Genomic DNA, 55,732 nt, shown 5'->3' with positions numbered 1-55,732 from the left:
GCCTGCGGCGCCTCCACGCGCACCGTGGCGATCTCCTCCACGCGCAGCCCCGAGGCGCGGGCGAGATCGGCCGTCGCATCCAGCAGGCTGTGCATCTGCCCGCAGACGGGCCAGCCCTTGATGGTGGTGGTGAGGATCATCGGCGCCCCGCCCGGCACCAGCCCCGCCGAGGCCTCCGCCTCGATCTTCCAGGCCGCGAGCATCCCGCGCTGCCCCTCCAGCACCCGCGCGGCGCCGGGGATGCCGGCCTCGGCCAGCAGGGCGGCACTCACGCCGTTCCGCACGGCGGTGGCGGGGTGGAAGGCCTTGGCATCCGTCGCGCCGTCGTCGAGGAACTGCCAGAGCCCGGCGGCCTGGGTGCCGGCATGGCCGAGGGTGGAGAGTGTTTGCGCCGCGTCCAGCCGAAGCAGCCGCGCGGCGGCCGCGGCGGCGCCGAAGGTTCCGGCGGTAGCGGTGGTGTGGTTCGTCGCCGAATGCGCCTTGCCGAGATGGGCGCCCATCCGCAGCCCGGCCTCGTAGCCCGCGATAACGGCCGCGCGCATGTCCCCCGCCGTCACCCCCGGCCGCGCCTGGGCCAGCGCCAGCACGGCGGGGAGCACGGTGATGCCGGGATGCATCATCGCGGCGCGGTGGCTGTCGTCGAACTCCCAGAAATGGCTGATCGCGGCGTTGGCCGCGCCGGCCTCCACCGGCCCCCAGCCGCGCGCATCCCCCGCCACCGCGCAGGGGCCCGCCCCGGGCGCGGCGCCCGCAGCGAAGGCCGCGAGATAGACGGGGTGCAGCGGGTGGGCCGTGCCGGCGAGGAGGGCGCCGCCGAAATCGAGCGCGCTGGAGGCGAGGGCACGATCCACCGCCTCACCCCAGGGCGCGGGCGGGAGGGCGGCGTCGAGGGCCGCGATCCACTCGGCCAGGGGGCGCAGGGCGGGCTCGGTCATCCTGTCCTCCTACTGGACGTCGATGCGGACCTTCGTGCTCAGCTCGGTCCAGCCCTTGATCTCCTTGTCCAGGATCTCGGCCAGGGCCTGCCGAGGGCCGGGAACGAAGGTGACGCCGTCCGCGCGGAAGCGCTCGCGCAGGACTTCGTTGGTCAGGGCCTTGTTCAGCGCGGCGTTCAATTGGTCGAGCACGGGCACGGGCGTCGCGGCCGGGGCGAAGACCCCGTTCCAGCTATAGACGTCGAAGCCCGGCAGGGTCTCCGAGATGGCGGGCACATCCGGCAGGACGGCGGCGCGCTCCAGCGAGCTGACGGCGAGGAGCTTCGCGCCCTGGCCGCGCAGGAGGAGGGCGTCCGAGAGCTGGGCGAAGATGCCGTGGACGCGGCCTGCGAGCAGGTCGGTCCCCACCACGCCGCTGCCGCGATAGGGCACGGGGGTGATCTCCGTGCCGAGCCGCAGCCCGAGCAGCTCGCCGGCCAGCCGCGTGGCCGTCATCTGCCCGGTATTGGCCAGGAGGAACTCGCCGCGGCGCGCCTTCGTCCAGGCGGCGAAGCCGGCGAAGTCGTCGGCGGGGAAGGATTTCGTGACAGTCAGCACATAGGGCTGCGTCGCCATCCGCCCGATCGGGGCGAGGAACTGCCGGGGATCGCCGGGCAGGAGCTGCGGCTGGAAGGCGGCGGTGATGGAGGTGCCGGGCGTCGCGATGAAGAGCGTGTGCCCGTCCGGCTCCGCCCTCGCCACCGAGGCGGCAGCGATGGCGCCGGAAGCGCCGGGGCGGTTGTCCACCAGCACGGGCGAGCCGAGCGCGGCCGAGAAGGGCTCGGCCAGGGCGCGGGCGATGATGTCCACCGCGCCGCCGGGGGCGAAGGGCACGGCGAGGATCACGGGGCGGGCGCCGAGCGGCGGCTGCGCCCCGGCACCGCGGGAGGCGAGGAGGGCGGCCCCGCCGGCAGCGGCGGCCAGCAGGCGGCGGCGCGCGAGGGGCGGGCCGGAAGGGGTGGAAGGGGTCATGCCAGCGCTCTCCGTGGAACCGTTCCGCCCCCGCTTAGCGCGGTTTATGCCGGTCCGGGATGGTGATTTACGCTATTCACGCATGTGTCCGGTGTATAAGCGGGCCCGCCCGCCGATTTCCCGCCCGGTCCGCCCTACTCCCCCAGCCAGGCGGCGCTGCGGGCGAGCACGCGGTCGACGCTCGCCCCGGCCTCGCCGAGATAGCCGCTGGGGTCCGTCATCCGGGTGATGTCGGCATCGTTCGAGACGCGGGAGATCTCGGGGTGGCGGCGCATGGCCTCGGCGAAGTCGAGGCGGTTCTCGATCCCGTGCATCGAGGCCTCGTAGATCCACTCGTGCGCGTTCTGCTTCCCGACCTTCTCGCCGAGTTCCAGCATCACGCGCTCGGAGAGGAGGTAGCCGCGCATCCGGTCGAGATTGGCCATCATCGCCGCCTTGTCCACGCGCAGCCCGCGCAGCAGCCCGGCGCACTGGAACAGCAGGGCGCCGGCGATGAGGCAGCACTCCGGCATCGCCTTCCACTCGGTCTTCCAGCTGATGCCGTCCCGCTCGTGCTCGGCGATCATCGCCTCCGACATCATGTTGGCCGAGGCGCGCAGGCCGCGGGCGATGCAGGGCAGGTTCTCGGCGAAGACGGGGTTGCGCTTGTGCGGCATGGTGGAGGAGCCGAGCTTGCCCTCGGTGAAGCCCTCCTCCACCTCGGCGAACTCGTTGCGCTGCATGTTGAACAGCTCGTTGCCGATCTTGCCGATCGTGCCGCCGATGAGGTTCAGGATGCCCGCATACTCGGCGAAGCGGTCCCGCGCCGGGGCCCAGGAGATATCGGGCACGCCGAGGCCGAGGATCCTCATCACCCCTTCCTCGACCTGCCGCGCCTTGGGGCCGAGCGAGGCCTGGGTGCCGACCGCCCCTACCAGCTCGCCGACGAAGAGGCGCGGCTCGCATTCCTTGAGCCGGGCGTGGTGGCGGGAGAGCTCGTCCAGCCAGATGGCGCATTTGTGGCCGAAGGTGATGGGCAGGGCGAGCACGCCATGGGTGCGCCCGGCCATGATCGTGTCCCGGTGCTCCCGGGCCAGCCGCGCCAGCTCGCGCCCGACCGCCTTGATGTCGCGCAGGAACAGGGCGTGGGCGTCGCGGATCTGGAGCACCATGCCGGTGTCGATCACGTCCTGCGTGGTGGCGCCGTAATGCACCCACTGCCCGTTCTCGGCCGAGCAGGCCGCCTGGAGCTGCTTCAGCGCCGGCACTAGCGCGTGCTTCACGCGGCGGGTCTCGGCGGCCATCTTCGGGATGTCGATCGTCTCGGCCTTGCAGTGGGCCACGATGTCGTCCGCGGCTTCCTGCGGGATGATGCCGAGCTCGGCCTGCGCCCGGGCAAGGGCGGCCTCCACCTCCATCCACTTCGCGACGCGGCTGGTCTCCTCGAAGATGGCGCGCGTTTCGTCCGTGCTCCAGTTGTGCTGGAGCGCCTGCATGTCGAAGACCGAGATCGCCATCGCTTCCTCTCCCCCGGCAGCCCCGGCCGTGTCGGGGCGATGAGAGCCGGGATTTCAGCTAGTGAAGTTTCTTTTGGTGGATGAAACAAAGGTGGGGCAAGCCCCGGGGCCGAGTCAATCGGCCCCGGACCGTTCGCTGCCGAACAGGCAGGAAAGGACGTGGGAACTAGGGAGTGCGCCGGGCAGATCCGCGCAGCGCCGGCTTGCCTGTCCTGCAAAAAGAACCAGCTTAATCACCCTTTAGTGTGTTATCGGCAACATGCCCTGGTCGTCCGGTCCCACGGCAAGTTCGGAGGACAGGACGTAACGGAGCCAACATGATACGCGCCTGAGCCTGGGTTCCGCCCCCCGCTCCCGCGAACCGGAAACGTTCATGCTGCACGGCCAACGCCGCCCGAGCCCGCCGCTCCGCTTTCCGGTCCTGCAAGGCCTCGGGGCCCGCTACAGCCTTGCGCTCGCCCTCTTCGCCCTCGCCCTGGTTGCCCGCTTCGCCCTGGACCGCTGGCTGCCGCCGGCGGGCTTTCCCTTCCTTACCTTCTTCCCGGCGGTAATGCTGGCCGCGCTCCTCACCGGCCTCGGCCCGGGGCTGCTCGTGGCGGCGCTGAGCGTCCTGGCGGCGAAGGAGTTCTTCTTCGACCCGCCCGGTCTCATGGCCGGGTACTCCGTCCCCACCATTGTGGCGCTCGTCTTCTTCGGCAGCGTGCTCGTGCTGGACTGCGTCGTGATCCACGTGATGACCCTGTCGCTCCGCCGCATCCGGGAGGAGCGCGGGCAGGTGGCCGAGCTCTCGGCATCGCAGGGGGTGCTGACCCGGGAGCTGGAGGCGCGGGTGGAGGAGCTGCGCCAGCGCGAGGAAGAGCTCCGGGCCGCCCTGGCCGGGGGCGAGCGTACCCGCGCCGAGCTCGCCGCGAGCGAGGCCCGCTTCCGCAGCCTCGCCGAGGCGCTTCCCACCCTGCTCTTCGTCACCAGCGCGGATGGCGCGAACACCTACACGAACCGGCGTTTCCAGGACTATGTCGGCATGTCCGGCGAGGCCCTGCTCGGTAATGGCTGGATCGCGGCCCTCCACCCCGAGGACCGCGGGCGGGCAGCCGGCAACTGGGAGCGTGCCGTCGCCTCCGGCCAGTCCTACGAGGCCGAGTACCGCTTCCGCCGGCACGACAGCGCCTGGCGCTGGTTCCTCGTGCGGGGAGAGCCCGAGCGCGACGGCGACGGCCGCATCCTGCGCTGGACCGGCACATGCACCGATATCGAGGACATGCGCCGCGCCGAGGTCGCGCTGATCGAGGGCGAGGCCCGGCTGCGCTCGGTGGTCGAGACGGCGGCGGACGGCATTCTCGTCGCGGACGAGCAGGGGAAGGTCGTCTCGGCGAATCCCGCCGCGCTGCACATGTTCGGCTACGACGATCCCGGCGACCTTCTCGGCCGCGATCTCGGCGTGCTCATGCCGGACGAGGAGGCCGGGCGCCATGGTGGCTATCTCCGCGGACACGAGAGCGAAGCCGGCAGGGCCGCCCCGGCGCGCGCCATCGCCGTGCCCGGGCGGGAGCTGCTGGCCCGCCGCCGCGACGGGACGGAGTTCCCGATCGAGCTCTCCGTCGCCTCCTTCACCTCGGGCGAGCGCCGCTTCTTCACCGGGGTCGTGCGCGACGTCACGGAGCGGCGCCGCGCGGACGAGCTGCGCGTCACCCTCGCGCGGGAGGTTGACCACCGGGCGAAGAACGCGCTCGCCGTCGCCCTCTCCCTGCTGCGCCTGACCCCGCGCGACGATGCCGGGCGCTTCGCCGCCTCGGTCGAGGGGCGGGTCGCGGCCATGGCGCGCGCCCACTCCCTCCTTGCCACCCATAAGTGGTCGGGCGCCGATCTCCAGACCCTCGCCGAGGGGGAGCTGGCGGCGCATGACGGCCGGGTGGACCTCCAGGGCCCCGCGGTCCGCATCACCTCCGAAGCCGTGCAGCCCGTGGCCATGCTGCTGCACGAGCTGGCCACCAACGCCGCGAAATACGGCGCGCTCAGCCATGAGGGCGGCCGGGTCTCCCTCTCCTGGGGGTTCGACGGGGGGGATGCCAGCCTCCGGCTGCGCTGGAAGGAGAGCGGCGGGCCGGAGATCCCGGGGGCCCCGGCCCGGCGCGGCTTCGGCTCCCGCCTGATCGCCTCGCTGGTGGGCCAGCAGCTCGGCGGCGCGGTGAAGTATGACTGGTTGCCCGACGGCATCCTCTGCGTCATCGACCTCGCGCCCCGCTTCGCCGCCCCCGCCGATGCGGTGAGGGAGGCCGGCGGCGTTCGGGGCAGGGCGCCGGAGCGCCAGGCCTCCCGCCCGGACGAGGAAGCGGCCGCCGAGAGCGAGCCGGCCGCGCCGTCCGTGCCGCGCGTCCTCATCGTGGAGGATGAGGCCCTGCTCTCGATGGAGCTGGAAACGGCCGTGCAGGACCTCGGCTGCGAGGTGGTGGGCCCTGCCCGGACCCTTGCCGAGGCCCTGCGCCTGGCCTCGACCGAGCCGGACCTCGCCGCCGCGGTGCTCGACGTGAATCTCGGGGGCGGGGAGTTCTCCTTCCCCGTGGTGGATGTCCTGCGGACGCGCGGCGTGCCCTATCTCTTCTCCACGGGTTATGGGAGCACGAGCTCGCTCGGCGGGCATGACGGCACCGCCGTGGCCGTGCTCATCAAGCCCTACGCGAAAGAGGCGCTGGCGGACGCCATCGCCGCGGCGCGCTGGCGGGCGGAGGGGAAGAGGGCGGCGGAGGGTTGAGCGGGAGGGGAGGGCGGCGCCCGGCCGCTCAGCCCCGGCGCACGACGTAGTCGCCGGCTTCCAGCGCGGCCACGATCGCCGCGCCCTGGGCGGCGTCCCGCACCTCCACCATCAGCTCCAACTCCGCGGTCTGGACGGAGGGAGCGGCGAAGAGGCGCTGGTGGCTCACCTCGATCACGTTGCCGCCGGCCGCGGCGACGCGGGTGGAGATATCGGCCAGCACGCCCGGGCGGTCCGGGATGTCGAGGTGCAGGCGCAGGATCCGCCCGTCCCGCAACAGGTTCCGCAGCAGGACATTGGCCAGGATACGGGGGTCGATGTTGCCGCCGCAGACCGCGGTGGCCACGCGCCGCCCGGCGAAGAGGTCGGGGCGGGCGAGCACGGCGGCCAGGCCGGCCGCGCCCGCGCCCTCGGCCGTCACCTTCGCGTTCTCGGCGAGCACGGCGATGGCCTGCTCCACCGCGGCCTCGGGCACGACGAGCACCTCGATGCCCATCTCCCGCAACAGGGCGAAGGGCAGCTCACCCACGTCTCGCACGGCGATGCCCTCGGCCACCGTCGGGCCGCCGACGGAGACGGGCTTGCCCGCCAGGCGCTGCGCCATGGCGGGATAGCCCTCGACCTCGACGCCGTAGACCTTCAGCCCCGGCCGCGCCTCGGCGAGGGCGGCGGCGCAGCCGGTGAGCAGCCCGCCCCCGCCGACCGGCAGGATCACGGCGTCCAGCTCCCCCGCATCCTCCAGGATCTCGAGCGCCATGGTGCCCTGGCCGGCGATCACGGCGGGGTCGTCATAGGGATGGACGAAGACCAGCCCGTCCCGCAGGGCCAGTTCGTGGGCATGGGCCGCGGCCTCGGCCAGCGTCTCGCCGTGCAGCACGACATTCGCGCCCCAGCCCTCAGTGCGGACCACCTTGGTCGCCGGGGTGAAGCGGGGCATGACGATGGTGGCGGAGACGCCGAGGAGCGAAGCGTGGCAGGCCACTGCCTGGGCGTGGTTGCCCGCCGACATGGCGATCACCCCCGCTGCCCGCTCCCGCGCGGTGAGGAGGGCGAGGCGGTTGGCCGCCCCGCGCTCCTTGAAGGCGCCGGTGGCCTGGAGGTTGTCGAGCTTCAGCAGCACCTGCGCGCCCGCGATGCGGGCGATGGCCTGCGGCTCCACGAGCGGGGTCCGCAGCACGGCCCCCCGGATGCGCTCGGCCGCCGCCCGCACATCCGCGAGCGTCACCGAGGCCAGGGAGACGCCGAGGGGGGCGGGCGCGAGCGCCGCCGGGGAAGGGGGCAGGATCGCGCGCGCCACGGACACCGTTCCCGCCTCGTTCAGGCGTAGGAGACGGCGGTGATCTCGACGGAGCGGGAGCCGCCTGGGGCCGGCACCTCGACGCTGTCGCCCACCTTGCGCCCGAGCAGCGCCTTGGCGAGCGGGGAGGAGATGGAGATCGAGCCGTTCTTCATATCGGCCTCGTAGGCGCCGATGATGCGGTAGGTCTTCTCGTCCTCGCTCTCCTCGTCGACGATCGTGACGCGCGCCCCGAAGCGGACCTGGTCGCCCGAGAGCTTGGAGACGTCGATCACCTCGACCGAGGGGATGACGGATTCGAGGTCAGCGATGCGGCCCTCGATGAAGGACTGCTTCTCGCGCGCCGCGTGATACTCGGCGTTCTCGGAGAGGTCGCCATGGGCGCGGGCCTCGGCGATGGCGCGGATCACGGCCGGCCGCTCCTCCGCGCGGAGGACGCGGAGTTCCTCCTCGAGGCGGGCGAGCCCTTCGGCGGTCATCGGGAACTTCTGCACGGGCGGTAATCCCCCCTCAGCGGCACATAAACCAGCAAAATCCATCCTCACGCCCCTGCCTGGAGCGTGCCGGACGGCCTGAGATGCAGCCGCCGCGCCCCCGATGAAAGGGGCGCGGCGGGCTGAAACGCTTGGGGCGGGCGCCAGCCAGGCTGGTCCCGCCCCAATCCGGTACGGGCCCGGTAGGACCCATTACGAGAACGAAGGCTGAAAATACGCCTGGAGCGGCGCCACATCAAGGGTTCCCGCCCGCAGCGCCGCGATCGCGTGCACCGCGGCCCGGGCGCCGGCGATGGTGGTGTAGTGCGGCACCCCCTGGGTCAGGGCGCTGCGGCGGATGTCGAAGCTGTCGGAAACCGAGCGGCCGCCGCCCGTGGTGTTGATCACGAGCTGGATGTCGCCGGACTTGATGGCGTCCACGCAGTGCGGCCGCCCCTCCAGCACCTTGTTCACCACGCGCACGGCGAGCCCTGCTTCCCGCAGGCGGGAGGCGGTGCCGCGGGTGGCCAGGATGTCGAAGCCCATCTCCGAGAGGCGCCGGGCGAGCGACACGGCTGCCGCCTTGTCGGAGTCCTTCACCGAGATGAAGGCCGCGCCGCCCTCCGGCAGCTTCACTCCCGCGCCCATCTGGGACTTGAGGAAGGCGCGCTCGAAGGAGAGGTCGAGGCCCATCACCTCGCCGGTGGACTTCATCTCCGGCCCGAGCAGCACGTCCACCCCGGGGAAGCGGTTGAAGGGGAAGACCGCCTCCTTCACCGCGACGTGGCGGTTGATGAGGCTGTCGTCCAGCTTGAACTCCGACAGCTTCGCCCCGGCCATGACGCGGGCGCCGATCTTGGCCACCGGCACGCCCGTCGCCTTCGCCACGAAGGGCACGGTGCGCGACGCCCGCGGGTTCACCTCGAGCACGTAGATCTCGCCGTCCTTCACGGCGTACTGCACGTTCATCAGCCCGCGCACCTTCAGGGCGCGCGCCATTGCCTCGGTCTGCAGCTTCAGCTCGCTGACGATCGAGGGCGGCAGGGAGTAGGGCGGCAAGGAGCAGGCGCTGTCGCCGGAATGGATGCCGGCTTCCTCGATATGTTCCATCACCCCCGCGACATAGACCTCGCCGGCGCTGTCGGCGATGCAGTCCACGTCCACCTCGATGGCGTCCTGCAGGTACTGGTCGATGAGGATCGGGTTCTCCCCCGAGACCTTCACTGCCTCCTTGCCGAAGCGGATGAGCTGCTCGTGGTTGTAGGCGATCTCCATCGCGCGGCCGCCGAGCACGTAGGAGGGGCGGACCACCACGGGGTAGCCGATGCGCTCCACCTCGCGCTCTGCCTCTTCCAGGTTGCGGGCGATGCCGTTCTGCGGCTGCTGCAGGCCGAGGCCCTTCAGCAATTGCTGGAAACGCTCGCGGTCCTCGGCGATGTCGATCGCCTCGGCGCTCGTGCCGAGGATGGGGATCCCCGCCTTGTCCAGCGCCTGGGAGAGCTTGAGTGGCGTCTGCCCGCCATACTGCACGATGCAGCCGAGCAGCGTGCCGCGCTCCTGCTCCTTGCGGATCAGCGCGATCACGTCCTCGCCCGTCAGCGGCTCGAAGTAGAGGCGGTCGGAGGTGTCGTAGTCGGTCGAGACGGTCTCGGGGTTGCAGTTGACCATCACCGTCTCGAGGCCTGCCTCGCGCAGCGCGTAGGCGGCGTGGACGCAGCAGTAGTCGAACTCGATGCCCTGGCCGATGCGGTTCGGGCCGCCGCCGAGGATCACCACCTTCTGGCGGTCGCTCGGATCGCTCTCGCAGACCGGCGCGCCGAAGCCGCCCTCATAGGTGGAGTACATGTAGGGAGTGGAGGAGGCGAACTCGGCCGCGCAGGTGTCGATGCGCTTGTAGACGGGCGTCACGCCCATCCGCCGGCGGCGCGCCTCCACCTCCGGCTCGTGCAGGCCGGCGAGCACCGCGAGACGCTTGTCGGAGAAGCCCATCGCCTTCAGCCGGCGCATGCCGGTGGCATCCGTGGGCAGCCCCTCGCGGATCACGCCGGCCTCGGCCTGCACGATCTTCTCGATCTCGCGCAGGAACCAGGGATCGAACTTGCAGGCGGCGTGGATGGCGTCCACGTCCAGCCCGGCGCGGAAGGCCTGGGCGGCCACCAGCATGCGGTCCGGCGTCGGGGTGGCGAGCGCCGCGAAAAGGGCTTCCGGCGAGCCGTCGCCCGGCACGGCCACGTCGTCCAGGCCCGAGAGCCCCGTCTCCAGCCCGCGCAGGCCCTTCTGCAGCGCCTCGGCGAAGGAGCGGCCGATCGCCATCGTCTCGCCGACCGACTTCATCGCGGTGGTCAGCGTGTTCGGCGTGCCCGGGAACTTCTCGAAGGTGAAGCGCGGGATCTTCACCACGACGTAGTCGATCGTCGGCTCGAAGGCGGCCGGCGTGGTCTTGGTGATGTCGTTCGCCAGCTCGTCCAGCGTGTAGCCGACGGCGAGCTTCGCCGCGACCTTGGCGATGGGGAAGCCCGTGGCCTTGGACGCCAGCGCCGAGGAGCGCGAAACGCGCGGGTTCATCTCGATGACCACCATGCGGCCATCGGCGGGGTTGATGCCGAACTGCACGTTCGACCCGCCGGTATCAACGCCGATCTCGCGCAGGCAGGCGATGCTCGCATCCCGCATGCGCTGGTATTCCTTGTCGGTCAGCGTCAGCGCGGGGGCGATCGTCACGGAATCGCCCGTGTGCACGCCCATGGGGTCCAGGTTCTCGATGGAGCAGACGATGATGCAGTTGTCCGCGCTGTCGCGGACCACCTCCATCTCGAACTCTTTCCAGCCGAGCACGCTCTCCTCGATCAGCACCTCGGTCGTCATCGAGGCGGAGAGGCCGGCGGCCACGATCTGCTCGAACTCCTCGCGGTTGTAGGCGATGCCGCCGCCCGTGCCGCCGAGGGTGAAGGAGGGGCGGATGACGCAGGGGAGCTTCACGGCCTCCAGCGCCGCCCGCGCCTCCTCCATTGTGTGCGCGATCTCCGAGCGCGGGCTCTCGATGCCGATCTTGCTCATGGCGTCGCGGAACTTCAGCCGGTCCTCGGCCTTGTCGATCACCTCGGCCTTGGCGCCGATCAGCTCGCAGCCGTACTTCTCCAGCACCCCCGCCTCGGCGAGCTTCAGCGCCGTGTTCAGCGCGGTCTGCCCGCCCATGGTCGGCAGGATCGCGTCCGGCTTCTCCTTGGCGATGATCTTCTCGACCACCTCCGGCGTGATCGGCTCGATATAGGTCGCGTCCGCCAGCTCGGGGTCGGTCATGATCGTGGCGGGGTTGGAGTTCACCAGGATCACCCGGTAGCCCTCGGCGCGCAGCGCCTTGCAGGCCTGGGCGCCGGAATAATCGAACTCGCAGGCCTGGCCGATGATGATCGGGCCCGCGCCGATGATCATGATGGATTTGATGTCGGTGCGCTTCGGCATGGCTCAGGCCTTCCGGGGCAGGGGAGGGATGGGGGCGGCGGCCGTGCCGCCGGGAGGGTTCGGGATCACCGGGCGCGCCCGAGGAAGGGGCGCCCGAGGAGGAAGAGAAGGGCGTGGATGCCGGCCCAGAGCGCGGCGGCGAGCGCCCGCCCGGTCTCGTGGTCCTCGCCCGCGAAGAACACCACGCCGCCGAGCGCGGCGAAGGAGATGGCGACGCCCCCCATCCAGGCCCTGTCCCGCGGCTGCCCGACCCGGGTCAGTGCCCACCAGGCCAGCAGCGAGAGGGGCAGGGCCAGGATGAGGAGGCGGATCACGTCAGCCCGCCGCCATCATCCCGGTGAAGCGATGGAAGAGGTGGTGGCTGTCGCTCGGCCCCGGCGAGGCCTCGGGGTGGTACTGCACGGAGAAGGCGCGCTTGCTCTCGCAGGCGATGCCCTCGTTGGAGCCGTCGAAGAGGCTGACATGGGTGATCGTCACGCCCGGGGGCAGCGACTTGTCGTCCACCGCGAAGCCGTGGTTCTGGCTCGTGATCTCCACCCGGCCCGTGGCGAGGTCCTTCACCGGCTGGTTCGCGCCGCGATGGCCGCGGTCGAGCTTGTAGGTCTTCGCGCCGAGCGCCAGCGCCAGGAGCTGGTGGCCGAGGCAGATGCCGAAGACCGGCTTGCCGGCCTCCAGCACGCCGCGGATGGCGGGGACCGCGTAGGCCCCCGTCGCCGCCGGGTCGCCGGGGCCGTTGGAGAGGAAGACGCCGTCCGGCTCGTGGCGCAGGATCTCCTCGGCGCTCGCGGTCGCCGGCACCACCGTCACCTCGCAGCCGGCATCGGCCAGGCAGCGCAGGATGTTGCGCTTGGCGCCGTAATCAACGGCGACGACCTTGTGCTTCGGCGCGGCCTGCCTCGCATAGCCCTGGCCCCAGGACCAGAGCGCCTCGTCCCACTTGTAGGGCTGCGTGCAGGAGACCTGCTTCGCCAGGTCCATGCCCTCCAGCCCCGGCCAGCCCGCGGCCTCGGCGCGGAGGGCGGGGAGGTCGAACACCCCGTCGGGGGCGTGGCAGATCACGCCGTTCGGCGCGCCGGCATCGCGGATGAGGACCGTCAGCGCGCGGGTGTCCACGCCGGAGATGCCGGGCAGGCCGTGGCTCTTCAGCCAGTCGTCCAGGTGGCGCGTGGCGCGGTAGTTGGAGGGCTCGGTCAGGTCCGCCTTCACCACCAGCCCGAGCGCGGCAGCGGTGGTCGCCTCCGTGTCCTCGGCATTGGCGCCGACATTGCCGATATGGGGGAAGGTGAAGGTGATGATCTGCCCGGCATAGGAGGGGTCGGTCAGCGTCTCCTGGTAGCCGGTCATGCCCGTGTTGAAGCAGACCTCGCCCACCTTCTTGCCGGCCGCGCCGAAGCCGCGGCCCCAGACCACCTTGCCGTTGCCGAGGACGAGGCAGGCCGTCGCGCCCTCGGGCACGGTGTCGGCATCCGGGCGTGCTGCGGGGGCGGCATTCGGGCCAGGGGTCGTCGCAGCGGTCATCTCGGGCTCCGGGGTCGGGGTGGACGTGTCGGCGTCACTGGAAGGGGGCGTGCGGGGCAGGTCCTCGAGCGGGAGGCCGGTCGCGGCCAGCACCGCCGGCCAGTGCCGGGGTGGAATCATCCGGGCCTGACGCCATTTGCGGATGGCCTCGGTGCCCACGCCGCAATGCGCCGCGGCGGCGCTCGCGCCCCCCATGAGGGCAAGGATCTGCTCGACGGTCCGCATGGGGCGTATATGTGGGAAAGCATTTCCCAATGGAAGTGGAAAGATCGCACTCGCCTGGGAAAACACTTCCCAGTTGCCCCGATGGCACGGCCGGCCGATCCGATCTAAACCCCGCCCCACCCTAACGGAGACATGTCATGAGCCTGCGCGCCCGCTTCACCGAGGAACTGAAAGCCGCCATGCGCGCCGGTGACACGGCCCGCACCTCCACCATCCGCATGATCATGGCCAAGCTGAAGGACGCCGACATCGCTTCCCGCCCGAGCGGGGTGGAGGCGATTCCCGAGGAAGGGATCACCTCCCTTCTCCGCGGCATGGTGAAGTCCCGGCGCGAGAGCGTGGAGATGTACCGCCAGGGCAAGCGCGAGGAGCTGGCCGCGAAGGAGGAGGCGGAGATCGCCGTCATCGAATCCTTCCTGCCCCAGCAGATGGACGACGCCGCCATGGAGGCCGCCGTGCGCGAGGCCGTGGCCGAGACCGGCGCCAGCTCGGTCAAGGAGATGGGCAAGGTCATGGCCGTGCTGAAGGCAAAGCACGCCGCGGTGCTGGACATGGCCAAGGCCGGGCCGATGGTGAAGGCGGCGCTCGGCGGTTGACCCCGCTTCGTTGACCCTGGGGCCCCGGCCCCCGCGATGCTAGAAGGGAGGGGCCGATGCCCCTTCCGCCCAACTTCCTCGACGAGCTGCGCGCCCGGACGCCGCTCCCGCCCCTGATCGGGCGCAAGGTGAAGCTCACCCGCAACGGGCGCCAGTGGAAGGGATGCTGCCCCTTCCACAACGAGAAGACCCCCTCCTTCTACGTCTATGACGACCACTACCACTGCTTCGGCTGCGGCCAGCACGGGGACGCCATCGGCTTCACCATGCAGACCGAGGGCCTGCCCTTCCGCGAGGCGGTGGAGCGCCTGGCCGGGGAAGCCGGGCTGGAGGTACCGAAGGAGTCCCCCCGCCAGGCCGCGCGCGAGGCCCGGGCGAAGGACATCCACGAGGTCCTCGCCGCCGCCGCCGAGGTGATGGCGCGCTGGCTCCGCGCGCCCGAGGGGCGGCAGGGGCTGGACTACCTCAGAGGCCGCGGGCTGACGGAGGCCACCATCTCCCGCTTCGGCCTCGGCTGGTCCGGCGCCGGCCGGGGCGCGCTCGCCGCCGAGCTGAAGCCGCTCGGGATCGAGCCCCGCCAGCTCGCCGAGGCCGGGCTGGTCAAGCCCGCCGAGGGCAGGGAAGGGGTCTACAACGACTTCTTCTACAACCGCGTCACCTTCCCCATCCGGGACCGGCGCGGGCGGGTGGTCTCCTTCGGCGGCCGCATCCTCGGCGACGGGCAGCCGAAATACCTGAACGGGCCGGAGACCGAGGCCTTCTCCAAGCGCCGCACCCTCTACGGCCTGGACATGGCGCGGGAGGCCGTGTTCCGCGGCCGCGCCCGGCTGGTCGTGGCCGAGGGCTACATGGACGTGATCGCCCTCCACCAGGCGGGGTTCGAGGGCGCGGTCGCCCCCCTCGGCACGGCGCTGACGCCCGAGCAGATGGAGGAGATCTGGCGCGTCACCCCCGAGCCCGTGCTCTGCCTCGATGCCGATGCCGCAGGGCTGCGCGCCGCCGCGCGCACGGCCGAGATGGTCATGCCCCTGCTCGGCACCGAGCGGACGCTGCACTTCGCGGCGGTCACCGGGGGCAAGGACCCCGATGATCTGATCCGCGCCAAGGGGCCGGCGGCCTTCCAGGCGGTGCTGGACGCGGCCAGGCCCCTCTCCACCGCCCTCTACGACCTCATGGCCGATAGCCGCCCCCTCGGCACGCCCGAGGGCCGCGCGGCCTTCCGCAACGACCTCGCCGCCGCCGCCGGCCGCATCCCGGACAAGGCCCTGGCCGCCGAGTACCGCCGCGCCCTGCTCGACCGCTTCTTCGAGAGCACCCGCCCGCAGCGCCCCCAGCGCGCGCCCTTCGTGCCCCGCGCCGGCGGCGGTGGCCGCCCGGGCTTCAAGCCGCCGCCGCGCCTTCCCCCGCGCCCGTCCCCGGCCGCCGAGGCCACGCGGATTGAGCAGGCGCGCTGCCTCCTCGCCATCACCCTCGCCCATCCCTGGCTGCTGAACGAGGTGGAGGAGGCCTTCGCCCTGCTGGAGCTGCCCCATGGCCAGCCCTCGGCCCTGCAGGCCGCCATGCTCGCCTGGCACGCGGACCAGGTGCTGGCGGAAGAGGCACAGGGGCTCACGGATGCGTCAATTGTCGATCCAACCTCGCTTGACTCGGCCGATCTGGTTGCCCACTTGGACGCGACCGGCCTCGGCGAGGCCCGGGCATGGGTCATGCGCGCGACCGGACTCCCGCGGGAAGCCGGTTCCGATGCCCAGCCCGGGGAGACCCTGGCGGGCTGGTGGCATTTCTTCGGCTTCCTGCGGGGTGAAGGCGCGCTGGTCGAGGACCTGGAAGCGGCGGGACGCGAGTTGGAAGCGGCGAACGACGCCGCAGCCCAGGCACGCGTCATCCGGCTGAGCCAGGCCCTCTCCGCGCTGCGCCGCGGCGAGACGGGGCTGGAGGAGGGCGCCGGCGGCGCCGCTCCATAGAGTACGAACCTTTCTCTCCGGCGGCGGCCGCACCCGCTGTCCGGAGTTCTCATCCGTGGCGGGAGAGTGGCATGGCGACGAAGGTGGCGAACGGCACGGACACGGCGGAGCACCGCGAAGAGGCGGTGGAGGGCGCGCTGACCGACAGCGTGGTCAACTCCGTCAAGAAGCTCATGGCGAAGGGCAAGGAGCGTGGGTACATCACCTACGACGAGTTCAACGCCGCGCTTCCCCAGGGCCAGGTCACCTCGGAGCAGATCGAGGACACCATGGCCCTCTTCTCCGAGATGGGCATCAACCTCGTCGAGGCCGAGGAAAGCGCCGACGACGACACGGAGAAGAAGGCCCCCGCCAAGGCCGAGGGCGAGGAAGGCGAGGAGAAGGCCGAGGGCGAGGAGGAGGAGTCCGGCGGCAACGTCGACGAGGAGAGCCTCGGCCGCACCGACGACCCCGTCCGCATGTATCTCCGCGAGATGGGCAGCGTCGAGCTGCTCTCGCGCGAGGGCGAGATCGCCATCGCCAAGCGGATCGAGGCCGGCCGCGACATGATGATCGGCGGGCTGTGCGAGAGCCCGCTCACCTTCCGCGCCATCGTCGGCTGGCACGAGTCCGTGGTCAGCGGCAAGCTGCTGCTGCGCGACGTCATCGACCTCGAGGCGACGAACAACGCCGACATGCCGGACGGCCCGCCGCCGGAGGCTGAGGAGTTCGAGGAAGGCGAGGAGGGCGAGGGTGTCGGCCTGTCCCTCTCCGCGCTCGAGGAGAAGCTGAAGCCCGAGGCGCTGGCCGCCTTCGAGGCGATCGAGGCCGCCTACGGCAAGCTCGACAAGATGTCGGCCAAGCGGATGGAGGCCTACACCGCGGGCGGCGAGCTCGCGGCCAAATCCGAGAAGAGCTACGAGAAGCAGCGCCAGGAGCTGGTCGGGCTGGTGCAGAAGGTCCACCTGCACAACAACCGGATCGAGGAGCTGGTCGACCAGATCAAGGGCCTCTACCGCCGCATGGTGGGCCTTGAGGGGCAGGTGCTCCGCCTCGCCGAGAGCCACAAGGTCAAGCGCGCCGAGTTCCTGGAGCAGTGGCAGGGCGCCGAGATGGACCCCGCCTGGTTCGACCGCATCGGCAAGCTGAAAGGCAAGGCCTGGCAGGCCTTCGTGGCAAACGGCCGCGAGGATGTCGAGGCCATCCGCGGCGAGATCGGCAAGGTCGCCGCCCTCACCGGCCTGCCGGTCGGCGAGTACAAGCGCGTCTACGCCACCGTGTCGCGCGGCGAGCGCGACATGACCCAGGCGAAGAAGGAGATGATCGAGGCCAACCTGCGCCTCGTGATCTCCATCGCCAAGAAGTACACGAACCGCGGGCTGCAGTTCCTGGACCTCATCCAGGAGGGCAATATCGGCCTGATGAAGGCCGTGGATAAGTTCGAGTACCGCCGCGGCTACAAGTTCTCCACCTACGCCACCTGGTGGATCCGGCAGGCGATCACCCGCTCGATCGCGGACCAGGCGCGGACCATCCGCATCCCCGTCCACATGATCGAGACGATCAACAAGCTGGTGCGCACCAGCCGGCAGATGCTGCACGAGATCGGCCGCGAGCCGCAGCCGGAGGAGTTGGCCGAGAAGCTCGGTATGCCGCTGGAGAAGGTCCGCAAGGTCCTCAAGATCGCCAAGGAGCCGATCTCCCTCGAGACGCCGATCGGCGACGAGGAGGACAGCCACCTCGGCGACTTCATCGAGGACAAGGCGGCCATCATCCCGCTGGATGCCGCGATTCAGTCCAACCTGCGCGAGGCGACCACGCGGGTCCTGTCCTCCCTCACCCCGCGCGAGGAGCGCGTGCTGCGGATGCGCTTCGGCATCGGCATGAACACGGACCACACGCTGGAAGAGGTCGGGCAGCAGTTCAACGTGACGCGCGAGCGCATCCGCCAGATCGAGGCGAAGGCGCTGCGCAAGCTGAAGCACCCCACCCGGTCCCGGAAGCTCCGCTCCTTCCTCGACAACTAGGGCCTGGACGACCAGCGATGGCGACGACGCCGGTTCAGGTCGAGGTCACCTTCCTCCGCATGGAGCGCCCGCCGGCCGACCCGCCGGCGGCGCTGCCATCCGGGGCGGCGCTGCCGCCCGGGGCCGATGTTGTGCCCGTCACCGGCTGCAGCGTGGGGTTCTACCGCTACCTCTACGACACGGTGGGCCGCGACTACTGCTGGTGGCTCCGCCGCACCCTGCCGGACGCGAAGATCGCGGCCCTTCTCCGCGATCCCGCCATCTCCATCCACGTCCTCTACCGCAACGGCGAGCCGGCCGGGTTCCACGAGCTGGAGCGGCGCTGGGACGGCACGACGAACCTCTCCTATTTCGGCCTCCTGCCGCACGCGATCGGCAAGGGGATGGGCCGCGCCTTCCTGCGCCATGCGATCGACACGGCCTGGGCCGGCAACTGCTCCGTGATGACGGTGAACACCTGCACCGCCGACCATCCCCGGGCGCTGCCGAACTACATCGCCTCGGGCTTCCAGGTCGTGCGCCGCGTGCGCGAGGAATGGCCGGTGCCGACCGATATCGGCCTTCGCCTACCGGACCGCCTGCGGACGGGCTGATCCGGACGGGGTTCAGCGCCCCCCGCGGAGCCGGCGGATCAGGATCGCGGCCCAGGCCGCGAGGGCGACCGCCATGACGGAGAAGCTGGCCACGGCGTAGAGGTCCAGCAGCCCCACGACATGCAGCGCCATGCCGAGCTCCCACCAGGGCGGCGGGCAATCGGTGGTCAGGCCCTGGACATGGTCGAGAAGGCAGCGCCGCTGCCGGGCCCCGGCGAGGGTGCCCGTGAGAAGCACCGCGCCCCAGGAGAGGGGGGGCAGCAGCGTGGCCGCGACGAGCGCGATCCGCGCCGGCCGCAGGGACCGGCGCGGGGGGATGCCGGGGCGCTCTCCCGGCACCTTGTCCCCTTGGTGCGGGCCCTACTTGGCGGCCGCGGCGATGCCCTTGGCGATCAGCTCGGCCGCCTGCTCCTTCGTGCCCCAGCCCGTGATCTTCACCCACTTGCCCGGCTCCAGGTCCTTGTAGCGGGCGAAGAAGTGCTCGATCTGCTGGCGCGTGATCTTCGGCAGGTCGTCGCAGGACTGGATGTCGGAGAAATAGGGGTGGAGCTTGTCGTGCGGCACGCAGACGATCTTCTCGTCCTGTCCCGCCTCATCCTCCATCAGCAGCACGCCGATCGGGCGGCAGCGGATGACGCAGCCCGGCACCACGGCGGCGGGGATGAGCACAAGCGCGTCCGTGGGGTCGCCGTCATCGGCCAGGGTCCCGGGGACGAAGCCGTAGGCCGCCGGATAGGACATGGGGGTGAAGAGGAAGCGGTCCACGACGACCGCGCCGCTGTCCTTGTCCAGCTCGTACTTCACCGAGGAGCCCTCGGGGATCTCGATCACCACGTTGATGTCGTGGGGCGGCGCCTTGCCGGCGGGGATCAGGCTCGGATTCATGCGGCGGCGGTCCTCGGTCTGGCTGGTCGCATCGGCGGGGATGGCGACAGGATCTCGCCCCGGCTCTAGCAGCGCCGCCCGGCCCCCGCAATTCGCCCGCTTGCCCCGCGCCCCGCCCGCCCGCAGCATGCGCGCAAACACGCCAAGGGAGGCGACCTGCCCGTGAATTCGTCCATCCGCCGCCGCGCGCTGCTGGCCGCGACCTTCCTCGCGACTCCGGCCCTCGCGGGGCTCGCCCGCGCCCAGGCGCCGGCCGCCGCGCCGACGCCCGCTCCGGCCCAGGCGCCCGCCCCGGCGGCATCCCCTGCCGCCCCGACCCCCGAGCCCCTGATCGTCCGCAAGCAGATCTTCGAGGCCGGGGAGTACCGCACCCGCGGCGGCGGCACCGTGCCCAATGCCCGGATCGGCTACCAGACCGCGGGCACGCTGAACGCGGCCGGCGACAACGCCGTGCTCATCACCCACTTCTTCTCGGCCAACAGCCACGCCTTCGGCCGCTTCGCGCCGGGCGGCCCGGCGGGCTACTGGGACAATATCGTCGGCCCGGGCAAGGCGATCGACACGAACCGCTTCTTCGTCGTCTCCTCCGACACGCTGGTGAACCTCAACCTCAACGACGCCACCACCACCAGCACGGGCCCGGCCACCCTCGACCCCTCCACGGGCCGCCCCTTCGGGATGAACTTCCCCGTCGTCTCCATGCGGGACTTCATCGAGGTGCAGAAGCGGCTTCTGGACAGCCTTGGAGTGAAGCGCCTGGCCCTCGTCGCCGGTCCCTCCATGGGCGCGCTCCAGGCGATCGAATGGGCCTGCGCCTATCCCGAGATGATCGACCGCGTGATGCCCGCCGTCGGCACGGGAGAGTTCGACGCCTTTCTCATCGGCTGGATGGAGCTGTGGGAATCGCCGATCCGCATGGACCCGAACTGGCGCGGCGGCGACTATTACGGCCAGGGCCGGGAGCCGCCGCTGAAGGGGCTGGCGGAGGCGCTGAAGATCGTCACCCTCCAGGCGCGGGACCGCGGGGCGATGGCGCAGTTCGGCCGCCGCGCCGTGGACGGGCAGGACCCCGCCCGCCGCATCGGGGACAGCTTCGCGGTGGAGCGCTTCCTCGACGAAGCGGCGGCGGCCCGCGCCAGGACGGCGGACGCCAACGCCTTCATCTATCTCACCCGCGCCAACCAGCTCTTCCTGAACGAGTATCCCGACACCGCCACCGCCCTCTCCCGCAGCCAGGCGCGCTGGCTCGTGGTGCCGGCACCGGGGGACCGCGTCTTCCCCATCGCCTATAACCGCGACCTCGCCGAGGCCCTGCGCGCGGCCGGGCGGCCCGTTCAGGTGGTGGATCTGGAAGGCGGGCTCGGCCATCTCGAAGGGGTGGCGAGCATGAACAAGGCCGAGGCCGCAATCCGCGCCTTCCTCGCGCCGTGAGGGTGATCTAAGGAGCGGGCGGGATGGGCCGGTAGCTCAACGGTTAGAGCTGGCCGCTCATAACGGCTTGGTTGCGGGTTCGATTCCTGCCCGGCCCATCCCTATCGCCCGAGAAGTCCGCGCAGCAGGTCGTTGATGGCCGGGCGCCGCCCCTGCTGCGGCTCCGGTGCAGGGGGCGGCGTGCCCACGGCCGGCGCCTCGCCGCGCGCGAGGGCGAGCTGGGCCGCGCAATCCGGCGCCGCCGCGGCACTGCGTCCGCCGAGCAGCCCTTCCACCAGTCCCCCGATCGCGGCCGCGTCCCGGTCGTCCGAGCGCCGGGCGAGGCCGCCCAGCACCCCCGCCGCCGCCGCGGTGGCGGCATTGGGATCGAGCGAGAAGCGCGGGCTGCCGAAACGCCCGGTGATGCCGAGCGGCGTGGTAATGGAGGCATCCCCCACGCGCACCACCGGGCGGAGACGGAAGGCGAGCGTCTCGTCCCCGAGATTCGCCGCCCCGCCGCCACTGGTGCTCGCCACCCCGGTCTGGAGGAGCAGGGCGCGGGACTGCGCCACCCCGCGCTGGAGATCGAAGCGCAGGGCGAGGCAGCGGATCTCCGCCGCGCTCCCCACGCTTCCCTCTGGCAGTACCCCGCGCAGCGCCTGGGTGGCGCCGGCCAGGAGGGAGGGATCGATCTCGCCCCCGGTCATGGCGAGGCCGAGATGCCCGCCCAGGCTGCCCACCAGGGCGCGCAGCCCCGCGCCCTCGCCAGCGAGGTCGAGATCGAGCGCGGCCCGGCCGGAGATGGGCGAGCGCGTGCCGAGAGCGGCCAGCAGGGGGGCGGGATCGATGCCACCCTCGCCACTCCGTAGCCGCAGAGCGAGGCGCGGCAGGGGGCCGCCCACCTCGGCGGCGCCGGCGCCCGTGACCGGCCCGCCCGGCGTCGCGGCCGCGAAGCGCTCCAGCCGCAGGGCCCGCTCGTCCAGTACGGCCCGCAGCGAGACGCCGCGCCACTCCGCACTGCCCAGGCGCAGGGTGGCGACGGTGGCCTCGGCATCCAGGGCGAGGGGGGCGTCGCGGATGGCGGTGAGGTCGAGGGGCTGGTCCGGGATGACCCGCCCGTCCGGCCGGGCAGGCGGAGGAGCAGCGGGCGCTGCGGCCGGCGCGGGCTGGGCCGGCGCGGGTTGGGCCGGTGCGGGCGCCGGGGGGGCGGCGGGGGGCGGGGAAGCCGACAGGGCATCCGCATCCACGCGATCGAATTCTGCCCGCAGGGTCACGCGCGGCAGCGGCTCGGCCCGGCGGAAGGAGAGGCTGGCGCGCCCGGCGGCCTCGCGCGCGGCGAGGGTGAGGCCGGGCAGGTCGGCTCCCTCGGCGAGAAGGCGCAGCGGCCCATCCAGCGCGGCGTCGTGCAGGGCGGGCAGGCCGGGCGTCCCGGCGCGGGCCCCGAGGGAGCGGAGATCGGCCGCGCGGAGGGAGAGCTGCCACTCCGTCCCCTCGATCCGCCGCCCGGGCGCGAGGGCCCCGGCCAGCGAGGCGGCGAGGCCCTCTCCCTCCAGCCGGAGGGTCAGGGGGATCGCCCCCTCGGCGCGCAGCGCGGCGAGGTTCGGCCCCCCGGCGGTGAGGGCCAGCGGCAATTCCCCCAGCCGCAGCGTGCCGGAGAGGGCGACGGGCGCCTCCGGCGAGGGCGCGTCCAACTGGGCCGGGCCGAGGACGAGGCGGCGACCGGCGAGCGGGATTCCAAGCTCCGCCACGGAGGCGTGGAGCGCCGCCAGCCCCGCCGCGCCACCTGTCTCGGCCACGAGGGAGAGGTTGCGCGCCTCCGGCAGGGCCGTGCCGGGGAGGAGCGGGGCGAGGCGGGATGCGGCATCTGCCGTGGCGGCGAGGCGGGCGCGCCAGCCATCGGGACGGAAGGGAAGGGCGAGGGCGCCGCTCGCCTCGGCGTTGAGCCCGGGGGCGGAGAGGCCGGCGCGGAAGGGCCATTCGCCCGTCCCGCCCGCGAGCAGCGCGCCGAGTGGCCCGGTACTGCCGTTCACCGTGGCCGCGATGCCGCGCGCCACGGCCTGCCCCTCGACGAGAATCCCGCGCTCCGAGCCGCGAAGGGTGAGACGGGGAAGCTCCAGCACCTCCTCCCCGCCCGGCCCGCGCCAAGTGAGGCGGCCTCGCTCCAGCACCACCGACTCCACCTCGAAGCCGAAGGGGTGTGAGGGTTCCGCCGCGGGGATGGCAGGGGTGGCGGGAGCGGAGGCCTGCGGCTGCGGACGTGTGAAATCCCAGTTCACCCGTCCCGCGGCATCGGTCTCCAGCAGCAGGTCCGGCTCGATGAGGGCGACGCGCCGCAGCTCCACCTGGCGCGAGAGGAGCGGGACCAGCGCCAGCTCCGCCTCGATCCGCCGGGCGCGCAGCATCTCCGGGCGGGAGAAGCCGGGCGGATTGGCCAGGACCGGGGAGTCGAGCCCGATGGTGGGGACGAGGGCGGGGCGAAGGGTGACGGCGCCCAGGGTGAAGCGGCGCCCCGTCGCAGCCTCCACTGCCGACTCGATCCGGGGGCGGATGGCGTCCGTCCGCAGCGCAGCCCAGAGCGCGCCATAGCCCGCGAGCGGCAGGCCGAGGACGAGGAGCCCGAGCGCAATCAGCCAGGGCCGCCACCGGCGGAGGCGGCCGGGCGGGCGAGGGGGCGGCGCTGCGGGCCGCCCGGGGGAGGCGGGCTGGGGCATGGCGTGGCTCCCGGGGGCGGGGTTCAGCGAGTCCGGCGGGTGGGCGGGGTGCGCGGGCGGTCGAAGCCGAGGAAGGCGAAGCTCTCGTTCATATGGGGCGGAAGCGGCGCCGAGACGGAGAGGGTTCCGCCCTCGGGATGCGGCAGCTCGATGGAGCGGGCATGGAGATGGAGCAGGCCCGACATGCCCTCCAGATGCGCCGCCGCCCCGCCATACTTGCCGTCCCCCAGGATCGGGCATTTCAGCGCGGCGGCGGCGTGGACGCGGAGCTGGTGGGTCCGGCCGGTGAGCGGGTTCATCTCCAGCCAGGAGACGTGCTTGCGGGCGTTGTCCACCACGCGGAAATCGGTGATGGCGTGGGCTCCTTCCTCGCCCTCCTCCGCGGGGGCGGTGCGCTCGCCACGTGGCCCGCCCTGGCGCGCGAGCGGCATGTTGATCCGCCCCGCCAGCGGGTGCGGGCGGCCGACCACCAGGGCCCAGTAGGTCTTCTGCGCGTCCCGCCCGCGGAAGGCCGCCGCCAGCCTCGCCGCCGCCCCGGCGCTGCGCGCCAGGAGCAGCACGCCCGAGGTGTCGCGGTCGAGCCGGTGGACGAGGCGGGGGCGCTCCTCATGGCCGAAGCGCAGGGCGTCGAGCATGCCGTCGAGATGCCGGGCGATCCCCGGGCCGCCCTGCACGGGCAGGCCGTGCGGCTTGTCCAGGGCGATCACCGAGTCGTCGCGGTAGATCACCAGACGCTCCAGCATGGCGGCATCGCGCTCGGAGACGGCGGGGCGGGATGGCTCGGGCGGTGGCGCCTCGGGCATCGGGGGCACGCGCACCTGCTGCCCCGGGGCAAGGCGGGTGCCGGTTTCGGCGCGCTTGCCATCCACCCGGACCTGGCCGGTGCGGAGCATCTTCTGCAACGCGCCCTGGGTAAGGTTCGGGTGATGGCGGCGGAACCAGCGGTCGAGGCGCAGATCGGCCTCATCCTCGGTCACGGTGATCAGGGCGGCGGGCATGAGGGGGAGGTAGCGACGACGGGGGCGCGCGTCGAGTTCCGCCCGGCTTTTATGCGCGCCCCGCCCTCTTTTAGACGGAGAAGTTGAAGGCCACCGAGATGCGCGGCCGCTCCCCGTGATAGTGGCGCACCGCATGGACGAGCCAGGCGGGGAAGATGAGCATCGTGCCCGTCTCGGGCGTGATGTAGTCCGTCAGACCCGCGCTGAGGCAGCCGGGCAGCGCCATGCGGAGCTGCGGGGCGAAGAAACTGGGCAGGATGCCGCGGGGATCGTGGATCTCGAACTCGCCGCCCGACCCGTCCCCGGCATCGACCCAGTAGACGCCGGACCAGAAGGCGCCGGGATGGTGGTGGGGGTGGTTCGCGTCCCCGGCCCGGTTCACGTTCGCCCAGGCGTTGCTGCGCCAGACCGGTCCGCCCGGAAGGGCCTCTCCATCGGCGTTCTTGAGGCCCGTGAAGGCGTTCACCAGCCCCGTGGCGGCGTCCAGCAGGGCGGCGCCGGCCGGGCCGGACCAGGACCAGAAATCGTCGTCGGACTGCCAGCCGCCGTTGTTGTTGCGCTGCACCCCCTCGCACCCCGCGGCGCGGGCGAGGATGGCTTCGCGCAGGGGAGCGTTCAGGGCCGGGGCGCCGTTCACCGGCGCCATCAGCAGCGGGGTCGGGAAGAGGCTGCGCAGCCGGAAGGCCTGGGCACTGAAGGATAGGGGCTCGACCGGGTTGAGGTCGGGCGTGGGAAAGGCATCCATGCGCTGCATCCTGCGGCTCTGGGGGCAGGATGGACCGGGAGTGTTGTCGGATCGTTAACGCGGCGCGGGACCGCGCGGCGGCTACTCCCCCTCGACCGGCCGGGAGTCCCCGTTTTCCGGCGCCTTGCCGCCCTCCGCGGGGGGCTCGCCCGTCCACTCGTCGGTGATGAGGCCCTGCGCCTTGCTCAACTCGTCCAGGCCCTGCGGGGAGGGCGGGCGGGGGATGGCGGAGTCGGAAGCCTCCCCGGGCCCGAAATCGGCCTTGGGGCCCTCCGGCGCTCTGGCAGTCATGGTCGAGCCCTCCTCGCTGTCCCCGATGGAACGCCCGGGGGAGGGTGGCGGTTGGCGCGGGCGGCTCAGCCGAGGTGCCGGCGCAGCGACTCCACCACCGCCTCGCGCGCGGCCCGGGCCTGGGGGAGAAGGCGGGTCCAGGCGATGAAGCCGTGATGGACGCCCTCGATCACCCGGAGCGTGTGCGGCACCCCCGCCTCGGTGAGCCGCGGGGCGAGCTTGAGCGTGTCGTCCAGCAGGGGATCGAGCGCCGCGGCCAGCAGCAGCAGGGGGGGTAGGCCGTGGAGATCGGCCCGCAGCGGCGCGGCGCCGCTGTCCTCGCGCGGGGTGGGGCCGAGATACTGGGACCAGAACCAGTCGAGCTTGGCGGTGGAGAGTCCGTACTCCCCGCCGCCGAAGGCGCGATGGGAGGGCGAGTCGTGCTCGGCCGAGAGCATGCCGTAGATGATGGCGCCGCAGCGCGGCAGCGGCTCGCCCGCGTCGCGCAGGCGCAGAAGGGCGGCGAGGGCGAGGTTGCCGCCCGCCGAGTCCCCGGAGACGGCTAGGCGCGCGCTGTCGATGCCGTAGGAGGCGGCTCCCTCGCGCAGCCAGCGCAGGGCGGCCAGCACCTGCTCCAGCGCCGTGGGATAGGTGTTCTCGGGCGAGAGGGCGTATTCCAGCCCCACCACCGTCACCCCGGCGTCGCGCGCGATCTCGCGCTTCCAGCGGTCCAGCGTGTCGATCGTGCCGAAGGCGAAGCCGCCACCATGGACGTGCAGCAGGGCCGGGCGGGGGGCAGGGCTGTCCGGGTGATAGAGGCGCAGGCGCAGCCCGCCCGCGATCGTCACCTCCTCCACCTCCCGCAGGGGCACGGGGTCGCCGTTGAGGAAGGCCTGGAAGCGGCGCGTGTCCGCCCGGGCCGCATCGAGGGGCTGGGCCGTCGCATCGCCCTGCACGAAGCCGGCCCTCTCCAGCTCGGCGAAGGCGGCGAGAACCTCGGGGGCGAACTCGTTCGGCATGGGCGGCTCCTCTCCCCGGCCACGGCCAGGGTGCGGCAGGGGCGGGGGAAGTTAGGGCGCGCGGCCGCGAGGACAAGGCGCGTGGGTCAGCGATGGCCGCGGCGGCGGGCCCAGAAATCGAGGCGCTTGCCGATGTCGCGCTCGAAGCCGCGCGGCGTCGGCTCGTAGAACTCCGGGCGCCGCTCCCCCGCGAGGTCGTCGGGGAAGAACTCCTGGCCGGCGAAGGCGTCGGGCTCGTCATGGTCGTAGCGGTAGCCGGCGCCGTGGCCGAGATCGGCCAGGATCTTCGTGTGGGCGTTGAGGATATGCAGCGGCGGGCGGAGCGCTGAGGTCCGCTCGGCCAGGGCGAGCGCGCGGGTGAAGGCGAGGTGGGTCGCGTTGGATTTCGGCGCGGTCGCGACATAGACGACCGCCTGGCCCATGAAGAGATGCGCCTCCGGCCAGCCGATCCTGCGGAAGGCGTCCCAGGCGGCGAGGACCTGGGGCAGGGCCTGGGGGTCCGCCATGCCCACGTCCTCCGAGGCCGCGCAGGCGAGGCGGCGGAAGATCGTCGGCGCCGTCTCCTCCCCCATCACCATCATCCGGGCGGCGTAGTAGAGGGCGGCCTGCACGTCCGATCCCCGGAGCGACTTGTGGAAGGCGGAGAGAAGGCCGTTCAGCTCGCTCCCCCGGTCCCCCGTGATGGTGGGGGAGATCTGGCTTGCGTGCTCCGTCCCCGGCCCGTCATCCCGCGCGGGGCGGCGGGAGAGAAGCGCGGGCAGCTCCTCCGGGGCAAGCGGGGGCGTGCCCTCGGGCAGGGCGAGGAGCTGCTCGGCCATGTTGAGGAGGTTGCGGCCGTCGCCGTCGGCCAGGGCGCGGAGGGCGGTCCGGGCCTCCGGGGACAGGGGAAGGGGCTGCCCGGTTTCGGCCTCGGCGCGGGCGAGGAGCAGTTCCAGCGCCGCGTCGTCCAGCCGCCGCAGGGTAAGGACGCGGCAGCGGGAGAGCAGCGCGTTGTTGAGGGCGAAGTTCGGGTTCTCCGTCGTCGCGCCGACGAGCACCACCGTCCCGTCCTCCACCACGGGCAGGAAGCCGTCCTGCTGGGCGCGGTTGAAGCGGTGGATCTCGTCCACGAAGAGAAGCGTCGCCTGCCCCGCCGCGCGGCGGGCGCGGGCCTCGTCGAAGGCGCGCTTGAGGTCGGCGACGCCGCTGAACACGGCGGAGAGGGCGGCGAAGCGCAGCCCCGCGGCCTCGGCCAGCAGCCGGGCGATGGTGGTCTTCCCCACCCCCGGGGGACCCCAGAGGATGAGGGAGGCCAGCGCCCCGCGGTCCAGCATGCGGCGCAGCGCCCCCCCGGGGCCGAGCAGGTGATCCTGCCCGACCACCTCCGGGAGGCTGTGGGGACGAAGGCGGTCGGCGAGGGGACGCGGGGCCCCTGCAGGGGTGGTCTCCCCCGCCGTGGGCTCGGGGGCGCCGAAGAGATCCTGGTCGGCGGGGCGGCGCGGCGGCATGCCGGGAGAATAGGCCAAGGCGCGCCGCGCTTCGATGGGGGCTGGAGCCGATCAGGGGGAACGGCGGCTCCAGGGACAGCCTGCCGGGGTGTGGCCCCTAGCGGCGCGGGCCGCCCAGTCGGGGCTCGGTGCGGCGGCCCGGGCCGCGCGCGTCATCGGGCCAGGTAGGGGGCGGCGGGATGGGGGGCGTCATGCGCGGCGCCCGGTCCTCCCGCACCGGCGGCTCCGGCCGGACGGGGTCCGGCAGCTCGTCGTAGGTCTCGTCCACGGCCGGGGCGCGGCGGCGCAGGCCCGGCTCGGGCAGGCGCAGGGCGAGGCTGCGGATCTCCTGCTGCACGTCGTCGAGCTGGGCCTCGATGGCGTCCAGCCGCGACTTCAGGCCGAAGACGCTGAAGGGCATCATCAGGAAGGCCGCGAGGAAGAGCAGGCCGAGGAGGAGGATGACGAGCCCGCTCCACTCCGGCAGGCCCGGGATCGCCAGCCTGGCGACGAGTTCCGAATCCAGCACGCGCGATAACCCTCCTAGCCGCCCGTCACACTCATATGCCGGCCCACGGAGGGGCGGGCATCGCGGCCGATGACGAAGTCATGCCCCTTCGGCTTGCGTGCGATGGCAGACAGGATCGCGTCCCGCAACCCTGCCTCGCCCAGGGAGGGGTCGCGGAGGGGGGCGCGGAGATCGGCCGCGTCCTCCTGGCCCAGGCACATATAAAGAGTGCCGGTGCAGGTCAGGCGCACGCGGTTGCAGGACTCGCAGAAGTTGTGGCTCATCGGGGTGATGAAGCCGATCCGGCGCCCGGTCTCGGCCACCGTGTCGTAGCGGGCGGGGCCGCCGGTGCGGTGGTCGCTCGGCACCAGGGTCCAGTTCTGCGCGATCCGCTGGCGGACGGTCGACAGCGGAAGGTACTGGTCGGTCCGGTCGCCCGAGACATCGCCCATGGGCATGGTCTCGATCAGCGTCAGCTCGAAGCCGTGCTCCCCGCACCAGGCGATCATGCGGTCGATCTCGTGCTCGTTCACGCCCTTCAGCGCCACGGCGTTGATCTTCACCCCCAACCCGGCCGCCTTGGCCGCGAAGATGCCGTCCAGCGTACTCTCCAGCCGCCCCCAGCGCGTGATCGCCTTGAAGGTCTCGGGGTCCAGCGTGTCCAGGGAGACGTTGATGCGGCGCACGCCGGCCCGGAACAGGTCGTCGGCCATCTTCGTGAGCTGGGTGCCGTTGGTGGTGACGGTCAGCTCCCGCAGCCCGCCCTCGCCGATTCGGCGGCCCAGCCCCCCGAAGAGCTGCATCACCCCGCGCCGCACCAGCGGCTCCCCGCCCGTAAGGCGGATCCGGTCCACGCCGAGGTCGATGAAGGCGCCGCAGAGCCGCTCCAGCTCCTCAAGGGTGAGGAGGTCCTTCTTCGGCAGGAAGGTCATGTCCTCCGACATGCAGTAGACGCAGCGGAGATCGCAACGATCCGTCACCGAGACGCGGAGGTAGGAGATCCGCCGACCGAACGGATCGAGCATGATGGGGGGCGCTCCTGGGAATAAGAGGCAATTTGGGCGAGCCACCCCCCCTCGCGCAAGATGCGGGGGCTATCCCAGCAGCGCGATTCCGCCCGCGGCGACGAGGGCACCGAAGGCGAAGCGCCGGTACCATGCGGGGGGGATGTGGTGGAACAGGCGCGATCCCGCCCGGACGCAGAGCAGGAGCACCGGAAGCAGGGCCGCCGACCGGAGGAGGGCGGGGGCGTCGATCAGCCCGGTTAGCAGTGGCGGCACGATGGATGCTACGCCGATCACCCCGAAGAAGAGGATGAAGTTGGCGCGGTGGCGCCTCGCCTCCTCCGGGCCGGAGAGGAAATAGAGAATGACGGGAGGGCCGGACATGCCTGTGGAGCCCTTGAGCAGCCCGCTGACGGCACCGACGACGAGGTTGAGCCCGAGCGGGCGGGCACCGTGGTAGCGCCAGGGCGAGAGCAGGACCAGGCCGAAGCCGAGCACGAGCGCGCCGATCGCCCGGCGCAGCACCGTGCCATCGGCCGCCAGAAGGACCAGCGACCCCAGGGGCATGGCCAGCACCGCCGCGAGCCCGATGGGGAGGACCATCCGCCGGTCCGCCTCCCCGATCGCGCGCGGCAGGAGCTGGGCGGAGACCAGCAACTCCATCAGCAGGACGACCGGCACCCCCGCCTTCGGGCCCCAGAGGGTGGAGAAGACCGGTGCGAGAAGAACGGCGGTGCCGAAGCCGGAATAGCCGCGCATCAGCCCCGCTATCCCTGTCGCGAGGACGGCGATGAGGAACGGGGCGTTCAGGACCGCTTCGGCGAGGATCTGCAACGGTCAGCTCAAGATCTTGTTTCGTCGATGATGTCGAGGGTCGTGTTGGACGTGTTGATCAGGAGCTTCCCGGCATTCTCGAAGTTCACGGTCACACGGTCTCCGATGACGGACTGCACCTGGCCCATGCCCCACTCCGGCTTCCCGGGGTGGCGGACGAGTTGACCCGGCTCGAAAACCCCCTCCGACATCATCCGGCAGGTTCCTCCTCGCGGCAGGGGCCACGGCTTTCCCGACCCGAACGGCTTTACTAGCCATCAAGTCCCGCGGGGGCACAAGCGGCAGGCCCCCTCCCAAGAGGATCTTCTATGGACGATCTTGCGCTCACGCAGGACCTGTGTGCCCGTATCTGCCACGACATCGGTGGCCCCCTGGGGGCCCTGTCCGGTGCCCTCGACCTTGCCGAGGAGGCGCCGGAAGAGGCGCTCTCCGTGGCGCGGGACGGGGCGGACGCGATGCGGCGGCGCCTGCGCCTCTGGCGCGCCGCGGCCGGAGCCGGAACCGGCCCGCTGGACCGGCAGTCCATGGCGGACCTTCTCGAAGGCGCCCTGGCGAGCGGCCGCGTGACGGCCGACGTGTCAGGCTTGCCCGATATCCCGCTCCGCGCCCCGCTCGCCCAGGCCCTTCTGATCGCGGCGCTCCTGGGCAGCGAGGCGCTGCCACGCGGCGGCGTCGTGCACCTGGCGGGCCAGGAATCGGGCCTCGCGATCTGGCCCGAAGGGCGGAACGCCGCCTGGCCATCGGGGCTGACGGCCGCCCTGGCCGGCGAGCCCGTGGCGGGGCCGCGCGACGTTCTGGGCCCGCTGCTGCTGCATCTGTGCGAAGCGGCGGGGATGGAGGTGTCGCTCGCGATGGGCGGCCCCGCTGCTGCCCCGCTGACCCTGATGCCGCGCCGGAGCGAGCTCGCCCACTCCGCCTGACGGCGCGCGCTTTACGGAATCTTCGTGTCCCGCTGGCAATTTGGCCGGAACGACGGATCACGAGGTTCCGATGGACGACTTGATCGCCGACTTTCTGACTGAGACGGGCGAGGGACTGGCCGGGCTGGATGCCGCACTGCTTCGGCTGGAGCGGCATCCCGACGACCCCCAGACGATCGGCGAGATCTTTCGCCTGATCCACACCATCAAGGGAACCTGCGGGTTCCTCGGCCTCTCGCGGCTGGAGAAGGTGGCCCATGCGGGGGAGAACGTCCTCGGCCGCTACCGTGACGGCTCGCTGGCCGTCACCTCCGCGGGCGTCTCGCTGATCCTGCGCGTGGTGGACCGGGTGCGGGAGATCATGAGCGGCCTGGAGGCGACGGGGTCCGAGCCGGCAGGCGACGACTCGGCCATCATCGCCGAGCTGGACGCGGTCTTCACCGGCCAGGCCCTGGCCGAGGACGCGCCCGAGGCGGCTCCCGAACCCGCCCCGGCTTCCCCGGAGCCCTCCGCGAAGAAGCGGGCAACCGCGAAGCGCAAGCCGTCGCCGCGCCCCAGCGCGGAGGACAGCCCCCCCGAGCCGCCCGTGGTCGCCGCTCTGCCGGCCATCGTGGAGGAGAAGGTTCCTGCCGCGCCGGCGCCGGCTCCCGCCGAGCCTGCCGCCGCGCCGGCCGGCGAGGCCGTGGCTGTGGCCCAGACGCTGCGCGTGAACGTGGACGTGCTGGAGAGCCTGATGACGCTGGTGAGCGAGCTCGTGCTCACGCGCAACCAGCTCCTCCAGCTCTCCCGCGCGCGGGAGGACAGCGCGCTGACCGGGCCGCTGCAGCGGCTCTCCCACATCACCTCCGAGTTGCAGGAGGGGGTGATGAAGACGCGCATGCAGCCGATCGGCAATGCCTGGAAGGGCCTGCCGAGGCTGGTGCGCGACCTCTCCCGCGAGCTGGGCAAGAAGATCGAGCTGGAGATGCGCGGGGCCGAGACGGAGCTCGACCGGCAGGTGCTGGAGATGATCCGCGACCCCCTGACCCATATGGTCCGCAACTCCGGCGACCACGGGCTGGAGAGCACGGCGGAGCGGCGCGAGGCCGGCAAGCCGGATGCCGGGCGCATCACGCTCGACGCCTATCACGAGGGCGGCCACATCATCATCGAGGTGAGCGACGACGGTCGTGGCCTCGCGGTGGACAAGATCCGCGCCAAGGCGCTGGCCCAGGGCCTCGCGACCGAGCAGGAGCTGGCGGGGATGGGGGAGCGCGACATCCAGCGCTTCATCTTCCGCGCCGGCTTCTCGACCGCGGCCGCGGTGACCTCCGTCTCCGGCCGCGGCGTCGGCATGGATGTCGTGCGCACGAATGTGGAGAAGATCGGCGGCACGATCGACCTGCGCTCCCGCGAGGGGCGGGGCACCACCTTCCTCATCAAGATCCCCCTCACGCTCGCCATCGTCTCGGCGCTGATCGTCGAGGCCGGGGGCGAGCGCTTCGCCATCCCGCAGATCGGCGTGGTGGAACTGGTGCGCGCTGGCGACGGGGTGATGCATATCAAGGACGCGCCGGTGCTGCGCCTGCGCGACCGGCTGCTGCCGCTGGTATCCCTGTCCCGCCTCCTGCGGCTGGACGAGACGTCGGAGGCGGGAACCGGCGGCTTCGTCGTCGTCACGCAGGTTGGCCAGAACCTGTTCGGCATCATCGTGGACAAGGTCTTCGACACCGAGGAGATCGTGGTGAAGCCGGTGGCGCCGATCCTGCGCCACGTGACGATGTTCAGCGGCAACACCATCCTGGGCGACGGATCCGTGATCATGATCCTGGACCCCAACGGCATCGCCCGGGCGACCGGCGTCGGCGCCGAGGGCGTTCAGGAGGATCGGCGCGGAACCGCGGTGGCAAGTGCCAGCTCGTCCGAGAAGATGTCCCTGCTCCTGTTCCGGGCCGGCGATGGTGGCCCGCGCGCGGTGCCGCTCGGCCTCGTCGCGAGGCTGGAGGACCTTCCGCAGGAGCGCATCGAGATGTCGCACGGCCAGCCGGTGGTGCAGTACCGCGGCGCCTTGATGCCGCTCGTGCCAATCGGGGATGGGTGGATGCCGCCGGCGCCCGGCGGGCGCCAGGCCGTCCTCGTCTTCAACGACGGCGGCCGCGCGATGGGTCTGATGGTGGACGAGATCCTCGACGTGGTTGAGGAAGCCCTGAACATCGAGAGCGGCCCGGAGAGGCCGGGCTACCTCGGAACCGCCGTGATCTCGGGGCGGGCCACGGAGGTCATCGACTGCGCCTGGTGGCTGCGCCAGGCGGGCGACGACTGGTTCGGCCCGCAGCGCAACGCGACCGGCCAGCGCAAGCGTCTGCTGGTCGTGGAGGACAGCGCCTTCTTCCGCAACATGCTCGTCCCCGCCCTCGGCGCCGCCGGTTTCGAAGTCGTCGCGACGACGACCGGAGCCCAGGCCCTCAAGCTTCGTGAAGCGGGCGAGCTCTTCGACGTCATCGTTTCCGATATCGAGATGCCGGAACTCGATGGCCTCGGGCTGGCCCGCGCCGTACGGGATGGTGGTTCCTGGAATCGCACGCCGATGGTGGCGCTGACTTCGCACTCCGACGAGGAATGGGTCCGGCGGAGCGCCGAGGCCGGCTTTGACCGGCATGTTCCGAAGTTCGACCGCGACGCGCTGCTGGACGCGCTGCGCGGCTGCCTCGTCCCGAACGCGCTGCACTGAGCAGGAGCTGAACATGGAAGCTGCAATCGCTCCCCGCCGTAACACCGCCTCGCATGCCGCGGCGGACACGGCCATCCTTACCCTGACCGTCGCTGGGCAACTCTGCGGAGTGCCGGTCCTCGGGGTGCGTGACATCCTCGGGGCCCAGGCGATCACGCCGATCCCGCTCGCGCCCCCCGAGGTGGCGGGCGGGCTGAACCTGCGCGGTCGTATCGTAACGGCCGTGGACCTGCGGCGCCGGCTGGGGCTGCCGCCGCGGGAGCCGGGCGCGAGCGCCCCGATGAGCGTCGTGGTGGAGGGCGGTGGCGAGCTCTACGCCCTTCTGGCCGATTCTGTCGGCGATGTGCTCGCCCTGCCCGAAGCCGGCCTGGCGCCCAACCCTCCGACGCTGGACCCGCTCTGGCGGGATGTTTGCGCGGGCGTTTACCAGAACGTGCCCGGCAGCGGTCAGGAGGGTGGGGCGGCGCGCCTGCTCATCATGCTGGACGTGGATCGCGTCCTGGACATCGGTTGAGGAGAGAGGCGATGCTCGACTGCCTGGTGGTGGATGACAGCCGCACCGTCCGGCGCGCTGCGCGCCGGATGCTAGAGGCGCGCGGCTTCGAGGTGCGTGAAGCGGAGGATGGCCAGCAGGCCCTGGAGGCCTGCCGCGCGGCGCTGCCGAAGCTTGTGCTGCTGGACTGGAACATGCCCGTGATGGACGGGATCACCTTCCTGCGTCATGCGCGGGAGGAGTTCGGGCCGGATGAGCCGCGGATCATGCTGTGCACGACGGAGAGCGACTTCTCCCGAATCGTGACCGCGCTCGAGAGCGGCGCGCAGGAATACATCATGAAGCCCTTCGACGATGCGATTCTCGCGGGCAAGCTCGAAGTGCTGGGGCTGCTGCCCGACGAGGCTGCGTGAGCGGCCGGCTACCCGCGCCAGTGCCGGATGGGCTGCATCCTGGCGGGCGCCGGGTCCGCGTCATGGTCTGCGACGACAGCGCGACCGTGCGCGGGATTCTCGGCCGGCTGCTGGGCGCTGATCCGGCCATCGAGGTGGTCTCGCGCGTGGGGGATGGCCGTCAGGCCCTCGATGCCCTTCCGACCGCACGGCCCGACGTGGTCCTGCTCGACCTCGAGATGCCGGTGATGGACGGCATGACGGCGCTGCCCTTACTGCTGCGCGCTGAGCCACGGCCCATCGTGATCGTGGCCAGTGCGCTGACCCAGCGAGGCGCAGCGGCGGCGATGGCGGCGCTGCGCGCCGGCGCGTCCGACTACATCCCCAAGCCCGGTGCGGCTGGCGGCGGGGCGATGGATCCCAACTTCCGTTCGGAGCTGCTGGAGAAGGTGAAGGGCTGGGCGCGCATGCGCCGCAAGCCTGCCGCACCTGCCTCACCGACGCAGGTGATGCCTCGCGTCGTGCCCGCAGCGGCGCCGCGCAACGCCGGCGCGCCCGCCTTGCTTGCGGTGGGATCGTCGACAGGTGGGCCGCAAGCTCTCGCCAGTTTCCTGCGCGCTCTGGTGCCCACTCCTCCGGTACCGGTCGTGATCGTGCAGCATATGCCGGCGGGCTTCACGGCCATGCTTGCGGACCATCTCGACCGTGTTGGCCCCTTGCGGGTGGCTGAGGCGAAGGATGGAGACCTGTTGCGGGCCGGGCATGCCTATCTGGCGCCTGGAGATCGGCATCTGCTTGTCGAGCGGGGCACCTCGGGCCTCGTAGCCCGGCTGAGGGATGACCCGCCCGAGAATTTCTGTCGTCCGGCAGTGGATCCGATGCTTCGCAGCGCCCAGCGTGCCTGTGACGGGCGTGTGCTGGCCGTCATCCTGACCGGGATGGGGCAGGATGGATTGGTGGGTTGCCGCGGGCTGGTCGCAGCGGGCGGCACGGTGCTCGCGCAGGATGAAGCATCATCCGTGGTTTGGGGAATGCCGGGCGCCGTGGCGCGCGCCGGTCTCGCGCGGGAGTTGCTGCCGCCGGACCGCTTGGCGGCGCGCGCGGCGGCGATCACGGCGGAGGCCGGCCACTCGGAATCGAAGAGGATAGCGTTGTGAGCGGAGCAGCTTTCGATACGATCGCAGCGCTTGTCCGTAGCCGGGCCGGCATCGTGCTGGGCGCCGATAAGGCATACATGCTCGACACGCGGCTAGGCGGGCTGATGCGTGCGGAGGGTTTTGGAAATCTCGACTCCCTGGCCGCCAAGCTGCGGTCGCCTGGGACGGAGCGACTGGCCGCCGCGGTGACGGAGGCGCTCACGACGAACGAGTCCTTCTTCTTCCGCGACGGCAAGCCTTTCGACCACCTCCGGCGCGTGCTGCCCCGGCTCATCTCCGCGCGAGGAGCGGGAGCCAAGCTGCGGGTGCTCTCCGCCGCGTGCTCGACAGGGCAGGAGGCGTACTCCGTCGCCATGGTGGCCGAGTCGCTGGGTTTGCTCTCGCGAATCGAGGTCGTCGGGACGGATCTGAGCGTTGAGGTCGTCCGACGCGCGCGGGAGGGGGTCTATTCCCAGTTCGAGGTGCAGCGTGGCCTGCCCGTGCAGATGCTGGTGAAGCACTTCAAGCAGGAAGGGGGGCAGTGGCGTATTTCTGAAGCGATGCGTGCCGTAGCCCGATTCGAGACGGGGAACCTGCTCGCCGACCTGCGACATCTCGGCCGCTTCGACGTCGTCTTCTGCCGCAACGTGCTGATCTACTTCGATGCGCCGACCAAGACCCGCGTCCTCTCGGCTCTGGCGGAGCGGCTGGCACCGGACGGTGTTCTCTACCTCGGGGGAGCGGAAACCGTGCTTGGCCTGACGGACCGGTTCACGGTCATCGAGGGTGAGCGAGGGGTCTATGCCCCCGTCGGCAGTCCGAAACAGGCGCTCGCCGTGTAGGCCCAACCCGGGCGGGTCAGGAGAGTGACCAAACTCCTGGCCTGCTTGGCCCGGACAGCACTGAGGCCCGGGTGGTCTCCTCTGGGAAGGAGATCACCCGGGCCTCCGGGCAGGCTGGGCGGCACAAGGCCGCCCACAGCTTGCGTCAGGCCGCGGCGCGGCTCGTTTGCGGGGCAGCGGCGAGAAAGCCGGCCGGATTACGGACGGAGTTGGAAGGATCGCGCAGCACGTAGCCGCGACCCCAGACCGTGCCGATCAGCTCGTCGCATCCGGCCTGGGCGAGCTTCTTGCGGAGCTTGCAGATGAAGACGTCGATGATCTTCACCTCGGGCTCGTCCATGCCGCCGTAGAGATGGTTCAGGAAGGCCTCCTTGGTCATCACCATGCCCTTGCGGAGGGTGAGGAGCTCGAGGATCGCGTACTCCTTGCCCGTGAGGTGGACGGCCCGGCCATCCACGCTCGCCTCGCGGGCGCCGAGGTCGAGGGTGAGATTGCCCACTGAGACGCTCGGCTGGGAGAAGCCCTTGGTGCGGCGGACGATCGCCTGGATCCGGGCGATCAGCTCCTGGCTGTCGAAGGGCTTGACGATGAAGTCGTCGGCACCGAGGCCCAGGCCCTTCACCTTGGCGGCGGGGCGGGACAGGCCGGAGAGGATCAGCACCGGCGTCGCCTGCCGCGCGGCACGGAGGCGGCGAACCACCTCGTAGCCTTCCATATCCGGCAGCATGAGGTCGAGGATGACGATGTCGTAGTCGTAGAGGCGGGCCAGTTCGAGGGCCTCCTCTCCGGTATCGGCAGCATCCACGATCATGCCCTGGGTCTTGAGCATGAGGGTAACGCCGCGGGCAGTGGTGAGGTCGTCTTCGACCAGCAGGACACGCATCTTGTGTTCTCCACTCGTTCTTCGAGCATTAGGACAACTTTTGCGCGAGCAGTGAAGGGGTATTTTACCTTCTTGTCGTATAAAGATGCGAGACGGAGTACAAAAAATGATACTGGACATGAGCCGGTTGTCTTCACTCCAAGTGGGTAGCGCGCGATTCGCGCCCGGAATAAGGCCTGTTTCTGCCCATGGGCGGGTTCGATCGGTTCGCGGTCTCTCTCTCGAGATCGCTGGTCTACATCCACTACCACCAATCGGGGGTTGTATCGAAGTCCTTGGTCCGTCTCGCGAAAAGATACACGCGGAAGTTGTGTCGGTCAGCGATGGGACGGCAACAGCCGTAGGCCGGCGAGAGCTAGACGGCATCTCGGTTGGTGCCCGCGTTGAGGATGCGGGGCCTGTCGTGCTGCGCCCCTGCGATGCCTGGCTCGGGCGTGTGCTGGACCCCACGGGCCGCCCGATGGACGGGGGTGGGCCTCTTTCGCAGGGGGGGATGCCTCGTCCGTTGCGGGCTCCGCCACCGGAAGCGGGCACGCGCGCCAGGCTTGGCCCCCGGATCGATCTGGGCGTCCGGGCTATGGACGCCTTCGCAACATGCCGGCGCGGTCAGCGACTCGGCCTCTTCGCCGCCTCCGGAGTCGGTAAGTCCAGCCTCATGTCCATGCTGGCCCGTCACGCGGACTGCGACGTGGCGGTGATCGGGCTGGTCGGGGAGCGCGGGCGCGAGCTGCGCGAGTTCATCGAGGACGACCTGGGGCCGGCGGGCCTCGGGCGGAGCGTGGTCATCTGCGCCACCTCGGACGCGGCGCCCCTGATGCGCCGGGACGCGGCGCTGGCGGCAATGGCTGTGGCGGAGCACTTCCGCGACGAGGGCAAGCGCGTCCTGCTCATGATGGACAGCGTGACGCGCTTCGCCATGGCCCTGCGCGAGATCGGCCTCTCGGCCGGCGAGCCGCCCGCGACCAAGGGCTTCCCGCCGAGCGTCTTCGCCGAGCTGCCTCGGCTGCTGGAGCGGGCGGGGCCGGGCCCGGAGGGTTGTGCCGGGTCGATCACAGGCCTTTTCACCGTCCTGGTGGAGGGAGATGACCACGACGAGCCCGTGGCCGACGCCGTGCGCGGAATCCTCGACGGCCATGTCGTGCTGGATCGCCGGATCGGAGAGGGCGGGCGCTATCCGGCCGTCGACGTTCTTCGCAGCCTCTCCCGCACCGTGCCAGGCTGCCTGGAGCCGCCGGAGAGGACGGTCCTGGAGCGGGCAAGGCGAATCCTGTCGCTGCACCGGGACATGGCCGACATGGTGCGGCTGGGCGCCTATCGCGCCGGAAGCGACCCTGCCGTGGACGAGGCGGTGCGGCTCGCCCCCCTGATCGAGGACGTGCTGCGCCAAGGCAAGGACGAGAAGGGAAGCGTGGCGGGCGCTTTCGCGGCCCTGGCCGCCGCCATGGCGGCGCCGGCATGAGCCGCAAGGGACGTGACCCGCTGGCCGTGCTCGCGCGCCTCCGCAATGCGGAGGTGATGGAGGCGAGGCGGCGTCTCATGGAGAGCGCGATCGCCCGAGAGGAAGCTGCCGCCCGTGAAGCGGCCGCCGAGCGGGCCTTGCAGGAGGAAGCGATGAGCGGGCATCCGGCTTTCGCCGCTTGGCTGCCGCGCGGCCTGGCGGCCCGCGATGCGACGGCCGCGGAGCACCGTCTAGCCGAGGCCCGGTCCGCCGAGGCCGCGAGCGCCCTGGGGGTGGCCCGTGCGGCGGAGCGGGCCGTGGAGAAGCTGGCCGAGCTCCGCGCGGCCGAAGCGGAGCGCGCGAGGCGCCGCGCGGAGCAGCGGGCCCTCGACGAGGCCGGGGCGCGGGGATTCTCTCCCCGCTAGCCCTGCCAGACCTCGTCGCCTGCCTCGTGCCCGCCGGGCGGGACCGGCGCTGCCCTCATCGCGGCCTCCAGCAGGGCTGGAGCCTGATCGATGGCGGCGAACAGCTCGGCATAGTCCTTGATCACGAAGTAGACGGGCTGGACATCGTCGATCCGGTAGGTGCTCCGCAGGACGCGGGCCATGTCGAAGCGCAGCCGCCGCGGCGCGTCGGAGAGGGCGTGCAGCGTTTCCGTGCGGGATGAGAGGATGCCCGCGCCATAGGCGCGCAGCCCGTCGCGCTCGGCGATCAGTCCGAACTCCACCATGAACCAGTAGAAACGCGCGAGCGGAGCGAGCTGCCCGCGCTTCTCCGCACGCAGCCCAAGATGCCCGTAGGCTTCGAGGAACTCTGCATAGTCGGGCTGGGTGAGCAGCGGCACATGGCCGAGGAAATCGTGGAAGATGTCCGGCTCCACGATGTAGTCCAGCTCCTCCGGCCTGCGGATCCAGTGCGTCACCGGGAAGCGGCGCGTGGCCAGCAGGGCGAAGAACTGCGCGTCCGGCAGCAGGCCGGGGCAGGGGACGAGTTGCCAGCCGGTCGCGGCCCGCAAGATCGCGGAGGCGCCTTCGAGTGTCGGAACGGCCTCGTCGCAGCGGAGGCGGTCCAGCCCTTCCAGCCAGGCGGAGGCGGCGCGCCCGGGGAAGATGGTGCGCTGGCGGGCGACGAGGCTGCGCCAGGTGGCGTGGTCGGCCTCCGATCTCGGGGCGAGCACCGCTTCCGGAAGGGTGCCGTCGGGCTGGGCGCGGTCGTAATCCCCGCGCAGCCCAAGGGGCAGCGTAGCCGTGCCGATGATGCCGTCCTCGGGCCGGGTCGTGCCATCCATGGGTGGTGCCTCCCTAATCTCGTTGTCCCCGAGCCTAGGAGGGAAGAGGGAGAGAAAAGCGGTAAATCTGCCGGAATCGAGGGCTATCCTGAGCGAAGAACACCAGGAAAGCCGACCGCCATGGCGAAAACCGCTCCACCCCTCGACTCGATCGATCGCCGGATCCTGCGTGCCCTGCAACGGGATGGAAGGCTGCCCGTGGTCGCGCTGGCCGAGCAGATCGGCCTCTCGCCCACGCCCTGTCAGCGGCGGGTGCGGCGCCTTGAAGAGACGGGCGTGATCGCGCGCTACGCCGCCGTTCTGGAACCCGCGCGCGTGGGACTGCCCTTGCAGGCCTTCGTTCTCGTCGCCTTGTCGAGTCATGCGGAGGAGGTGGTCGAGGGATTTCAGAAGGCCCTCTCGGCCCGGCCGGAGGTGTTGGCGGCCTATGCGATGAGCGGCGAGATGGACTACCTGCTGCACGTGCTTGCCACCGATTTTGAGGCCTATGCCGACTTCGCCATGCGCGCGCTGTTGCGGATGCCCGGCGTGAAGGAAACGAAGTCCTCCTTCGTGCTGACCGCGTTGAAGCCGCCCGGCGAGATCCCTGTCTGACCCAGTGGAATCTGCGCCGTTTAGGCTCGTGGTAACGTGTCCGTGTTTATCCTGCAGGTCTTGAGAAAACCCAGGATGCCGGGCCTGCACGATGCGCGATAATGGACCGATCACGACGAACGAGGTTCCGCTGCCGGAAGGCACGCTCCTCGTATCCCAAACCGACACGGGCGGGCGGATCGTTTTCGCTAACGACGCCTTCGTGCAGGTCAGCGGCTTCACGCGCGAGGAGCTGATCGGCGCTCCGCACAACCTCGTGCGGCACCCACACATGCCGAAGGCCGCCTTCCGCGACCTCTGGGATACGGTCCGTGCAGGGCAGCCCTGGGAAGGGCTGGTGAAGAACCGCGCGAAGAACGGTGACTTCTACTGGGTCCGCGCGAATGTCACGCCCGTCGTCGAGAACGGCATCGTGCAGGGCTATATCTCCATCCGCACGCGGCCCGAGCGGGAGGACGTCGCCGCGGCCGAGGCCGCTTATGCCGCGCTGCGGGAAGGGCGTGCGGGCGGGCTGCAGGTCCAGGGCGGCGCCATCCTGCGGCGCGGTCCGCTGGCGCTGTGGCGCCGGGTGATGCACGGCATCGCGAGCGGCACGGCGGTCGACCTCGCTGTCATCTTCGGCGCGGTTTCGGCGAGCATCGTCGCGGGCACGATGGGCGTGGATGCCTTCACCCGTGCCGTGGCGCTGGGCTGCATCGGCGGTGCCGTCGCGCTGCGGGCCGCGCTGGCCATGCGCCGGATGCAGCGCGCCGTTTCCCGCATCGAGGCGCAGTTCGGCGCGCTCGCCCGCGGCGACCTGCAGCACAGCATCGACGACGTGCCCGTCTACGAGCTGCGCGCGATCAGCCGCCTGCTGCGCAGTCTCAGGGCGAAGCTTGCCTATGCCGAGGAAGTCCGGGCGCAGCGTGCGCGCGACGAGCTGCAGGAGCGCGTCAAGGCGCTGCAGGAGATGGCCGATAAGGTGGAGCGCGCGGCGAACCAGACGGCTGAGGAAGTCACGACCGCTACCTCCAGCATGGCGCGCTACGCGAACGGCATGGCTGATGCGGTGGGCTCCGTGAGCGAGCGCGCCGACACCGCCGCCCGTGCCGCGACCGAGGCCCTGGGTAGCTCCCAGACCGTCGCCGCGGCGGCGGAGGAGCTGGCGGCCTCGATCGGCGAGATCAACCGCCGCATCACCCATGCGGGCGAGGTCACGCGCGGCGCGGTCGAGGAGAGCGAGGCCGCGACGAGGACCATCTCGCAGCTTCGGACGGAGGTGGCGCAGATCGGACAGATCGCCTCCCTCATCACCGAGATCGCGAGTCAGACCCATCTGCTCGCCCTCAACGCCACCATCGAGGCGGCGCGGGCCGGGGAGGCCGGCCGCAGCTTCGCCGTCGTCGCGGGAGAAGTGAAGAACCTCGCCAGCCAGACGGCGCGGGCGACGGAGGAGATCAGCAACCAGATCTCGCAGATCCAGAACGCCACGACCGAGACGGTGGACGTGGTCGGGCGTATCGGTGGCCGGGTGAGCGAGATGGGCGAGGTCTCCGTCGCGATCGCGGCCGCCATGGAGCAGCAGAGCGCGGCCACGCAGGAGATCAGCCGCTCTGTGGCCCATGCCGCGACGGCGGTGGAATCCGTGACGGAGATGATGGCCGGCGTCGTCTCGATTGCCGGCGAGGCGAACGAGCGCGCGAGCCAGCTCCAGGCCGATGCCGGCGGGCTGGCCAGCAACACGGACCGTTCGCGCCGGTTCCTCATCCAGTCCATCCGCAACTCGGTCGCCGAGGCGGAACGGCGCACGAGCCAGCGTGTCTCGCTGGACCTGCCCTGTGAGCTCGTTCTGGATGGGAAGATGCATGCTGCCCGCCTCGTGGACATCTCGGAAGGCGGTGCGCAGGTGCGGACCGAGGCGAACGCCGCCGAGGGAGCGGCAGGCGAGCTGCGGGTGCCGGCACTCGGGCTGGCGGGCGAGGCGGTTGTGGTCGGTCAGCGCCCCGGTGATGCGCTGGGCCTGGCTTTCCGCTCGCCCATCAAGCTGCCGGCGGACCTGGCCGCGCGCTTCGCCGCCGCGGCCTGACGCGGGCCCGCTGGAAGGGGGGCTCTGGTCCGGAAGACGCGTCGGGCGCGGCGCCTCCCAGCCTGTTGCCGAGTGGACCCGTGCCGGGCCGCGGCCTAGCCTTCGCGCAACAGGAACGGAGGAAGCGGTGGCCCGGATCGGATTCGTGGGACTCGGCAACATGGGCGCGCCGATGGCGCGGAACCTGGTCAGGGCCGGGCACGAGGTGTCCGTCTATGATCTCTCGGCCGGGGCGATGGCGCGGGCGGAGGGTGCGCGGCCGGCGACCTCGGGAGCCGAGGCGGCGGGCGGGGCGGAGTTCGTCCTCACCATGCTTCCGGCCGGGCAGCACGTGCGGGAGGCTTGGCTCGGCACCGGCGGGTTGGCCGCGGCCTCGGCGCCGGAGACGGTGCTGATCGACTGCTCCACCATCGATGTCGGCACGGCGCGGGAGGTGGCCGCCGCCGCTGGCCGTCCCTTCCTGGACGCTCCCGTTTCGGGCGGGGTGATGGGTGCCGAGGCGGCGACGCTGACCTTCATGGTGGGCGGGCCGGGGGATGCCTTCGCCCGTGCGGAGCCCCTGCTGCAAGCCATGGGCAGGACCGTGGTGCATTGCGGCGAGGCCGGGGCAGGGCAGGCGGCCAAGGCCTGCAACAACATGCTCCTGGCCATCAGCATGATCGGCACCTGCGAGGCCTTCGTCCTGGCCGAGAAGCTCGGCCTGTCGCACGAGGCGCTGTTCGAGGTGGCCTCGAAATCCTCCGGCCAGTGCTGGTCGCTGACTACCTACTGCCCCGTCCCCGGGCCCGTGCCGGCCAGCCCGGCGAACCGGGACTACCGGCCGGGCTTCGCGGCGGCGCTGATGGTCAAGGATGTCGGGCTGGCGCAGCAGGCGGCGGCGGAAACCGGCGCTTCCACCCCCATGGGCGCGCGGGCGCTGGAGCTCTACCGCGAGTTCGTGGAGCAGGGCGGGGGCGGCACCGACTTCTCCGGCATCATCCGCATGCTGCGGGGAAGGTGATCACCGCCAGCGGCGGTGCATCCACAACCATTGCCCCGGGTACTCGCGAACCCAGGCGGCGATGACGTCGTTCACCACCTGGGTCGCGGCGGTCACGTCGACCAGCCCCTCGGCGTCGCGCGGCAGGGTGATCGGGTCGGTCAGCTCCAATTGGAAGCGGCCGCCCGGCAGGCGGATGGCGCGGGCGCCGCGCACGGGGCAGTCGAAGCGGCGGGCGAGATTGGCCAGCAGCGGGTTCGCCTGGGCGGGGCGGCCGAGGAAGTCGATGGTCGGCCCGCGCCCGAAGCGCTGGTCCACCACCATCCCCACCACCGCGCCGCGCTGCAGCGCCTTGGCGAGCTTGGTCGGGGCGGTGATTCCGGCGGGGATCAACTCGCCCATCATCCCCTCGCGCAGCTTCAGGATGTGCTCGGCGATCGGGCGGCTGTTGGGGGTGCGGTAGAGCACCGCGGCTTCCATCCCGAGCTGCGCGGCGGCGACCGCCGGAAGCTCCCAGTTCGCGAGATGCGCCGCGAAGACGAGGCAGGGGCCGCCGGTGCGGCGCAACTCCTCGAAGCGGGCATGGGTCGCGTCGTCGGACTGGATGCGGCTGGCGGGGTCGCGGGCCTCGGTCAGGTCCCAGATCCTGCCGAGATGGCCGTACTCGAAGGCGACGCGGCCGAGATTGTCCCAGGCCTCATCCGCGATCCGCCGGTGCCAGTCGGCATCCCTCTCCGGGAAGGCGGCCGCAATGTTCTCCATCGCGATCCGGTGCGCGGGGGTGAGGGGGCCGAGGCGACGGGCCAGCGCTGCGCCGAAGCGCGGGCCGAGAGTGGGGCCCAGCGCGCGCGGGATGGCGAAGCCGAGGGAGGTGAGGGCGGACAGCGCGGCGTCCGCGGGCCCGCCACGGGGCATGCTAGATCGTCACCACGATCTTGCCGAAGACGCGGCGGCTCTCCAGCCGGTCCAGCCCTTCGGCGAAGTTCTCCAGCGGGATCACGCGGTCCAGCACGGGCGTCATGCCGCCGGCCATCTTCGCCAACCCGTCCGCCACGTTGCGCATGGAGGCGCCGAAGCTGCCGAAGATGCGGAGCTGGCGCTGGAAGATCATCATCAGGTTCGTCTCGGCCGAGACGCCGGAGGTGGAGCCGCAGGTGACGAGCCGCCCTCCCATCCGCAGCGCGAGCAGCGAGCCCGCCCAGGTGCTGGCGCCGACATGCTCGAACACCACATCCACCCCCACCTTGTCCGTCAGGCGGCGGGCGATGGAGGCGAAGTTCTTCTCTTTGTAGTTCACGACGTGGTCGGCGCCGAGCGCGCGGGCCTTCTCGCACTTCTCGTCGTCGCCCGCCGTCGCGATCACGGTGCAGCCGAGCGCCTTCGCCTCCTTGATCGCCACCGTGCCGATGCCGGAACCGGCGGCGTGGACGAGGATCGTCTCGCCGGGCTGGAGCCTGGCGTTGTCGAACAGCATGTGCTCGACGGTGGAGAAGGTGATGGCGGCGCAGGCGGCGTCGTTGTCGCTCACCCCGTCGGGCACGCGCACGAGCAGCCGGGCCTGCTGGTTCACGTATTCCGCCGCGAAGCCGTCGAGGTGGAAGCCCTTCACCCCCGCGACGTTCTCGCAGAGATTGTCCCGGCCCTCGACGCAGGCGCGGCAGTGGCCGCAGGTCTGCGCGCCATAGGGGGCGACGCGGTCTCCCGGCTTCCAGCCCTCCACGCCCTCGCCGACCTCGACCACCTCGCCCACGGCTTCCGCGCCGACGCAGATGGGCAGCTTGCGCTGGGTGAAGGCCATGCCGCGCCAGCCCCAGACGTCAATGTGGTTCAGCGCGACGCCGCGCATCCGCAGACGCACCTCGCCCGGGGCGGGGGGCGGGGGCTCGGGGATCTCCTCCAGCCGGAGGTCACGGTCGCCGTGGAGGCGGAGGGCGCGCATCAGGCCGGCTCTCCCGAGAGGACGAGGCACACGTTCTGCCCGCCGAAGCCGAAGGAGTTGGACAGCACGTGCCTCACCGCCGCATCGCGCGCGACATTGGGCACGACGTCGAGCGTGATGCTCGGGTCCGGCTCGTCGTGGTTGATGGTGGGCGGCAGGCGCCCGTCACGGATGGTGAGCAGGGAGAACACCGCCTCCAGCGCGCCGGCGGCGGAGAGGGTGTGGCCGATCATGCTCTTGTTGGAGGAGATGGGCGGCGCGTCCTCGCCGAAGACGGCGCGCATGCCGAAGGTCTCCATCTTGTCGTTCTCCGGCGTGCCGGTGCCGTGGGCGTTGACATAGGAGATGTCGGCGGGCTCCAGCCCGGCATCGGCCAGGGCGTTCCGCATCGCGCCGACGATGGCGCGGCCGTCGGGGTTGGAGCGGGTGCGGTGGAAGTTGTCCGCGCGCTCGCCTGCGCCTGCGACGAGGCCGAGGATCGTCGCCCCGCGCGCCCGGGCCGTCTCGTAGTTCTCCAGCACCAGCGCGGCGGCGCCCTCGGACATGACGAAGCCGGCGCGGTTCTTCTCGAAGGGGCGGGAAGCCTTGGTGGGGTCGTCGTCCCTGGTGGAGAGAGCGGAGAGAAGGGAGAAGCGGATCAGGGACTCGGCATGGACGGAGCCGTCGGCGCCGAGGGCGATGCAGGCGTCGCACTCGCCGCGCTGGATGGCCTCCGCGCCGAGCTGGATGGCGGTCGCGCCAGTGGCGCAGGCGGTGGTGACGGAGATCGGCGCGCCCCGCGTGCCGAAGCGCGCGGCCAGGCGCTCGCCCACGCCGCCATAGAGATAGGTCTCGTAGATATCCGCGCGCCTCTCCGCCTGCTTCGTCATGCCGGCGTAGGAGGGGTCATGCGCGCGGCGGGCGAGGTCGAACCGGACGGGCCACTCGATCTCCACCGGCGGCATGCCGAGGAAGAGCGGGCCGGGGAAGTTGCCCGCGGCGCCGATCGCGGCCTCGGCGATCGCCTCCTCCATCACCATGGCCGCCATGCGCTCCACCCGCACGGGGCTGGTGAAGCCCTCGCCGCCGGGCAGGTCCACCGTGCCGGCGATGGCCGTCTTCAGGTGGTCGGTCGGGAAGCGGGTGATGCGGCGGATGCCGGACTGCCCGGCCAGGAGGCGGGACCAGTTGTCGGCCACGCCGAAGCCGAGGGAAGTGACGGCGCCGATGCCCGTCACCGCGACGAGGGGGCGGCCGAGATGGTCGCGCATGGAGTTCACTCCGCGCCTGTCAGAGTGGGCCGGGAGAGGAGGGCGAGGGCCTCGCCGCGCCACTGGCCGAAGCCGGTGACGAGGACGCGCCGGAGGTCGGGCGCCTCCCCCGCATCGGCAGGGTCCATCGGCGCGAAGAGGGCGCCGCGGGAGAGGGCGAGGGCGGCCAGCGCCACATGGGCGGGGAAGGCGCCCTCCACCCCGTGGCCGATGAGGCTGGCGGGGTGGCGGACGGGGGCGTTGAGGTCGCGCAGGAAGGCCTGCTCCTCCCCCCAGATGCCGCGCACGCCGGTAGCACCGGAGATGACGGCGTCCACCCCCTCGGGCGCGACGGCGGCGAGGAGGCTCTTGGCCGCGGCGGTCGCGTCGCCCGCGACGGTGCGGCGGGCGGCGGTGCTGGCCACCGCGTCCAGTTGCGCGAGGATGCGGGCGCCGCGGGCGCGGGCATGCTCCTCGGTCTCCAGCACGAGGAAGCCGGCCATGCCGCCGAGCGTCATGCCGTCGCGCTCGGAGAGCGGCCTGTACGGGCCTTGGTGGAGGCCCTCGCCGCCGCGGTAGAGCAGCAGCAGGTCCCAGCGCTGGGCCGTCATCGCGCCGCCGACGAGGGCGATCTCGCCCCGGCCTTCCGCGAGGCGGGCATGGGCGATGCGCACGGCATCGGCGGCCGCGCTCTCCTCGCCCATGAAGGTGCGGGAGGAGCCGGTGACGCCGTGGACGATGGAGATGTTGCCCGCCAGCAGGTTGGAGAGCTGGGCGAGGAAGAGGGTCGGGCGCAGGCCCGTGGCCAGCATCTCGTTCAGCCGGGCGCCGTCGCCGGATTCCGCCAACTCGGCATTCACCTGCTCGTCCAGCGCCAGGTCGCGCTCGCCGCCGCCGGCGGCGACGATGAGGTGCATGTCCTCGACCAGCCCGCGCGCATCCGCGTCGTCGATGGCCAGGCCCGCGGCATAGGTCCCCAGGCGCTGCCAGGGCTCCATCTGCCGCTGGTCGCCCTTCTTCGGGATCTGTTTGTCCAGCGCGAGGGCGGGGAGGGGGTGGACCGGCCAGGGGGCGTAGGTGGTCTCGTCCACCACGGGCTGCGTGCCGGCGGAGAGCGCATCCCAATGCGCATCCGCGCCCTCACCCAGCGCGGTGACGAGGCCGATGCCTGTGATGACGACTGACTTGCGGTTCATGCCGCGTGGCCGGGCAGGCCGATCCGGGCGGCGCTGGCGCGCATGGCGGCCTCCAGGTCGGGATTGGGGAAGGGCATGGAGCGGAGAAGGATTTCCGCGTCCGCGATGCGCCGGCCCTCGCTCGTCACGCGCGCCTCCGTCACGGTGTAGCCGGAGCCGTCATGCGTGACGCGGGAGGTGACGTCGAGCGGCGCGTTCGGGCCGACGAAATGGCGGAACTTCGCCTCCTTCACCGACATGAGGAAGGGCATCCGGGCGAAGCCGTTGCGCCCAAGGATGAGCCAGCCGCTCGCCTGCGCCATGGTCTCCACCAGCAGCACGCCGGGGACCAGGGGATGGCCGGGGAAGTGCCCCTCGAAGACCGGCGAGGCCTCGGGCACGCGGCTCTCGACCGCGATCGCGTCCCCCTCCAGGGACACGACCCGGTCGATCATCTGGAAGTATTCGAGGCGCATCGGGCGCCTCAGGCGCCCTTGGCGGCGACCAGCTCGTCGATGCGCGCGGCCAGGTTCTTCATGACGAAGTAGTGCTCCGCGGGCTTCTCGCCGGCATTCACCTCCTGCGTCCACTTCTCCACCGGCACCTTGATCCCGAAGGCCTTGTCGATGGCGAAGACGATGTCGAGGAAGTCGAGGCTGTCGATCCCCAGGTCCTCGGTAACGTGGCTGTCCGGGGTGATGCTGTCGCGCGCGACCTCGCTGTTCTCGGCGATGATGTCGGCCACGCGGTCGAAGGTAGCGGTCGTCTCGGCAGCCATCTGGCGGCTCCTGGTCAGGCGTCGCCCGGCCGGGCCTGAGGGGGCCGGGCCGGGGCGGGGTCGCGGAAGAACGGCGCGGGTGATGGACCGGAATGGGGGGCGAAGTCCAGGGGCGGCGGCCGGGGGACGCGGAGCAACCACCGCGCCCCTCAGCCGATCATCGCCCGGATCCGCTGCGCCAGGGCGTCGGTGGAGAAGGGCTTGGTCACCAGCTCCATGCCGGGCTCCAGGAAGCCGCGGATCGCGGCGTTCTCGGCATAGCCGGTCATGAAGAGCACGCGCAGCCCGGGGCGGCCGGCCCGGGCGGCATCGGCGAGCTGGCGGCCGTTCAGCCCGGGGAGGCCGACATCGGTGACGAGGAGGTCCACCCTCTCCCGCGTCTCCAGGATGCGAAGGCCCGAGGGGCCGTCCGATGCCTGGATGGCGCGGTAGCCGAGTTCCGAGAGCACCTCCACCACGAGGTCGCGCACCGCCGGCTCGTCCTCGACGACCAGCACCACCTCGCCCTCCTCGGTGGCGCGCAGCGGCGCCCCGGCGGCGCGGGGCGCCTCCGCCGGGGGCGCGGCCTCCTCCGCCGCCTCTCCCTCGCCCTCGAAGCGGGGCAGGAGCAGCGTCACCGTCGTGCCCTCGCCGGGGGCGGAGCGGATGCGGACCGTGCCCTCGGACTGGCGGGCGAAGCCGTAGATCATGGAGAGGCCGAGGCCCGTGCCCTGGCCGATGGGCTTGGTGGTGAAGAAGGGCTCGAAGGCGCGCTCGATCACGTCGGGCGTCATGCCGGTGCCGGTGTCGGAGACGGAGATCGAGACGTAGGGTCCTGGCCGGACCTCGCGCAGGCGCGCGGCCGGGCCGGGGCCGATGCGGAGATTGGTCGTCTCCACCGTGAGGGTGCCGCCGTCCGGCATCGCGTCCCGCGCGTTGATCGAGAGGTTGAGCAGGGCGCTCTCGAGCTGGTGGGGGTCGCAGAGCGTGTGCCAGAGGTCGCCCGCCGCGCCGATCTCGAGCCGGATGCTCTCCCCGATCGTCCGGCGCAGCAGCTCCTCCATCGAGCCGACGAGCGCGTTGGCGTCCACCGGCACGGGGGCGAGGGGCTGGCGGCGGGAGAAGGCGAGGAGCCGGTGGGTGAGGGCGGCCGCGCGGTTGGCCGAAGCGAGGGCGGCGGCCACGTAGCGCTCCACCTCCGCGATCCGCCCGGCGGCGATCCGGCGCCGCATGAGGTCCAGGCTGCCGATCACCCCGGTCAGCAGGTTGTTGAAGTCGTGGGCGATGCCGCCGGTGAGCTGGCCAACCGCCTCCATCTTCTGTGCCTGGCGCAGCGCGGCCTCGGTGGCGTGCAGCGCCTCCGCCCCCTCCTTCTCCGCCTGGATGTCGCGGCCGACGGCGTGGATGAAGTGCTCGTCGGGCACCGCGGTCCAGGAGAGCCAGCGGTAGCCCCCGTCCCGGTGGCGGTAGCGGTTCTCGAAGCGGAGCGTGGTAATGCCCTCGGCGAGGCGCCCGACCTCGGCAAGGGTGGAGCCGACATCCTCGGGATGGACGAGGTCGAGGAAGTCGCGGCCGATCAGATCTTCCGGCTCCCAGCCGAGGAGGGTGGTCCAGGCCGGGTTCACCGCGTGGATCTGCGCCTCGAAATCCGCGACCAGCATGATGTCGGTGGAGAGGCGCCACATGCGGTCGAGGTCGCGCGTGCGCTCGGCCACCCGCGCCTCCAGGTCCGCGCGGGAGCGGGCGAGGGTCTCGCGGGCCTCGACGATCTCCTGGATGTCGGTGCAGACGCCGGTCCAGCGGCGGATGGCGCCGTCCTCCCCGCGGGTGGGCAGGGCGCGGGCGAGCCACCAGCGCCAGGCGCCGTCCGCGCGGCGCAGGCGGAACTCGGCCTCGTAGGGCGTGCCCGAGGCCACGGATTCCAGCCAGCGGGTGCCGGCGGAGGGGCGGTCCTCAGGATGGACATAGGCCGACCAGCCGCCGCCATCGGGGCGGCCGGGGATGGTGCCCGCGTATTCGTGCCAGCGCGGGCTGGCGTAATCCACCGACCCCCCGGGCGTCGCGGTCCAGAGAAAGCCCGGCACGGCGCTCGCCACCTCGCGCAGCCGCGCCTCGCTCTCGGCCAGCTCGCGCTCGGCCTCCCGCTGGGCCGTGCGGTCGCGCAGGACCTTGACGAAGCCCATGGCGGCCCCGGCCTCGTCGAGCAGCGGGGTCAGCTCGCCCATGGCCCAGAAGCGCTCGCCGCCCCGGCGGTTGTGCCAGCGCTCGTCCGGGGACTTGCCGCGCCTCAGCGCCTCCCGCATCTCCACGGACGGGCGGCCGCCGGCGCGGTCCTCCGGGGTGAAGATGCGCGCGGCGGGCTGGCCGAGCATCTCCTCCTCTTCCCAGCCGAGGATGCGGGACGCGCCCTCGTTCCAGCCGGTGACCCGGCCCTCGAGATCCGTCACGATGATCGCGTAGTCCGTGACGCTGTCGAGCACCTGGTGCGCCCGGGCCTCGCTGTCGCGCAGCGCGCGGTCCGCCAGCACGCGCCGGGTCGTCTCCGTGCAGGGGCAGAAGATCCCGTCCACCCTCCCGCCCTCGCCGCGGATCGGGGTGTAGGAGAAGGAGAAGTGCGTCTCCTCGGGGTAGCCGTTGCGCTCCATCACCAGGGTGATGTCGTCCATGTGGACGGGGGTGCCGGACAGGGCCCGGGCGACGAGCGGGGCCAGCTCCGCCTCGATGTCCCACCACACTTCCAGGAAGGGCCGGCCGAGGGCGGCGGGGTGCTTCGCGCCGAGGATCCCGGCATAGGCGTCGTTGTAGATGAGGGTCTGGGCGCCCCCCCAGATGACGAACATCGGCTGGTTCGCCCCCAGCATCACGCCGACGAGCGCCTTCAGCGCCTCGGGCCAGCCCTCCGGCGGGCCGAGCGGGGTCCTCTGCCAGTCATGGGCGCGGATGAGGGCGCCGAGCTGGCCGCCCCCGGAGAGAAAGCTGAGCATGGTGACGCAGGTCACGCCGGGCAGCGCGAGGCCGGCTGCTCGCCCGCGGCGGGGCGGCGGACAGCCCGCGGGGAGTGGCGCCATTGCGTCATGCGGAAGGCTTTGCCGCCTGGGGGCGCGGGTGGGAAGGCTGCCGGCTTCAATTCGGCTTGATCCTGGGCTGGGCAGCGAGAGGGATGACCCCTGGAGATGGGTCATCCGTGGTGCGGGTGGCCGGTTTCGAACCGGCACTCTGTCGCCAGAAGCGGATTTTGAGTCCGCCGCGTCTACCGTTCCGCCACACCCGCGAAGCCGTGGCCGGGCCCCTGGATGCCATGCCGGGGCGGGTCTCGTCCAGAAGGGGTCAGCCGGCCTCGAGCATGCTCCGGATGCGCGTGCCCAGCGCGTCCAGCGCGAAGGGCTTGGTCATCATGTCCATCCCCGTGCCGAGAAAGCCGCTGCGCAGCGTCGCCGTCTCGGCATAGCCGGTGATGAACAGCACGCGCAGGCCCGGGCGGGCCGCGCGCGCGATCTCGGCGAGCTGGCGGCCGTTCAGCCCGGGAAGGCCGACATCGGAGATCATGAGATCGATCCGCTCGTCCGACTGGAGCACGGGGATCGCGGCGCCCGCATGCGCGGCCTCCAGGTAGCGGTAGCCCAGCTCGTCCAGCACCTCCGTCACGAGCAGGCGCACCGTGGGATCGTCCTCCACCAGCAGCACCGTCTCCCCCCGGCCCCGTGGCGCGGCGGCATGGGTGGCGCCCTCGCGCTCCGCCAGCGGGGCGCCGGCGCGGGGCAGGAGAAGGGTGAAGGCGGTGCCCTGGCCCGGCGTGCTCTCCACCCGCACATGGCCGCGCGACTGCTTGGCGAAGCCGTAGATCATGGAGAGGCCGAGGCCCGTGCCCTGGCCGATGGGCTTGGTCGTGAAGAAGGGCTCGAAGGCGCGGGCGAGGACGTCGGGCGGCATGCCCAGCCCCGTATCCGCCACGCGGATGGCGACGTAGTCCCCCGCCGCCATCCCTTCCTCGCCCGGCTCGGGCAGGGCCTGGACCTCGCGGCCGGTCTCGATGGTCAGCAACCCGCCATCGGGCATCGCGTCCCGCGCGTTGATGGCGAGGTTGAGGATCGCGTTCTCCAGCTGGTTCGCATCCGTCAGGGCGGGCCAGGGATCCGGGTCCAGCCGGATCCGCAGCCCGATCTGCTCGCCCAGCGTGCGGCGGAGCAGCTCCTCCATCCCGGCAACGAGGGCGTTCGCGTCGAGCTGCCGCGTGTCGAGCGACTGGCGGCGCGCGAAGGCGAGGAGGCGGTGGGTGAGCGAGGCGGCCCGGGCGGCGGCGCCCGAGGCCGCCTCCATGTAGCGCCCGACCTCGCCGCTGCGCCCCGCCTCGATCCGGCGGCGCATGATGTCGATCGAGCCGATGATGCCCGTCAGCAGGTTGTTGAAGTCGTGCGCGATCCCGCCGGTGAGCTGGCCCAGCGCCTCCATCTTCTGGGATTGGCGCAGCGCCTCCTCGGCGGCGGCCAGCGCGCGCTTGGCCTCGCGCTCGGCGGTGATGTCGCGCCCGGTGGCGTAGATGAGCCCGGACTCGTCGGGCGCGGCGGCCCAGGCGATCCAGCGCGCGCCGCCATCGGCGTGGCGCAGGCGGTTCTCAAAGCCGGACAGCGCGCCGGCGGCGGCGCGGCGCAGGGCATCGCGCATCGCCTCCCGCTCCTCCGGCGGGACAAGGGCCTCCATGGGCCTGCCCGCCAGGCGCGCGGGGTCGAGGCCGAGCACCCCCGCCCAGGCCGGATTCGCCGCGCGCAGCACCCCGTCCGGGCCGATCACCGCCAGCAGGTCCTGCGAGGCGCGCCAGAGCCGGTCGAGCTGCCCCGTGCGCTCCGCCACGCGGCGCTCCAGCTCGGCGTTCAGCTCGCGCAACTCGGACTCCGCGCGACGGGCCTCGGTGACGTCCACGCCCTCGACGAAGATGCCGTCCACCGTGCCGTCGGCGATGGGCTGGAAGACGAAGTCGAGGACGCGCTCCTCCGCGGGCTCGCCGGGCGCGCGCTCCAGCAGGACAGAGGCGGCGCGGGCGACATAGGGCTCGCCCGTGGCACGCACGTGGTCGAGGAGGTGGAGGAAGCCCTGCTCCGCGATGCCGGGCAGGACCTCGGCCAGCGGCAGCCCCGCGACATCGGCGCGGCCGATGAGGTCGAGATAGCTGCGGTTGGCGAAGTCGAAGCGGTAGTCCGGGCCGCTGAGGACGGCCATGAAGCTCGGCGAGCGCTCGAAGAGCTGGCGCAGCCGGTCCAGCTCCGAGAGGCGCGCGCGCTCGGCCATCACCTGGCCCGTAATCTCCTGGCAGGCGCAGAAGACGCCGCCCACCGTCCCGTCCTCGCGCCGCAGCGGGGCGTAAAAGAAGGAGAAGTGCGTCTCCTCGGGATAGCCGTGGCGGAGCATGGTGAGCTGGATGTGGTCCATGCTCGTGCCCTGCCCGTCGTAGCAGCGGTCGATCAGCGGCCCGACCTGGTCGAGGATCTCGTGCCAGACCTCGTCGAAGCGCCGGCCGAGGGCCGCGGGGTGTTTCGCCCCGAGGATGCCGGCATAGCCGTCGTTGTAAAGGATGATCCGCTCGGGGCCCCAGGTGGCGAACATCGGCTGGTTGGCCGCGAGCATCACCCCGACGATCGTCTTGAGCGGCGACGGCCAGCGGCGGGGGTCGCCGAGCGGCGTTGCATCCCAGTCAAGGGTGCGGATCCGCTCTCCCATCTCGCCGCCACCCGCGAGAAACCGTAGTGCCATGCCTCTCCCGCGCCCGCTGCCCGAAGCGGGCCTGCACGAGTATAGGGGGTGGCGGCGAGGTTGAAAGCCGCTACCCCTCCCCGGGCGGGCCGGGGGCCTCCGTCTCCGCCGTGTGGAAGGCGGCGGGGGAGGTCACCTCCAGCATCTCCAGGTCGGCCGAGTGCGCGACCTCCCTGTGCCGGACGCCGGGGGGCTGGACCACACTGTCCCCGGTCTCCAGCAGCACCTCGCCGATGTCCTCGTACTCGAAGCGCACCCAGCCCCGGAGGACGAGGACGAGCTGGAAGCCGAGGTCGTGGGTGTGCCAGCGCGGCATCGCCCCCTCACCGGGCACGGCGCGGATGATGTGGGCCGCATGGCCGCCCCCCGTTGCCTCTCGCACGCCGAGGTCGCGATAGGCGAAGAAGCCCCTGAGCCCGGCGTCGTAGGACGCCCCTGCCGCCTTGCTGACCGTCGTGCGCATGGATCTCCCCCTTGCCGGGCGGCGGCGCGCGGCCGCCGCCCCTGAGAGGCCATCATGCACCCCGCCGGGTCAGGCGAGCACTACCTTGCGATAGAGCCGCCAGGTCGCATGGCCGAGCACGGGCAGCACGAGCGCCAGCCCCACGAAGAGCGGCAGGCTGCCGAGGAAGAGCAGCCCCGCCACGATCATCCCCCAGAGCGCCATCGGGAAGGGGTTCATCGCCACCGCCCGCAGGGAGCTGCGGATCGCCGTCATCGGCCCGACGGGGCGGTCCAGCAGCAGCGGGAAGGAGATGACGGAGACGGCGAGCACGAGCACGGCGAAGAGCAGCCCGGCGATGTTGCCCAGCAGCATCAGCCGCCGGCCCTCCTCCGTGTGGAAGACCTGCCGCGTGAACTCCTCCACCGAGGCCGGGCGTGCGCCGCCGAAGATGCCGTCGAAGATCGCTTGCGCCGTGAAGAGCCAGGCGACGAAGATCGCCAGCAGCATCACGCCGAGGATGACGATGG

At 71.8% G+C, this 55,732-nt stretch carries 49 protein-coding genes and 2 tRNA genes (2 of these 51 only partly in view); 18 read left to right on the top strand and 33 right to left on the bottom strand.

Going from position 1 to position 55,732, the window contains the following annotated elements; genetic code table 11:
* The 3 genes from FHS87_RS05850 to purB form a co-directional block, all read right to left on the bottom strand.
* Positions 1-935: the 5' portion of an MmgE/PrpD family protein gene (locus FHS87_RS05850; protein WP_184514858.1), read on the bottom strand. The gene continues 481 nt to the left of window position 1, outside the view; only the first 935 of its 1,416 coding nucleotides appear in the window; it begins with the start codon at positions 933-935; its stop codon lies beyond the left edge, outside the window.
* 9 nt (positions 936-944) lie between these two features.
* Positions 945-1,946, bottom strand: a complete 1,002-nt coding sequence (locus FHS87_RS05845) for a Bug family tripartite tricarboxylate transporter substrate binding protein (protein WP_184514857.1) — start codon at positions 1,944-1,946, stop codon at positions 945-947.
* Positions 1,947-2,080: 134 nt separating this feature from the next.
* On the bottom strand, positions 2,081-3,442 hold the full coding sequence (purB, locus tag FHS87_RS05840) for an adenylosuccinate lyase (protein WP_184514855.1): 1,362 nt from the start codon (positions 3,440-3,442) through the stop codon (positions 2,081-2,083).
* A gap of 373 nt (positions 3,443-3,815) precedes the next feature.
* Here purB and FHS87_RS05835 point away from each other — a divergent pair, with 373 nt between their 5' ends.
* Positions 3,816-6,191 carry a PAS domain S-box protein gene (locus FHS87_RS05835; RefSeq protein WP_184514853.1) on the top strand — a complete coding sequence of 792 codons (2,376 nt, stop codon included), beginning with the start codon at positions 3,816-3,818 and terminating at the stop codon, positions 6,189-6,191.
* 28 nt (positions 6,192-6,219) lie between these two features.
* Here the strand turns inward: FHS87_RS05835 and FHS87_RS05830 are convergent, their stop codons facing one another.
* From FHS87_RS05830 to carA, 5 genes are all read right to left on the bottom strand, one after another.
* Entirely contained in the window at positions 6,220-7,425 is a 1,206-nt protein-coding gene (locus FHS87_RS05830; RefSeq protein WP_184515167.1) for a threonine ammonia-lyase, read from the bottom strand.
* Positions 7,426-7,508: 83 nt separating this feature from the next.
* Positions 7,509-7,982 carry a transcription elongation factor GreA gene (gene greA, locus FHS87_RS05825; protein WP_184514851.1) on the bottom strand — a complete coding sequence of 158 codons (474 nt, stop codon included), beginning with the start codon at positions 7,980-7,982 and terminating at the stop codon, positions 7,509-7,511.
* Between the two features lie 192 nt (positions 7,983-8,174).
* A complete protein-coding gene (gene carB / locus FHS87_RS05820) occupies positions 8,175-11,423 on the bottom strand; it encodes a carbamoyl-phosphate synthase large subunit (RefSeq protein WP_184514849.1) in 3,249 nt (1,082 codons plus the stop codon).
* Positions 11,424-11,488: 65 nt separating this feature from the next.
* The gene (locus FHS87_RS05815; RefSeq protein ID WP_184514847.1) at positions 11,489-11,737 is read right to left on the bottom strand and encodes a hypothetical protein; all 249 of its coding nucleotides are present in this window, start codon (positions 11,735-11,737) and stop codon (positions 11,489-11,491) included.
* A gap of 1 nt (position 11,738) precedes the next feature.
* Positions 11,739-13,166, bottom strand: coding sequence for a glutamine-hydrolyzing carbamoyl-phosphate synthase small subunit (gene carA / locus FHS87_RS05810; protein WP_184514845.1), 1,428 nt, complete (start codon positions 13,164-13,166; stop codon positions 11,739-11,741).
* Positions 13,167-13,303: 137 nt separating this feature from the next.
* On the opposite strand from carA, the gene FHS87_RS05805 reads away from it, so the two are divergent.
* The 4 genes from FHS87_RS05805 to FHS87_RS05790 all read left to right on the top strand — a co-directional run bounded on the left by FHS87_RS05805 (position 13,304) and on the right by FHS87_RS05790 (position 18,325).
* Positions 13,304-13,762, top strand: coding sequence for a GatB/YqeY domain-containing protein (locus FHS87_RS05805; RefSeq protein WP_184514843.1), 459 nt, complete (start codon positions 13,304-13,306; stop codon positions 13,760-13,762).
* 56 nt (positions 13,763-13,818) lie between these two features.
* Positions 13,819-15,726 (top strand): DNA primase, encoded by a 1,908-nt coding sequence (dnaG, locus tag FHS87_RS05800; RefSeq protein ID WP_184514841.1) that lies wholly within the window; start codon positions 13,819-13,821, stop codon positions 15,724-15,726.
* Positions 15,727-15,797: 71 nt separating this feature from the next.
* On the top strand, positions 15,798-17,732 hold the full coding sequence (gene rpoD / locus FHS87_RS05795) for an RNA polymerase sigma factor RpoD (protein WP_184514839.1): 1,935 nt from the start codon (positions 15,798-15,800) through the stop codon (positions 17,730-17,732).
* A gap of 17 nt (positions 17,733-17,749) precedes the next feature.
* Entirely contained in the window at positions 17,750-18,325 is a 576-nt protein-coding gene (locus FHS87_RS05790; RefSeq protein ID WP_184514837.1) for a GNAT family N-acetyltransferase, read from the top strand.
* A gap of 12 nt (positions 18,326-18,337) precedes the next feature.
* Here FHS87_RS05790 and FHS87_RS05785 read toward each other — a convergent pair whose 3' ends face one another.
* Entirely contained in the window at positions 18,338-18,664 is a 327-nt protein-coding gene (locus tag FHS87_RS05785; RefSeq protein WP_184514835.1) for a hypothetical protein, read from the bottom strand.
* 21 nt (positions 18,665-18,685) lie between these two features.
* Positions 18,686-19,210 carry an inorganic diphosphatase gene (gene ppa, locus FHS87_RS05780; RefSeq protein ID WP_184515165.1) on the bottom strand — a complete coding sequence of 175 codons (525 nt, stop codon included), beginning with the start codon at positions 19,208-19,210 and terminating at the stop codon, positions 18,686-18,688.
* A 162-nt stretch (positions 19,211-19,372) separates the two neighbouring features.
* Between ppa and FHS87_RS05775 the strand changes: the two genes are divergently transcribed.
* Entirely contained in the window at positions 19,373-20,641 is a 1,269-nt protein-coding gene (locus tag FHS87_RS05775; RefSeq protein WP_312861888.1) for an E22 family MetX-like putative esterase, read from the top strand.
* Between the two features lie 25 nt (positions 20,642-20,666).
* Positions 20,667-20,739, top strand: a tRNA-Ile gene (locus FHS87_RS05770).
* Positions 20,740-20,742: 3 nt separating this feature from the next.
* Here the strand turns inward: FHS87_RS05770 and FHS87_RS05765 are convergent.
* From FHS87_RS05765 to FHS87_RS05720, 10 genes are all read right to left on the bottom strand, one after another.
* The gene (locus tag FHS87_RS05765; RefSeq protein WP_184514833.1) at positions 20,743-23,331 is read right to left on the bottom strand and encodes an AsmA family protein; all 2,589 of its coding nucleotides are present in this window, start codon (positions 23,329-23,331) and stop codon (positions 20,743-20,745) included.
* Between the two features lie 23 nt (positions 23,332-23,354).
* Positions 23,355-24,329, bottom strand: coding sequence for an RluA family pseudouridine synthase (locus tag FHS87_RS05760; protein ID WP_184514831.1), 975 nt, complete (start codon positions 24,327-24,329; stop codon positions 23,355-23,357).
* Between the two features lie 70 nt (positions 24,330-24,399).
* On the bottom strand, positions 24,400-25,074 hold the full coding sequence (locus FHS87_RS05755) for a TIGR02466 family protein (RefSeq protein WP_184514829.1): 675 nt from the start codon (positions 25,072-25,074) through the stop codon (positions 24,400-24,402).
* 81 nt (positions 25,075-25,155) lie between these two features.
* Positions 25,156-25,365, bottom strand: coding sequence for a hypothetical protein (locus FHS87_RS05750; protein ID WP_184514827.1), 210 nt, complete (start codon positions 25,363-25,365; stop codon positions 25,156-25,158).
* 65 nt (positions 25,366-25,430) lie between these two features.
* Positions 25,431-26,363 carry an alpha/beta hydrolase gene (locus FHS87_RS05745; protein ID WP_184514825.1) on the bottom strand — a complete coding sequence of 311 codons (933 nt, stop codon included), beginning with the start codon at positions 26,361-26,363 and terminating at the stop codon, positions 25,431-25,433.
* An 86-nt stretch (positions 26,364-26,449) separates the two neighbouring features.
* The gene (locus FHS87_RS05740) at positions 26,450-27,850 is read right to left on the bottom strand and encodes a replication-associated recombination protein A (protein ID WP_184515159.1); all 1,401 of its coding nucleotides are present in this window, start codon (positions 27,848-27,850) and stop codon (positions 26,450-26,452) included.
* 97 nt (positions 27,851-27,947) lie between these two features.
* Positions 27,948-28,358 carry a hypothetical protein gene (locus FHS87_RS05735; protein ID WP_184514823.1) on the bottom strand — a complete coding sequence of 137 codons (411 nt, stop codon included), beginning with the start codon at positions 28,356-28,358 and terminating at the stop codon, positions 27,948-27,950.
* A 14-nt stretch (positions 28,359-28,372) separates the two neighbouring features.
* Positions 28,373-29,362 (bottom strand): GTP 3',8-cyclase MoaA, encoded by a 990-nt coding sequence (gene moaA / locus FHS87_RS05730; RefSeq protein ID WP_184514821.1) that lies wholly within the window; start codon positions 29,360-29,362, stop codon positions 28,373-28,375.
* A 69-nt stretch (positions 29,363-29,431) separates the two neighbouring features.
* Positions 29,432-30,175 (bottom strand): sulfite exporter TauE/SafE family protein, encoded by a 744-nt coding sequence (locus tag FHS87_RS05725; protein WP_246418010.1) that lies wholly within the window; start codon positions 30,173-30,175, stop codon positions 29,432-29,434.
* An 8-nt stretch (positions 30,176-30,183) separates the two neighbouring features.
* Entirely contained in the window at positions 30,184-30,366 is a 183-nt protein-coding gene (locus FHS87_RS05720; RefSeq protein ID WP_184514819.1) for a DUF3553 domain-containing protein, read from the bottom strand.
* Between the two features lie 117 nt (positions 30,367-30,483).
* Between FHS87_RS05720 and FHS87_RS05715 the strand changes: the two genes are divergently transcribed.
* The 6 genes from FHS87_RS05715 (at position 30,484) to FHS87_RS05690 (ending at position 36,668) form a co-directional block, all read left to right on the top strand.
* On the top strand, positions 30,484-31,095 hold the full coding sequence (locus FHS87_RS05715) for a histidine phosphotransferase family protein (protein ID WP_184514817.1): 612 nt from the start codon (positions 30,484-30,486) through the stop codon (positions 31,093-31,095).
* A 70-nt stretch (positions 31,096-31,165) separates the two neighbouring features.
* Positions 31,166-33,805, top strand: a complete 2,640-nt coding sequence (locus FHS87_RS05710) for a hybrid sensor histidine kinase/response regulator (RefSeq protein ID WP_184514816.1) — start codon at positions 31,166-31,168, stop codon at positions 33,803-33,805.
* Between the two features lie 13 nt (positions 33,806-33,818).
* Positions 33,819-34,319, top strand: coding sequence for a chemotaxis protein CheW (locus FHS87_RS05705; protein ID WP_184514814.1), 501 nt, complete (start codon positions 33,819-33,821; stop codon positions 34,317-34,319).
* A gap of 11 nt (positions 34,320-34,330) precedes the next feature.
* Complete coding sequence (locus FHS87_RS05700) at positions 34,331-34,711, top strand: response regulator (RefSeq protein ID WP_184514812.1); 381 nt, start codon at positions 34,331-34,333, stop codon at positions 34,709-34,711.
* A gap of 62 nt (positions 34,712-34,773) precedes the next feature.
* On the top strand, positions 34,774-35,847 hold the full coding sequence (gene cheB, locus FHS87_RS05695; RefSeq protein ID WP_184514810.1) for a chemotaxis-specific protein-glutamate methyltransferase CheB: 1,074 nt from the start codon (positions 34,774-34,776) through the stop codon (positions 35,845-35,847).
* On the top strand, positions 35,844-36,668 hold the full coding sequence (locus FHS87_RS05690; RefSeq protein ID WP_184514808.1) for a CheR family methyltransferase: 825 nt from the start codon (positions 35,844-35,846) through the stop codon (positions 36,666-36,668). Before cheB ends, FHS87_RS05690 begins: the two co-directional genes overlap by 4 nt.
* A 145-nt stretch (positions 36,669-36,813) precedes the next feature.
* On the opposite strand, the gene ctrA is transcribed toward FHS87_RS05690, so the two are convergent.
* Entirely contained in the window at positions 36,814-37,551 is a 738-nt protein-coding gene (ctrA, locus tag FHS87_RS05685) for a response regulator transcription factor CtrA (protein ID WP_184514806.1), read from the bottom strand.
* Between the two features lie 85 nt (positions 37,552-37,636).
* Between ctrA and FHS87_RS05680 the strand changes: the two genes are divergently transcribed.
* Positions 37,637-39,010: a FliI/YscN family ATPase gene (locus FHS87_RS05680; protein WP_456306605.1), complete on the top strand. Its 1,374-nt coding sequence runs from the start codon at positions 37,637-37,639 to the stop codon at positions 39,008-39,010.
* Positions 39,007-39,414, top strand: a complete 408-nt coding sequence (locus tag FHS87_RS05675; protein WP_184514803.1) for a hypothetical protein — start codon at positions 39,007-39,009, stop codon at positions 39,412-39,414. The genes FHS87_RS05680 and FHS87_RS05675 overlap by 4 nt, the downstream gene beginning before the upstream one ends.
* Here the strand turns inward: FHS87_RS05675 and phhA are convergent.
* On the bottom strand, positions 39,411-40,277 hold the full coding sequence (phhA, locus tag FHS87_RS05670; RefSeq protein ID WP_184514801.1) for a phenylalanine 4-monooxygenase: 867 nt from the start codon (positions 40,275-40,277) through the stop codon (positions 39,411-39,413). The two genes, FHS87_RS05675 and phhA, sit on opposite strands and share 4 nt — an antisense overlap.
* Positions 40,278-40,397: 120 nt before the next feature.
* Here phhA and FHS87_RS05665 point away from each other — a divergent pair, with 120 nt between their 5' ends.
* The 3 genes from FHS87_RS05665 to mmsB all read left to right on the top strand — a co-directional run bounded on the left by FHS87_RS05665 (position 40,398) and on the right by mmsB (position 43,936).
* Complete coding sequence (locus tag FHS87_RS05665) at positions 40,398-40,871, top strand: Lrp/AsnC family transcriptional regulator (RefSeq protein ID WP_184514800.1); 474 nt, start codon at positions 40,398-40,400, stop codon at positions 40,869-40,871.
* Between the two features lie 91 nt (positions 40,872-40,962).
* Positions 40,963-42,936: a methyl-accepting chemotaxis protein gene (locus tag FHS87_RS05660; RefSeq protein WP_184514798.1), complete on the top strand. Its 1,974-nt coding sequence runs from the start codon at positions 40,963-40,965 to the stop codon at positions 42,934-42,936.
* 127 nt (positions 42,937-43,063) lie between these two features.
* Positions 43,064-43,936 (top strand): 3-hydroxyisobutyrate dehydrogenase, encoded by an 873-nt coding sequence (gene mmsB, locus FHS87_RS05655; RefSeq protein ID WP_184514795.1) that lies wholly within the window; start codon positions 43,064-43,066, stop codon positions 43,934-43,936.
* Here the strand turns inward: mmsB and FHS87_RS05650 are convergent, their stop codons facing one another.
* The 11 genes from FHS87_RS05650 to FHS87_RS05600 form a co-directional block, all read right to left on the bottom strand.
* Positions 43,937-44,830, bottom strand: coding sequence for a lipid A biosynthesis lauroyl acyltransferase (locus FHS87_RS05650; protein WP_184514794.1), 894 nt, complete (start codon positions 44,828-44,830; stop codon positions 43,937-43,939).
* Position 44,831: 1 nt separating this feature from the next.
* Positions 44,832-45,854 (bottom strand): zinc-binding dehydrogenase, encoded by a 1,023-nt coding sequence (locus tag FHS87_RS05645; RefSeq protein WP_184514792.1) that lies wholly within the window; start codon positions 45,852-45,854, stop codon positions 44,832-44,834.
* A complete protein-coding gene (locus FHS87_RS05640) occupies positions 45,854-47,104 on the bottom strand; it encodes a beta-ketoacyl-ACP synthase (RefSeq protein ID WP_184514790.1) in 1,251 nt (416 codons plus the stop codon). The genes FHS87_RS05645 and FHS87_RS05640 overlap by 1 nt, the downstream gene beginning before the upstream one ends.
* Before the next feature lie 5 nt (positions 47,105-47,109).
* Positions 47,110-48,279 carry a beta-ketoacyl-ACP synthase gene (locus FHS87_RS05635; protein WP_184514789.1) on the bottom strand — a complete coding sequence of 390 codons (1,170 nt, stop codon included), beginning with the start codon at positions 48,277-48,279 and terminating at the stop codon, positions 47,110-47,112.
* Complete coding sequence (locus FHS87_RS05630; protein ID WP_184514787.1) at positions 48,276-48,734, bottom strand: 3-hydroxyacyl-ACP dehydratase FabZ family protein; 459 nt, start codon at positions 48,732-48,734, stop codon at positions 48,276-48,278. The genes FHS87_RS05635 and FHS87_RS05630 overlap by 4 nt, the downstream gene beginning before the upstream one ends.
* 8 nt (positions 48,735-48,742) lie before the next feature.
* Positions 48,743-49,036, bottom strand: a complete 294-nt coding sequence (locus FHS87_RS05625) for an acyl carrier protein (protein WP_184514785.1) — start codon at positions 49,034-49,036, stop codon at positions 48,743-48,745.
* A gap of 149 nt (positions 49,037-49,185) precedes the next feature.
* Positions 49,186-52,083, bottom strand: a complete 2,898-nt coding sequence (locus FHS87_RS05620; protein ID WP_221299582.1) for a PAS domain S-box protein — start codon at positions 52,081-52,083, stop codon at positions 49,186-49,188.
* Positions 52,084-52,200: 117 nt separating this feature from the next.
* Positions 52,201-52,286 (bottom strand) — tRNA-Leu (locus FHS87_RS05615).
* A gap of 56 nt (positions 52,287-52,342) precedes the next feature.
* Positions 52,343-54,760, bottom strand: coding sequence for a PAS domain-containing protein (locus tag FHS87_RS05610; RefSeq protein ID WP_184514783.1), 2,418 nt, complete (start codon positions 54,758-54,760; stop codon positions 52,343-52,345).
* A gap of 70 nt (positions 54,761-54,830) precedes the next feature.
* Positions 54,831-55,223 (bottom strand): cupin domain-containing protein, encoded by a 393-nt coding sequence (locus FHS87_RS05605; protein WP_184514781.1) that lies wholly within the window; start codon positions 55,221-55,223, stop codon positions 54,831-54,833.
* A gap of 69 nt (positions 55,224-55,292) precedes the next feature.
* On the bottom strand, positions 55,293-55,732 hold the 3' portion of the coding sequence (locus FHS87_RS05600) for a DUF2189 domain-containing protein (RefSeq protein ID WP_184514779.1). 379 nt of this gene lie beyond the right edge of the window; the window shows 440 of its 819 coding nt (coding positions 380-819); its start codon lies off the right edge, out of view — the gene reads right to left on this strand; the stop codon is at positions 55,293-55,295.

The organism is Muricoccus pecuniae (genome assembly GCF_014199205.1).
GTDB lineage: Bacteria > Pseudomonadota > Alphaproteobacteria > Acetobacterales > Acetobacteraceae > Roseomonas > Roseomonas pecuniae.
The sequence above is the reverse complement of the archived record's forward strand: the minus strand, read 5'-3'. Positions and strand labels throughout refer to the sequence as shown.

What these genes read in the sequence shown, in the direction of transcription:
- FHS87_RS05625 (WP_184514785.1), bottom strand. Translation starts at nt 49,036, where the DNA reads ATGGCTGCCGAGACGACCGCTACCTTCGACCGCGTGGCCGACATCATC.
- FHS87_RS05845 (WP_184514857.1), bottom strand. Translation starts at nt 1,946, where the DNA reads ATGACCCCTTCCACCCCTTCCGGCCCGCCCCTCGCGCGCCGCCGCCTG.
- FHS87_RS05790 (WP_184514837.1), top strand. Translation starts at nt 17,750, where the DNA reads ATGGCGACGACGCCGGTTCAGGTCGAGGTCACCTTCCTCCGCATGGAG.
- ppa (WP_184515165.1), bottom strand. Translation starts at nt 19,210, where the DNA reads ATGAATCCGAGCCTGATCCCCGCCGGCAAGGCGCCGCCCCACGACATC.
- FHS87_RS05660 (WP_184514798.1), top strand. Translation starts at nt 40,963, where the DNA reads ATGCGCGATAATGGACCGATCACGACGAACGAGGTTCCGCTGCCGGAA.
- FHS87_RS05750 (WP_184514827.1), bottom strand. Translation starts at nt 25,365, where the DNA reads ATGACTGCCAGAGCGCCGGAGGGCCCCAAGGCCGATTTCGGGCCCGGG.
- FHS87_RS05745 (WP_184514825.1), bottom strand. Translation starts at nt 26,363, where the DNA reads ATGCCGAACGAGTTCGCCCCCGAGGTTCTCGCCGCCTTCGCCGAGCTG.
- FHS87_RS05605 (WP_184514781.1), bottom strand. Translation starts at nt 55,223, where the DNA reads ATGCGCACGACGGTCAGCAAGGCGGCAGGGGCGTCCTACGACGCCGGG.
- moaA (WP_184514821.1), bottom strand. Translation starts at nt 29,362, where the DNA reads ATGCTCGATCCGTTCGGTCGGCGGATCTCCTACCTCCGCGTCTCGGTG.
- phhA (WP_184514801.1), bottom strand. Translation starts at nt 40,277, where the DNA reads ATGGATGGCACGACCCGGCCCGAGGACGGCATCATCGGCACGGCTACG.
- FHS87_RS05640 (WP_184514790.1), bottom strand. Translation starts at nt 47,104, where the DNA reads ATGCGCGACCATCTCGGCCGCCCCCTCGTCGCGGTGACGGGCATCGGC.
- FHS87_RS05630 (WP_184514787.1), bottom strand. Translation starts at nt 48,734, where the DNA reads ATGCGCCTCGAATACTTCCAGATGATCGACCGGGTCGTGTCCCTGGAG.
- FHS87_RS05700 (WP_184514812.1), top strand. Translation starts at nt 34,331, where the DNA reads ATGCTCGACTGCCTGGTGGTGGATGACAGCCGCACCGTCCGGCGCGCT.
- purB (WP_184514855.1), bottom strand. Translation starts at nt 3,442, where the DNA reads ATGGCGATCTCGGTCTTCGACATGCAGGCGCTCCAGCACAACTGGAGC.
- ctrA (WP_184514806.1), bottom strand. Translation starts at nt 37,551, where the DNA reads ATGCGTGTCCTGCTGGTCGAAGACGACCTCACCACTGCCCGCGGCGTT.
- FHS87_RS05720 (WP_184514819.1), bottom strand. Translation starts at nt 30,366, where the DNA reads ATGTCGGAGGGGGTTTTCGAGCCGGGTCAACTCGTCCGCCACCCCGGG.
- FHS87_RS05805 (WP_184514843.1), top strand. Translation starts at nt 13,304, where the DNA reads ATGAGCCTGCGCGCCCGCTTCACCGAGGAACTGAAAGCCGCCATGCGC.
- FHS87_RS05835 (WP_184514853.1), top strand. Translation starts at nt 3,816, where the DNA reads ATGCTGCACGGCCAACGCCGCCCGAGCCCGCCGCTCCGCTTTCCGGTC.
- FHS87_RS05765 (WP_184514833.1), bottom strand. Translation starts at nt 23,331, where the DNA reads ATGCCCCAGCCCGCCTCCCCCGGGCGGCCCGCAGCGCCGCCCCCTCGC.
- FHS87_RS05710 (WP_184514816.1), top strand. Translation starts at nt 31,166, where the DNA reads ATGGACGACTTGATCGCCGACTTTCTGACTGAGACGGGCGAGGGACTG.
- FHS87_RS05755 (WP_184514829.1), bottom strand. Translation starts at nt 25,074, where the DNA reads ATGGATGCCTTTCCCACGCCCGACCTCAACCCGGTCGAGCCCCTATCC.
- FHS87_RS05705 (WP_184514814.1), top strand. Translation starts at nt 33,819, where the DNA reads ATGGAAGCTGCAATCGCTCCCCGCCGTAACACCGCCTCGCATGCCGCG.
- FHS87_RS05645 (WP_184514792.1), bottom strand. Translation starts at nt 45,854, where the DNA reads ATGCGCGCCCTCCGCCTCCACGGCGACCGTGACCTCCGGCTGGAGGAG.
- FHS87_RS05650 (WP_184514794.1), bottom strand. Translation starts at nt 44,830, where the DNA reads ATGCCCCGTGGCGGGCCCGCGGACGCCGCGCTGTCCGCCCTCACCTCC.
- FHS87_RS05610 (WP_184514783.1), bottom strand. Translation starts at nt 54,760, where the DNA reads ATGGCACTACGGTTTCTCGCGGGTGGCGGCGAGATGGGAGAGCGGATC.
- carB (WP_184514849.1), bottom strand. Translation starts at nt 11,423, where the DNA reads ATGCCGAAGCGCACCGACATCAAATCCATCATGATCATCGGCGCGGGC.
- cheB (WP_184514810.1), top strand. Translation starts at nt 34,774, where the DNA reads ATGGTCTGCGACGACAGCGCGACCGTGCGCGGGATTCTCGGCCGGCTG.
- FHS87_RS05740 (WP_184515159.1), bottom strand. Translation starts at nt 27,850, where the DNA reads ATGCCGCCGCGCCGCCCCGCCGACCAGGATCTCTTCGGCGCCCCCGAG.
- FHS87_RS05675 (WP_184514803.1), top strand. Translation starts at nt 39,007, where the DNA reads ATGAGCCGCAAGGGACGTGACCCGCTGGCCGTGCTCGCGCGCCTCCGC.
- FHS87_RS05680 (WP_456306605.1), top strand. Translation starts at nt 37,637, where the DNA reads ATGCGAGACGGAGTACAAAAAATGATACTGGACATGAGCCGGTTGTCT.
- FHS87_RS05665 (WP_184514800.1), top strand. Translation starts at nt 40,398, where the DNA reads ATGGCGAAAACCGCTCCACCCCTCGACTCGATCGATCGCCGGATCCTG.
- rpoD (WP_184514839.1), top strand. Translation starts at nt 15,798, where the DNA reads ATGGCGACGAAGGTGGCGAACGGCACGGACACGGCGGAGCACCGCGAA.
- dnaG (WP_184514841.1), top strand. Translation starts at nt 13,819, where the DNA reads ATGCCCCTTCCGCCCAACTTCCTCGACGAGCTGCGCGCCCGGACGCCG.
- FHS87_RS05620 (WP_221299582.1), bottom strand. Translation starts at nt 52,083, where the DNA reads ATGGCGCCACTCCCCGCGGGCTGTCCGCCGCCCCGCCGCGGGCGAGCA.
- FHS87_RS05760 (WP_184514831.1), bottom strand. Translation starts at nt 24,329, where the DNA reads ATGCCCGCCGCCCTGATCACCGTGACCGAGGATGAGGCCGATCTGCGC.
- FHS87_RS05715 (WP_184514817.1), top strand. Translation starts at nt 30,484, where the DNA reads ATGGACGATCTTGCGCTCACGCAGGACCTGTGTGCCCGTATCTGCCAC.
- FHS87_RS05635 (WP_184514789.1), bottom strand. Translation starts at nt 48,279, where the DNA reads ATGAACCGCAAGTCAGTCGTCATCACAGGCATCGGCCTCGTCACCGCG.
- carA (WP_184514845.1), bottom strand. Translation starts at nt 13,166, where the DNA reads ATGCGGACCGTCGAGCAGATCCTTGCCCTCATGGGGGGCGCGAGCGCC.